Source organism: Salinisphaera sp. Q1T1-3 (assembly GCF_003602005.1).
GTDB lineage: Bacteria > Pseudomonadota > Gammaproteobacteria > Nevskiales > Salinisphaeraceae > Salinisphaera.
Genome location: NZ_QZWD01000014.1, coordinates 1 through 57,185 on the forward strand (window position 1 = coordinate 1; position 57,185 = coordinate 57,185).

General features: G+C 64.0%; 59 protein-coding genes (1 of these 59 running past the window's edge). 7 read left to right on the forward strand and 52 right to left on the reverse strand.

Annotation, left to right across the window (positions count from 1 at the left end; genetic code table 11):
- Positions 1-274: 274 nt before the first annotated feature.
- The 8 genes from D3260_RS12850 to D3260_RS12880 form a co-directional block, all read right to left on the reverse strand.
- On the reverse strand, positions 275-1,018 hold the full coding sequence (locus D3260_RS12850) for an abortive infection family protein (protein ID WP_120099013.1): 744 nt from the start codon (positions 1,016-1,018) through the stop codon (positions 275-277).
- A gap of 84 nt (positions 1,019-1,102) precedes the next feature.
- Entirely contained in the window at positions 1,103-2,041 is a 939-nt protein-coding gene (locus tag D3260_RS17315; RefSeq protein ID WP_147418195.1) for a hypothetical protein, read from the reverse strand.
- Between the two features lie 120 nt (positions 2,042-2,161).
- Positions 2,162-3,379, reverse strand: coding sequence for a hypothetical protein (locus tag D3260_RS12855; RefSeq protein ID WP_120099014.1), 1,218 nt, complete (start codon positions 3,377-3,379; stop codon positions 2,162-2,164).
- Positions 3,380-4,527: 1,148 nt separating this feature from the next.
- On the reverse strand, positions 4,528-5,037 hold the full coding sequence (locus D3260_RS12860) for a hypothetical protein (protein ID WP_120099015.1): 510 nt from the start codon (positions 5,035-5,037) through the stop codon (positions 4,528-4,530).
- 452 nt (positions 5,038-5,489) lie between these two features.
- Entirely contained in the window at positions 5,490-5,972 is a 483-nt protein-coding gene (locus tag D3260_RS12865; protein WP_120099016.1) for a hypothetical protein, read from the reverse strand.
- A gap of 69 nt (positions 5,973-6,041) precedes the next feature.
- Entirely contained in the window at positions 6,042-6,560 is a 519-nt protein-coding gene (locus tag D3260_RS12870; protein ID WP_120099017.1) for a hypothetical protein, read from the reverse strand.
- A 1,031-nt stretch (positions 6,561-7,591) separates the two neighbouring features.
- Complete coding sequence (gene lolD / locus D3260_RS12875) at positions 7,592-8,308, reverse strand: lipoprotein-releasing ABC transporter ATP-binding protein LolD (protein WP_120099018.1); 717 nt, start codon at positions 8,306-8,308, stop codon at positions 7,592-7,594.
- A complete protein-coding gene (locus D3260_RS12880) occupies positions 8,301-9,551 on the reverse strand; it encodes a lipoprotein-releasing ABC transporter permease subunit (RefSeq protein ID WP_120099019.1) in 1,251 nt (416 codons plus the stop codon). Before D3260_RS12880 ends, lolD begins: the two co-directional genes overlap by 8 nt.
- Positions 9,552-9,595: 44 nt before the next feature.
- Here D3260_RS12880 and D3260_RS12885 point away from each other — a divergent pair, with 44 nt between their 5' ends.
- The 3 genes from D3260_RS12885 (at position 9,596) to mfd (ending at position 15,308) form a co-directional block, all read left to right on the forward strand.
- Positions 9,596-10,741 (forward strand): agmatine/peptidylarginine deiminase, encoded by a 1,146-nt coding sequence (locus tag D3260_RS12885; RefSeq protein WP_233544070.1) that lies wholly within the window; start codon positions 9,596-9,598, stop codon positions 10,739-10,741.
- 51 nt (positions 10,742-10,792) lie between these two features.
- A complete protein-coding gene (locus tag D3260_RS12890; protein WP_120099020.1) occupies positions 10,793-11,659 on the forward strand; it encodes a carbon-nitrogen hydrolase in 867 nt (288 codons plus the stop codon).
- A gap of 154 nt (positions 11,660-11,813) precedes the next feature.
- Positions 11,814-15,308, forward strand: a complete 3,495-nt coding sequence (gene mfd, locus D3260_RS12895) for a transcription-repair coupling factor (protein ID WP_120099021.1) — start codon at positions 11,814-11,816, stop codon at positions 15,306-15,308.
- Positions 15,309-15,535: 227 nt separating this feature from the next.
- Here mfd and D3260_RS12905 read toward each other — a convergent pair whose 3' ends face one another.
- Positions 15,536-16,384, reverse strand: coding sequence for a LysR family transcriptional regulator (locus D3260_RS12905; protein ID WP_120099023.1), 849 nt, complete (start codon positions 16,382-16,384; stop codon positions 15,536-15,538).
- A gap of 451 nt (positions 16,385-16,835) precedes the next feature.
- Here D3260_RS12905 and D3260_RS12910 point away from each other — a divergent pair, with 451 nt between their 5' ends.
- On the forward strand, positions 16,836-17,219 hold the full coding sequence (locus tag D3260_RS12910) for a hypothetical protein (protein ID WP_199671500.1): 384 nt from the start codon (positions 16,836-16,838) through the stop codon (positions 17,217-17,219).
- Positions 17,220-17,319: 100 nt separating this feature from the next.
- Here D3260_RS12910 and D3260_RS12915 read toward each other — a convergent pair whose 3' ends face one another.
- From D3260_RS12915 to D3260_RS13045, 28 genes are all read right to left on the reverse strand, one after another.
- The gene (locus tag D3260_RS12915) at positions 17,320-18,069 is read right to left on the reverse strand and encodes an S-methyl-5'-thioinosine phosphorylase (RefSeq protein WP_120099024.1); all 750 of its coding nucleotides are present in this window, start codon (positions 18,067-18,069) and stop codon (positions 17,320-17,322) included.
- Entirely contained in the window at positions 18,066-18,647 is a 582-nt protein-coding gene (locus tag D3260_RS12920) for a hypoxanthine-guanine phosphoribosyltransferase (protein ID WP_120099025.1), read from the reverse strand. Before D3260_RS12920 ends, D3260_RS12915 begins: the two co-directional genes overlap by 4 nt.
- On the reverse strand, positions 18,647-19,903 hold the full coding sequence (locus tag D3260_RS12925) for a mechanosensitive ion channel family protein (RefSeq protein ID WP_120099026.1): 1,257 nt from the start codon (positions 19,901-19,903) through the stop codon (positions 18,647-18,649). Before D3260_RS12925 ends, D3260_RS12920 begins: the two co-directional genes overlap by 1 nt.
- On the reverse strand, positions 19,900-20,943 hold the full coding sequence (gene nagZ / locus D3260_RS12930; protein WP_233544071.1) for a beta-N-acetylhexosaminidase: 1,044 nt from the start codon (positions 20,941-20,943) through the stop codon (positions 19,900-19,902). The genes D3260_RS12925 and nagZ overlap by 4 nt, the downstream gene beginning before the upstream one ends.
- Entirely contained in the window at positions 20,940-21,428 is a 489-nt protein-coding gene (locus D3260_RS12935; RefSeq protein ID WP_120099027.1) for a CYTH domain-containing protein, read from the reverse strand. The genes nagZ and D3260_RS12935 overlap by 4 nt, the downstream gene beginning before the upstream one ends.
- A 12-nt stretch (positions 21,429-21,440) precedes the next feature.
- Positions 21,441-22,769 carry a 23S rRNA (uracil(1939)-C(5))-methyltransferase RlmD gene (gene rlmD, locus D3260_RS12940; protein WP_120099028.1) on the reverse strand — a complete coding sequence of 443 codons (1,329 nt, stop codon included), beginning with the start codon at positions 22,767-22,769 and terminating at the stop codon, positions 21,441-21,443.
- Positions 22,766-23,401 (reverse strand): hypothetical protein, encoded by a 636-nt coding sequence (locus D3260_RS12945; protein ID WP_120099029.1) that lies wholly within the window; start codon positions 23,399-23,401, stop codon positions 22,766-22,768. The genes rlmD and D3260_RS12945 overlap by 4 nt, the downstream gene beginning before the upstream one ends.
- Positions 23,398-24,297 (reverse strand): cysteine synthase CysM, encoded by a 900-nt coding sequence (gene cysM / locus D3260_RS12950; protein ID WP_120099030.1) that lies wholly within the window; start codon positions 24,295-24,297, stop codon positions 23,398-23,400. Before cysM ends, D3260_RS12945 begins: the two co-directional genes overlap by 4 nt.
- A 214-nt stretch (positions 24,298-24,511) precedes the next feature.
- On the reverse strand, positions 24,512-25,273 hold the full coding sequence (locus D3260_RS12955) for a pyridoxine 5'-phosphate synthase (RefSeq protein ID WP_120099031.1): 762 nt from the start codon (positions 25,271-25,273) through the stop codon (positions 24,512-24,514).
- Positions 25,270-26,031, reverse strand: a complete 762-nt coding sequence (gene recO / locus D3260_RS12960) for a DNA repair protein RecO (RefSeq protein WP_120099032.1) — start codon at positions 26,029-26,031, stop codon at positions 25,270-25,272. The genes D3260_RS12955 and recO overlap by 4 nt, the downstream gene beginning before the upstream one ends.
- 62 nt (positions 26,032-26,093) lie before the next feature.
- Positions 26,094-26,990, reverse strand: coding sequence for a GTPase Era (era, locus tag D3260_RS12965; RefSeq protein ID WP_120099033.1), 897 nt, complete (start codon positions 26,988-26,990; stop codon positions 26,094-26,096).
- A complete protein-coding gene (gene rnc, locus D3260_RS12970; RefSeq protein WP_120099034.1) occupies positions 26,987-27,694 on the reverse strand; it encodes a ribonuclease III in 708 nt (235 codons plus the stop codon). The genes era and rnc overlap by 4 nt, the downstream gene beginning before the upstream one ends.
- A gap of 3 nt (positions 27,695-27,697) precedes the next feature.
- Complete coding sequence (locus D3260_RS12975) at positions 27,698-28,099, reverse strand: DUF4845 domain-containing protein (protein ID WP_120099035.1); 402 nt, start codon at positions 28,097-28,099, stop codon at positions 27,698-27,700.
- Positions 28,099-28,878 (reverse strand): signal peptidase I, encoded by a 780-nt coding sequence (gene lepB, locus D3260_RS12980; protein WP_120099036.1) that lies wholly within the window; start codon positions 28,876-28,878, stop codon positions 28,099-28,101. Before lepB ends, D3260_RS12975 begins: the two co-directional genes overlap by 1 nt.
- Positions 28,879-28,905: 27 nt before the next feature.
- Positions 28,906-30,705 (reverse strand): translation elongation factor 4, encoded by a 1,800-nt coding sequence (lepA, locus tag D3260_RS12985; RefSeq protein WP_199671501.1) that lies wholly within the window; start codon positions 30,703-30,705, stop codon positions 28,906-28,908.
- A gap of 101 nt (positions 30,706-30,806) precedes the next feature.
- Positions 30,807-32,366 carry a Do family serine endopeptidase gene (locus D3260_RS12990; protein WP_233544072.1) on the reverse strand — a complete coding sequence of 520 codons (1,560 nt, stop codon included), beginning with the start codon at positions 32,364-32,366 and terminating at the stop codon, positions 30,807-30,809.
- Positions 32,367-32,464: 98 nt separating this feature from the next.
- Entirely contained in the window at positions 32,465-33,520 is a 1,056-nt protein-coding gene (locus D3260_RS12995; RefSeq protein ID WP_147418196.1) for a MucB/RseB C-terminal domain-containing protein, read from the reverse strand.
- Positions 33,517-34,296, reverse strand: coding sequence for a sigma-E factor negative regulatory protein (locus D3260_RS13000; protein ID WP_120099039.1), 780 nt, complete (start codon positions 34,294-34,296; stop codon positions 33,517-33,519). Before D3260_RS13000 ends, D3260_RS12995 begins: the two co-directional genes overlap by 4 nt.
- A 7-nt stretch (positions 34,297-34,303) precedes the next feature.
- Positions 34,304-34,879: an RNA polymerase sigma factor RpoE gene (rpoE, locus tag D3260_RS13005; protein WP_120099040.1), complete on the reverse strand. Its 576-nt coding sequence runs from the start codon at positions 34,877-34,879 to the stop codon at positions 34,304-34,306.
- A 195-nt stretch (positions 34,880-35,074) separates the two neighbouring features.
- Positions 35,075-35,320 carry an alpha/beta hydrolase gene (locus tag D3260_RS18150; protein WP_120099041.1) on the reverse strand — a complete coding sequence of 82 codons (246 nt, stop codon included), beginning with the start codon at positions 35,318-35,320 and terminating at the stop codon, positions 35,075-35,077.
- On the reverse strand, positions 35,289-36,356 hold the full coding sequence (locus tag D3260_RS13015) for an alpha/beta fold hydrolase (protein ID WP_158583533.1): 1,068 nt from the start codon (positions 36,354-36,356) through the stop codon (positions 35,289-35,291). The genes D3260_RS18150 and D3260_RS13015 overlap by 32 nt, the downstream gene beginning before the upstream one ends.
- Before the next feature lie 184 nt (positions 36,357-36,540).
- A complete protein-coding gene (locus tag D3260_RS17535; RefSeq protein WP_158583534.1) occupies positions 36,541-36,999 on the reverse strand; it encodes a protein YgfX in 459 nt (152 codons plus the stop codon).
- Positions 37,000-37,014: 15 nt separating this feature from the next.
- A complete protein-coding gene (locus D3260_RS13020; protein WP_158583535.1) occupies positions 37,015-37,263 on the reverse strand; it encodes a succinate dehydrogenase assembly factor 2 in 249 nt (82 codons plus the stop codon).
- Positions 37,264-37,378: 115 nt separating this feature from the next.
- The gene (locus D3260_RS13025; protein ID WP_120099044.1) at positions 37,379-38,158 is read right to left on the reverse strand and encodes a succinate dehydrogenase iron-sulfur subunit; all 780 of its coding nucleotides are present in this window, start codon (positions 38,156-38,158) and stop codon (positions 37,379-37,381) included.
- A gap of 63 nt (positions 38,159-38,221) precedes the next feature.
- Positions 38,222-40,012, reverse strand: coding sequence for a succinate dehydrogenase flavoprotein subunit (sdhA, locus tag D3260_RS13030; RefSeq protein WP_120099045.1), 1,791 nt, complete (start codon positions 40,010-40,012; stop codon positions 38,222-38,224).
- Complete coding sequence (gene sdhD / locus D3260_RS13035) at positions 40,012-40,398, reverse strand: succinate dehydrogenase, hydrophobic membrane anchor protein (protein ID WP_120099046.1); 387 nt, start codon at positions 40,396-40,398, stop codon at positions 40,012-40,014. Before sdhD ends, sdhA begins: the two co-directional genes overlap by 1 nt.
- Before the next feature lie 32 nt (positions 40,399-40,430).
- Positions 40,431-40,817, reverse strand: coding sequence for a succinate dehydrogenase, cytochrome b556 subunit (gene sdhC, locus D3260_RS13040; RefSeq protein WP_120099047.1), 387 nt, complete (start codon positions 40,815-40,817; stop codon positions 40,431-40,433).
- A gap of 42 nt (positions 40,818-40,859) precedes the next feature.
- Positions 40,860-41,102, reverse strand: a complete 243-nt coding sequence (locus D3260_RS13045) for a DUF1674 domain-containing protein (protein WP_199671502.1) — start codon at positions 41,100-41,102, stop codon at positions 40,860-40,862.
- Positions 41,103-41,208: 106 nt separating this feature from the next.
- Here D3260_RS13045 and D3260_RS13050 point away from each other — a divergent pair, with 106 nt between their 5' ends.
- Positions 41,209-42,096, forward strand: a complete 888-nt coding sequence (locus D3260_RS13050; RefSeq protein WP_120099048.1) for a folate-binding protein YgfZ — start codon at positions 41,209-41,211, stop codon at positions 42,094-42,096.
- Between the two features lie 81 nt (positions 42,097-42,177).
- On the opposite strand, the gene lysS is transcribed toward D3260_RS13050, so the two are convergent.
- Positions 42,178-43,686: a lysine--tRNA ligase gene (gene lysS / locus D3260_RS13055; RefSeq protein ID WP_120099049.1), complete on the reverse strand. Its 1,509-nt coding sequence runs from the start codon at positions 43,684-43,686 to the stop codon at positions 42,178-42,180.
- A 2-nt stretch (positions 43,687-43,688) separates the two neighbouring features.
- A protein-coding gene (gene prfB / locus D3260_RS13060) for a peptide chain release factor 2 (protein ID WP_120099050.1) occupies positions 43,689-44,790 on the reverse strand; the annotation gives its coding sequence in 2 pieces (ribosomal slippage) (positions 43,689-44,714 and positions 44,716-44,790; 1,101 coding nt in all).
- Positions 44,791-44,987: 197 nt separating this feature from the next.
- Between prfB and D3260_RS17680 the strand changes: the two genes are divergently transcribed.
- Positions 44,988-46,175, forward strand: coding sequence for an OmpA family protein (locus tag D3260_RS17680; protein WP_199671504.1), 1,188 nt, complete (start codon positions 44,988-44,990; stop codon positions 46,173-46,175).
- A gap of 259 nt (positions 46,176-46,434) precedes the next feature.
- On the forward strand, positions 46,435-46,932 hold the full coding sequence (locus D3260_RS13070) for a DUF6231 family protein (protein WP_120099051.1): 498 nt from the start codon (positions 46,435-46,437) through the stop codon (positions 46,930-46,932).
- 28 nt (positions 46,933-46,960) lie between these two features.
- Here D3260_RS13070 and gluQRS read toward each other — a convergent pair whose 3' ends face one another.
- The 13 genes from gluQRS to chlG all read right to left on the reverse strand — a co-directional run.
- The gene (gene gluQRS, locus D3260_RS13075; RefSeq protein ID WP_233544073.1) at positions 46,961-47,857 is read right to left on the reverse strand and encodes a tRNA glutamyl-Q(34) synthetase GluQRS; all 897 of its coding nucleotides are present in this window, start codon (positions 47,855-47,857) and stop codon (positions 46,961-46,963) included.
- Positions 47,858-47,881: 24 nt separating this feature from the next.
- Positions 47,882-48,715 carry a c-type cytochrome biogenesis protein CcmI gene (ccmI, locus tag D3260_RS13080; RefSeq protein ID WP_120099052.1) on the reverse strand — a complete coding sequence of 278 codons (834 nt, stop codon included), beginning with the start codon at positions 48,713-48,715 and terminating at the stop codon, positions 47,882-47,884.
- Positions 48,712-49,218: a cytochrome c-type biogenesis protein gene (locus D3260_RS13085; RefSeq protein WP_120099053.1), complete on the reverse strand. Its 507-nt coding sequence runs from the start codon at positions 49,216-49,218 to the stop codon at positions 48,712-48,714. The genes ccmI and D3260_RS13085 overlap by 4 nt, the downstream gene beginning before the upstream one ends.
- 2 nt (positions 49,219-49,220) lie before the next feature.
- Positions 49,221-49,757: a DsbE family thiol:disulfide interchange protein gene (locus D3260_RS13090; RefSeq protein WP_120099054.1), complete on the reverse strand. Its 537-nt coding sequence runs from the start codon at positions 49,755-49,757 to the stop codon at positions 49,221-49,223.
- Positions 49,757-51,745, reverse strand: a complete 1,989-nt coding sequence (locus tag D3260_RS13095) for a heme lyase CcmF/NrfE family subunit (protein ID WP_120099055.1) — start codon at positions 51,743-51,745, stop codon at positions 49,757-49,759. Before D3260_RS13095 ends, D3260_RS13090 begins: the two co-directional genes overlap by 1 nt.
- Positions 51,742-52,206: a cytochrome c maturation protein CcmE gene (ccmE, locus tag D3260_RS13100; protein WP_120099056.1), complete on the reverse strand. Its 465-nt coding sequence runs from the start codon at positions 52,204-52,206 to the stop codon at positions 51,742-51,744. Before ccmE ends, D3260_RS13095 begins: the two co-directional genes overlap by 4 nt.
- Entirely contained in the window at positions 52,199-52,366 is a 168-nt protein-coding gene (gene ccmD, locus D3260_RS13105; RefSeq protein ID WP_120099057.1) for a heme exporter protein CcmD, read from the reverse strand. The genes ccmE and ccmD overlap by 8 nt, the downstream gene beginning before the upstream one ends.
- Positions 52,359-53,111, reverse strand: a complete 753-nt coding sequence (locus D3260_RS13110) for a heme ABC transporter permease (RefSeq protein WP_120099101.1) — start codon at positions 53,109-53,111, stop codon at positions 52,359-52,361. Before D3260_RS13110 ends, ccmD begins: the two co-directional genes overlap by 8 nt.
- Positions 53,112-53,270: 159 nt before the next feature.
- On the reverse strand, positions 53,271-53,939 hold the full coding sequence (gene ccmB / locus D3260_RS13115) for a heme exporter protein CcmB (protein ID WP_120099058.1): 669 nt from the start codon (positions 53,937-53,939) through the stop codon (positions 53,271-53,273).
- Positions 53,939-54,565, reverse strand: a complete 627-nt coding sequence (gene ccmA / locus D3260_RS13120) for a heme ABC exporter ATP-binding protein CcmA (protein ID WP_120099059.1) — start codon at positions 54,563-54,565, stop codon at positions 53,939-53,941. The genes ccmB and ccmA overlap by 1 nt, the downstream gene beginning before the upstream one ends.
- Entirely contained in the window at positions 54,562-55,752 is a 1,191-nt protein-coding gene (locus D3260_RS13125; protein ID WP_120099060.1) for a geranylgeranyl diphosphate reductase, read from the reverse strand. Before D3260_RS13125 ends, ccmA begins: the two co-directional genes overlap by 4 nt.
- Positions 55,749-57,074: a BCD family MFS transporter gene (locus D3260_RS13130; RefSeq protein ID WP_199671505.1), complete on the reverse strand. Its 1,326-nt coding sequence runs from the start codon at positions 57,072-57,074 to the stop codon at positions 55,749-55,751. The genes D3260_RS13125 and D3260_RS13130 overlap by 4 nt, the downstream gene beginning before the upstream one ends.
- On the reverse strand, positions 57,071-57,185 hold the end of the coding sequence (gene chlG / locus D3260_RS13135) for a chlorophyll synthase ChlG (RefSeq protein WP_120099061.1). It continues 758 nt past the right edge of the window; the window shows 115 of its 873 coding nt (coding positions 759-873); the start codon falls outside the window, past its right edge; it ends in the stop codon at positions 57,071-57,073. Before chlG ends, D3260_RS13130 begins: the two co-directional genes overlap by 4 nt.

A 57,185-nucleotide genomic window follows, 5' to 3' on the forward strand; every position in this document is an offset into this window, starting at 1 on the left:
CCATGGCCGCATAACTTTGAACGATTAGTTCCCTCCCCCGGTTGCGTAGAGACGACAGCAGTTATGGCAGACGAGGTCGGACCCGCGTCGAGAAAGGCCGATAACAGTTCCGGCTATCAAAGCCGTTCAGCGATAGGCCCTCGGCGTGCGGATTCCATAAAGGCTCGGGCAGATGCCCATCAGAAGCCGGATATACGACCGCAACCGTTCTTCGGGCTGCCAGAACATCAATCGTCGACTCTACCTCTTGCGGGAGGCGTCCATATACGATTCGTTAGGTCTTGGCTTCATTCCTTGCTTCCCAGGTTCCTAGCAAGTAGGTGGCAAGAGCTCCTGCCAGATTTACTGCTAGCTCGGCGTGCCTCGGTGCCGGTTTAGTACCAACTTTACCTTTTCCATGTGCGTCACTGAGCCGATTACGCAATGATCCAAGCCCCTCGACCACAGATGTACACCCTCCCAAAATCTGCTTGAACACCTGCTCGGTGTGCTGCGAAGGCGCTAGATTCAGCACCTCCGCGGTTTGCTTGTATAGCTTTGGAAGTTCGGCGCCATCGTTATATTCGGCGCCAGCTTGATCAAGGATATGCTTACAGACCGACTCTATAAGAGTGCGGGCGGAAGTAATTGCACCCTCGGGATCGGTGGAACGCCGGTCCAATGCTTTAGACCAAGCAGCTTGAACGTGCCCAGCATCGAACCGACCTAGGACAGCCGAAACAGATCCGTCAGAAGGGGCGATAGTACTTCGCTCCAGTGCACCTAATAGCGGCTGAAACTCGCTCCAAATGAAGTCTCGTCGCTCTGCGTAGGTTCCGAATTTGTATTTTATAAACTGCCAGAATTGCGAAAGATTACGGTTCGTTCTCACGAACTGAGGAGCAAGCTCTTCGAGCGAAGAGTTGGCTATAACGGCCTGACGCAATCGGGCAAACTCCGCATTATCCTCACTTCCTCCAGTAGCGTGAGAAATGAGCAGGTTCTGGAGAGTTTCTGCCTGTTCGTACAGCTCGTCCACTATCAATACAACCTAACGCCCAAGCTCAGTTGCCGCCCAAAGCGCGGCAGCGCTTTGGGCGGCAACTGCAGTGCCCAGTTAGATTCACCACAGTGATCTTTGAGCATCCTCTTCAAGAGGCGTTACCCGCTTGATTATCAAAGTTGGTCGACGAGCTGTAACAAAACGCTTATCGCCTAAGCGAGAGACTTCCCCGTAAAGCAGACATCGTAAGAAGAGCACCGGTTTAAAGCGCACAATACTTCCCTCTTCTGGATAGCAATTAAGAACGTGGCCAGCGTATTCGAACCCCAATGAGTTTGTTGACGCATTACCACGTGTCAAGCGCCCTTCTAATTCCACTTCTTGACCATGCTCAAGCTCCGGAAATAAAAAGTCTCCTTCGTTATCAGGAGACTCCTCACCGACGAAAGCAGCCTTATCATTTAAATCGACTTGCTCTTCAATAACTTTACCGTTTTCGATTGTACCTACTATTAGCGTTCTTTCGCGCTCAACGACTTCCACAAGCTTGCGCAAAAGCCCAGGAGAAGCAGATAAATACCACTTAACATAAGTAGCCGGAAAGTATTCGAATTCGCCTCGTGAATTCCGTATCCCAATTTCAGTGTTGTCTTCTCGCCAACGGACGTTATCTAAATCCCATCCGCTTGTGCGGCGGGTATGCTTAACCAGACGCACAAGATGCCTTATAGCCTTCAGCGAACTTTGGAACACATCTTTAAACCCAACACCTCCAAAATCTCTCTCGGCCATCTTTTTTCCAGCAGTGCCGAAATATGCAGCGGCGAACATACTAGCGCCCGCGATAACGATCGCTTCCCAAGAGCCTTCTTCAACACGGACGGGCACCTCGTACGGAGATTTCGCAAGCTTTGATGATTGCTTAGCGTTAAAGAAACGGAGAGCGTCATCCAGTCCAGTAAGTGCTTGCCCCGCTTTTCCCGCATCTAGAATTCCCGGCAAAACCGACTCGCCTCGGTATTTTATGAAGCCTACCTCTTCGCCCTCGACTTCGGACATTTCTCTCCCCTAAATCCGACTTCCGTTTCCCATTGATCTAACGCCCAGGCTCAGTTGTGGCGGCGCAGCCGGCATCAACTGCAGCGACCTGTTGGGCTTTTTGGTAGCCGCCGCGAGATTCTATTCTTCCTGAAACCTTAGCAAGACTTCGATACACAACGTACCAGTCTCCAATGTTTTCTTTGCCCGCTCTACTAAGTAGTAATCAAATGCCATCAATGGGGTGATCGTCTCAGAACGCTCTGCGATCATTTCAGCAGCTTGGACAATCCGAAGTAGCTCGCCTATATCTAATATATGTACGAACCCACCGGTTTCTGCCATGAAGTTGCGTATAAATTCCCCGCCAAACGCTTCTTGGTCTTGAATGAGGTCCAATTCGGGAACTAACGCGATTGCGTGAGCCGGAGCCTCTCTTTGAACCTCTAGCTCCACCCCCTCCGAATCAGTGATCAGAACGTTACCGCGCAAAGACCTGATTGCGCCCTTAAGCTGCGATGTGGCTTTTTTCAAATGCTTAGAAACATCTTTCGCTAGCTTAGTTCGGCTAGGAAGAGCACTACGGCCGAATATCGTTAACGCCTTCGATTCGATCAGTATCGAACCGTATGCGTAACTCAGCAAGACATCAGTAAGCTCGCGAGTACCACCATCTTTAGGAATTTGCGGCGACAGGATGACGTGAAACGGATCAAGATTGTCGGTAAGCCAGATGGCAATCTGTTCTTGTTGACCGCCCTCATCGGCGTGAAAAAGTCCTACAGGGCTTGCGAAAGAGCGACTGGTAACATACGTGCTGTAAACCGCTTGCCATTCGGATGCTATGCAGAGCTCTAATACAAACGTATTTGGATCGCTGGCTGACTTACTGTCAAAGTGATTTAAAAACTCAACCGCGGCGGGCTTTATAGACTCGTAGTCTACGTCGCTTAATGTAGCCAATTCAGTTAGTCGTTCTGCGCCGTCGTTCGGCACGACCTGTCCATTCGCCCACGCAACATTGACCGCGAGCTCATTAAATAGGAATACTGGAAATTCACCAGTACGCGTTAGCTGCAACAAAGCTGCTTTTTCTCTCTCATTTTCAAGTATGGACCAAACTACACAGGGGTGCTGGTCATCATCTTTTATTTTTAGGGCATACAAGAATCGGTTGTCTTCGATCAGCGTAAGGATCAACTCCAGAGAGGCATGGAGGACAACGAGTTTAAGCGTAAGCGTACTAGCCTTTAATAATAGTGTTGCCTGTTTGTTATCGGCACCGTCAGCGTGCTCGAATCGGATCAGTTGCGGAGTAGCGAGGAACTCATCTCGGTAGTCTTGTGCTAATAGGTGCATATCACAAAATCGTTGACGGACTGGTAACGGCCCAATAACGCCTAAGCTCAGCCGCCGCCGGAGCGGCCGGAGGCCGCGGAGGGAACCCAAAACGCGCCAGCGTTTTGGGCGGTCGGCTGCAGCGACTCGTTGTACGTGAACTCCACTATTTGACGCTCCCCCGAACTTGCCTGCGGACCACGAAGCCCGACGCCCCGAAAGAAAGAATTGCCCGAACTCAAACTTACCGCGGATGATCGCTGACGGGAAGGCGCCGGCATGGATCGACGCCATTGAGCCCGGAGCTAGCGAGCAACGAGAAATACGGGCCAAGGCTCAGCTACTGGCTCGACTTCGCTAGCCGACGCAACAGCTGGACCACAACACAAACCCACCGCCGTACAACGCCGAAGCTCAGCCGCCGCCGGAGCAGCCGCAGGCTGCGGAGGGAACCCATAACGCGCCAGCGTTTTGGGCGGTCGGCTGCAGCGACTCGTTGTACGTGAACTCCACCATTTGACGCTCCCCCAGCTTGCCTGCGGACCACAAAGCCCGACGCGCCTAAAGTAAAGAATTGCCCGAACTCGAACTTACCGCGGATGCTTACTGATGGGAAGGCGCAGACATGGATCGACGGCCGCTGAGCCTGGAACTAGCGAGCAACGAGAAAGACGGGCCAAGGCTCGGCTACCAGCTCGCCTTCGCTAGCCGACGCAACAACTCGACCGCAACACAAACTAACCGCCGTACAACGCCTAAGCTCAGTTGCCGCCGGAGCAGCCGAAAGCTGCGAAGGGACCCCGAAGCGCGGCAGCGCTGTGGGCGGTCAACTGCAGCGACCCGTTGGACGTGAACTCCACTATTTGACGCTCCCCCAACTTCCCTGCGGACCACAAGGCACGACGCGCCGAAAGAAAGAATCCCCGAACTCGAACTTACCGCGGATGATCGCTGACGGGAAGGCGCCGACATGGATCGACGCCATTGAGCCCGGAGCTAGCGAGCAACGAGGAAGACGGGCCAAGGCTCAGCTACTGGCTCGACTTCGCTAGCCGACGCAACAGCTCGACCGCAACACAAACTAACCGCCGTACAACGCCGAAGCTCAGTTGCCGGCCGAAGCGCGACAGCGCTTTGGACGGTCAACTGCAGCGATTTGTTATGTAAACCTATCTCAAAGCAATTTGCCACGTAAATTCTTGACCGGCATTTCTAAGTTCGACGTCCCACCGCTTGCATATTTTTTTTGAGAAAAAAGGGAGCCTAAATTCGTACTTCAGTTTTAAAACGTAATCGCAAGAGCTTAGATTGGAGCCAGGTGGTACGCCAACGTGCGGACATGCCGGAAGTTCCATCCGTTCGCCGGCGGCTAGCTTTGCGGTTGGGATGCCGCAATCCGTAGCCGCCATATTCGACATGTTCATCCCGCCCATTACAAAATTCATTCGCTCTACGTCCGCAATTACTCGAAAAGCTGGAAGACGGCCAATATTCTCTACTTGAAGGCGGGACTCAAAGTTGAATTGCCCTTTATCCTTTATCTCGGCTATCGCCAGATTGGGTGGTAGCGCGTAGTAGGCCGTGACGAAGCCCATTAGCCCCAACAATGACGTTGCACCTAATATTTTGAGCAGAAAGAGGGAATATTCGATAAAGGTGCTTACGTACTCCTCTCCCATCACCGGGCTCCCGAGAATTCACAGCTAGCAATAATACATAACGCCGAAGCTCAGTTGCCGCCGGAGCGGCCGGAGGCCGCGGAGGGAACCCAAAACGCGCCAGCGTTTTGGGCGGTCGGCTGCAGCGACTCGTTGTAAGTGAACTCCACTATTTGACGCTCCCCCACCTTGCCTGCGGACCACGAAGCCCGACGCGCCGAAAGAAAGAATCCCCCCGCACTCGAACTTACCGCGGATGATCGCTGACGGGAAGGCGCCGGCATGGATCGATAGCCATTCAGCCCGGAACTAGCGAGCCACCAAAAAAGACGGGCCAAGGCCCAGCTACTGGCTCGACCTTGCTAGCCAATGCCAGAGTTCGACCACAACACAAACCCACCGCCGTACAACGCCGTAGCTCAGTTGCCGCCAGAAGCGCGCCAGCGCTTTCGGCGGTCAACCGCAGCGACCAGTTAGGCCTCCCGTGCTAGACGTTTGCATTCATTTAATACCTCTTTGAGGCAATCTTCGACTTCCATTGCGCGATAAGCGTAGGCCGTAGTCGCGTAAAAGTGGTCGCTCACATCGATTTCGACATCGCCGGTTGTTGTGAGAAGAGCCCGATGCGCCAACTCGTCGCGAAAGCTTTTAAGCTCTTTTATCTTCGGCGTAAGGGCGTTCTCGGGGCTTAGCTTTCTCAGCCGTTTGAGCAATATGCCCAGTGGGGCTTCTTCCAGCCCATCTGTCACTGTATTCCGAATCTGGTCGTCTCCCAGCGACGACGCAAGTAACGCAATGTACTTTTTCAGCCCAAACTCGAGGAGCTGAAATCGCCCAAGCGCTATCAAAACAACACCTTCATACTTTTCCCGAACCGACTCAGGACTATGAGACTCGGAAATTTTCTGATCAAGATAGCTCTCAAGGTCTTTTTTAAAATCTTCGTAATCTGCCATATCTAAATCTTTTTGGCCTAACGCTCAGCATCAGCGGCGGCGCGCAGCGCCGTCAGCTGCATGCTGTTGTTAGGTGGCATGTTCAGTGGACCAACGCCGCCATGCGTTTTGGAACCGGGCGACCACATCAGGAAGCACTCCTTTTTCGAGAGATAGGGTAGCGGCCGGATCGAGCGACACGAGTTCGCCTAGCAGACTAAAGAAAGCCTCGAGCTCATTTGAACCCCAGGCGGGCCCGATTCGGTAGTCGAGAGCTAGCTGCCCCGGGAACACGAAGACGCCCAGGTCGGGGACAGCAATGCCCCGGGACTGGATTCCACCGAGAACCACGTGAAACGCCTCGGCCTCGCCGGAGGCGACGAGCGCGGCGGCATTGGAGACAAAGTCCAGCGAGACTTCGGCGTCATGGGTCTTTGACCAGAAATAGGCCTTGTCGCTGACAACTCCAGCGGCTCGGCCACGAAGCAGCGCGTATCCGGCGACCGTGGCTGCTGAGTCCCGGTAGTCGACACGAATCTCGGGAAGCGAGCCGTCGTCGGTATCGAAGAGGTTGCGAAGCTCGTTCCAAAGCCACGGGGTCAAGTTCACGCCGCCTAACGCCGAAGCTCAGCCGCCGCCGGAGCGGCCGTAGGCCGCGGAGGGAACCCAAAGCGCGCCAGCGTTTTGGGCGGTCGGCTGCAGCGACTCGTTGTACGTGAGCTGCACCATTTGACGCTCCCCCCAACTTGCCAGCGGACCACAAAGCCCGACGCGCCGAAAGAAAGAATTCCCCCGAACTCGAACTTACCGCGGATGCTTACTGATGGGAAGGCGCCGACATGGATCGACGGCCACTGAGCCGGAAACTAGCGAGCAACGAGAAAGACGGGCCAAGGCTCGGCTACCGGCTCGCCTTCGCTAGCCGACGCAACAGCTCGACCACAACACAAACCAACCGCCGTACAACGCCAAGTATACGGCTGAAACTAGGTATAGCATTGCTGAGCTTTTTCGTATAGCAACACTGCCATACCGCCGTGCAAGGCACGGCAGCTGGCAGGCGTTAGCTAGATCGTTTGCGAGGGCAGCGGATTGTCTAAACCGCTTTTTGCGTCGACATAGCTCTGCGTTGGAGCGCCGTAAAACGGCATTTGGCCGCAGGTTACTCGGCTTGGGTGTGGTGTCGGTATTCGCGGACACTATGTTGGCGTGTCCGCAGGCCGCGTTCACGCGTGCCGCCTCGTGAGGGGCGCGATTTTGGCGCGTATTTTGACGCGTCTGGGCGGCGCAGTGTTCGCGGTTGGCAGGCTTTGCCGGCTCTTGTTTGGACGTGCCAGCCAGCTCGGAGGATGGCGGCCGCGCGGTTTACAGACGTTATTGTCTAACGACGGCGCCGGTTTCGAGTGGGCTGTCTGTCATGACATCGGGCCGGCCGAGCACACCAGGCCATCGGTGCTCGTGTTCTTCGCGCTATTGCGGTGCGGGGCCGAGCGGGTGACGGGCCATGCTGCCCTGACCGCCCGGCGTGGTCGGACCTGCGGCTTTGTTCGCATGAGGTCGGATGCCACTTTCGTCATCTATCGGCGAGCGTTTTACCCGCCGGTGAGGCAGCCGCTTGCGGCGGCACACGGGGCGGCCGCTCAGCCCGTCGTCAGTTCTTCGGCTTCGGCCGGCGCGAGATGGCCATCGGTCAGTGTCCAGATTTCGTCCATGCGCTGGGCAAGGCTTCGGTCGTGGGTGACCATGACGAGGCTGGTATCCAGCGATGAATTGAGCTCTAGCATCATGTCGAACACGCTGGCCGCCGTACGGTGGTCGAGATTGCCGGTCGGCTCGTCGGCCAGGATGCAGGCCGGGTTGCTCACCAGTGCCCGGGCCACGGCCGCCCGCTGGCGCTCGCCGCCGGATAGCTCGGTCGGCTTGTGATCCAGGCGTTGCCCTAACCCGACTTTTTTCAGCAATTCCCGCGCGCGTGACAGCGCCGGGCCGTTGGAACCACGCCGCAACAGCAGCGGCATGGCCACGTTCTCGACGGTGGTGAACTCGGGCAGCAGATGATGAAACTGGTAGATGAAGCCCATCTGTTCGTTACGCAGCCGGCCGCGTGCGGCGTCTGACAGCTGCGTCATGTCCTGGCCGGCGATGTGCACGGTACCTTCGGTCGGCACATCGAGCCCGCCCAGCAGATGCAGAAGGGTCGACTTGCCGGAGCCGGACGCGCCGATCACGGCGATGCGCGCGCCGGGCGGTACGTCCAGATTCACACCGGACAGCACCGTCACCGGTTCGCGAACTTCCGTGAACGTCTTGGTCAGCCCGCGTGCGGAAAGCACCAGTGGGGAGGACGAATCACTCATAGCGCAGCGCCTCTGCCGGCTGTACGCGGGCCGCACGCCAGGCCGGATACAGCGTCGAAAGGAATGCCAGCCCGAGCGCCAGCCCGGAGATGCGATAGACATCGGACCAGTGCAGCTCGCCCTTCAGCTGGCTGATGTAATAGACATCGGCGGAGAACAGATTGGTGTGCAGCACTTTCTCCACGAACGGGACGATGTGGACCATGTTCACCGATAAGAGGATACCCAGCACCACACCGATGGCCGTGCCGATCACGCCGATGAGCATGCCCTGAATCATGAAGATGGCCATGACGGACCGCGGCTTCATGCCGAGGGTACGCAGAATCGCGATATCGCCCTGCTTGTCGGTGACGACCATGACGAGCATCGAGACGATGTTGAACACCGCCACGGCAATGATCAGCGACAGGATGATGAACATCATCGTCTTTTCGGTCGCCACGGCGTGGAAGAAGTTTGCGTTCTGCTGGGTCCAGTCGGTCACGCGATAGCGATACGGCAACCACTGGGAGAGTTCCTGGCTGACCTGCGGCGCCTTGAACATGTCGTCCAGACGCAGCCGTACACCGGAAACGCCGCTGCCCATGTGATAGAGCGTCTGGGCGTCCTTCATGGACATCAGCGCCATGCCGCTGTCGTACTCGTACATGCCGACGGAGAATATGCCGCTGACGTGGAAACGTCGGAAACGCGGCACGATGCCCGCGGGAGTGACCGTGGCCTTGGGAATCAGCACATCGATATCGTCGCCGCGCCAGACCCCGAGCCGATTGGCCAGATCCTTGCCCAGCAGCATGTTGTAGGTCCCGCCCTTGAGCGAGTCGAACGAACCGGCGTCCATGTTCGACGCCACATCGGAGACGTTGGCTTCCAGTTTCGGGTCCACCCCGCGCAGCATCACGCCCGAGATCGCGCGACCGCTGCGGACCATGCCCTGGCCGGTGATGTAGGGCGCCGAGGCCACCACCTGCTTGGTGTGGTCGTCCACGTTTTTGCGCAGCTGCTGCCAGTCCTGGAGGTCGCCATTGGCCGACTGGACCTCGACGTGCGCGGCCATGCCCAGAATGCGGTCCCGCAGTTCGGACTGGAACCCGTTCATCACCGACAGCACCGTGATCAGCAGCATGACCGCCAGCGCGATGCCGCCCATCGATATCGATGAGATGAACGAGATAAAATGATTACGGCGCTTGGCGCGGGTGTAGCGCAGGCCGATGTAGAGTTCGAGCGGTCTAAACATGGCCGCGATTTAATCACACCGTCGCCACCGGGGACACGAACATTTTGCGCGCCGATCGCGCGCTGGGGAGCCGTCATGCCGATCCATGCGAGCGTGCGAACGCACCGCTCATCGTCTTTTCTGCGTCGATCGGGCTCACCGTGGCCAGCTTAGGCGCGCGCTTGTGGCCGGCAGAATGGGCACCGCAGGCCGCGACGCTGCTCGTCTGGCCGCGCTGGCGCGGTGACTGGGGCAACGGGCTGGATGCCGCTCGCGACACGGTGCAGGCGATGGCCAATGCGCTGGTTGCCTATCAGCCGGTCCTGCTCGTCGCCCCGGACAACGATGCCCGCTACGACATCGGCCAGCGTCAATCCGATGGCCGTCTGGCCCACGACGGCCTCGTGGTGGCCGACGTTGCCGCCGACGATATCTGGGCGCGCGACACCGGCCCCGTGACTGTCATGGCCGAGGGGCGGCGACATTTCGTGGATTTCCGCTTCGATGGCTGGGGCGGCAAATTCGCGGCCCGTGCAGACGATGAACTGTGCGCCCAGTTGCAGGCTGCCGGCTGGCTGGGGGCCGACCCGCTCGAGCACGTGGACCAGGTCCTTGAAGGCGGCAGTATCGAGACCAACGGGCAAGGCGTCATCCTGACGACGCGCCGCTGCCTGCTCGACGGCAAGCGTAACCCGGGCGCCACGCGCGAGGCGCTGGATGCCCTGCTCGCCGAACGGCTTGGCGCACACACCGTGCACTGGCTGGCGCACGGCGAGCTGATCGGCGACGACACGGACGGCCATATCGATACGTTGGTCCGCTTCGTCGATGTGGGTACGCTCGTGTATCAGGGGTGCGACCGGCCGGACGACGCACAGCATGACGCGCTCACTGCCATGGCCGACGAGCTGGCCACGCTGACCGATTCCGCTGGCACGCCCTATCGCCTAGTCGCGCTGCCCCTGCCCGCGGCCCAGTACGATCCGGAGGACGGCCATCGTCTGCCGGCCGGCTATGCCAATTTTCTTGTCGCGAACGGCTGTGTGCTGGTCCCGGCGTTCGATGATCCGGCCGATACGGAGGCAGCCCGCCTGATCGGGGAATGCTTCCCGGATCGACGTATCATTCCGATCGACAGCCGCGCTCTCATCCGCCAGCACGGCGGCCTGCACTGCGCCGCCATGCAGATCCCGGCTCTCACGGTCGCCTGAGCCGGCGGCGCGCATTCGATTAGCCGACGGCCCGTCTGGAGACGCTTGCCCATGAAGATCGCCATCGCCCAGTACGCCTGCCACGCTGACGCGCCGACGAATCTGGCCACGGCCGAACGCCATATTGCCGAGGCCGGTGCCGCCGGGGCGGCCTTGGTGCTGTTGCCGGAGCTGCACAACACGCCCTATTTCTGTCAGCGCGAGGATCCGGCCCGGTTCGCGCACGCCGAGCCCATCCCCGGCGCCTCGACGGCCCGGCTGGGCGATGCCGCGCGGGCGGCCGGCGTCGTCGTCGTCGCCTCGCTTTTCGAACGGCGCGCGGCCGGGCTGTATCACAACACGGCCGTGGTGCTCGATCGCGACGGCTCGATCGCCGGGCGTTATCGCAAGATGCATATCCCCGATGACCCGGAATACTACGAGAAGTATTACTTCACCCCCGGTGATCTGGGCTTCACGCCGATCGACACCAGCATCGGCCGGCTCGGCGTGCTGGTGTGCTGGGACCAGTGGTATCCGGAAGCCGCCCGCCTGATGGCACTGGCCGGGGCCGATCTGCTCGTCTATCCCTCGGCGATCGGCTATGACGACGCCACCGATGACGCCGCGGAACAACAACGACAGCTCGCCGCATGGCAAGGCGTCCAGCGGGGCCACGCGATCGCCAACGGCCTGTCGGTGATCACCTCCAACCGCGTGGGCACCGAAGGCGATGCCCCGACCGATATCCGGTTCTGGGGGCACAGTTTCGTCTTCGGCCCACAGGGCGAAACCATCGCGGAGGCCGGCGCGGACCCCGAATTGCTGCTCGCCGAAGTCGATCTGCATCGCACCGAGACCGTGCGCCGTATATGGCCGTTCCTGCGTGATCGCCGTATCGACGCCTTCGGCGATATCACCCGCCGCTTCCGCGACTGAACCGGTCGGCACAAGGTCGCGGCCGCGCGCCTGTTCGCCGCCGATCGCCGAGGGGGGCCGGCCGTCGGGGCGATACATATCACGCGGCTCGACCCGACACGGCAGTGTCGGGAACATCGCCACCCACCGGGACTGTGTAATAATCCGCGCCGCCATGGCAGCAACCGATACCGACATGTCGACCGTCACGCCGCTGGCCCCGCCGCGGCTCATTCCCGGCGAAGCTCGCCGCTGGCAGGGCCTGCCCGGTGCCGCGAGCGCCCTGACACTGGTCAACGCCGCGGGCCGGCACGATGGCCTGACCGTGGCCGTGGTCGCCGATGAACACCGCGCCTATCGTCTTGAAGAGGAGCTACGCTTCTTCGCCACGGACGATCTGGCCATTCACCATTTCCCGGACTGGGAAACGCTGGCCTACGACGTGTTTTCGCCGCACGCGGACATCGTCTCGCAGCGGCTCGGCCTGATGCTGGCCCTGCCCGACATGGGGCGCGGCATCATGATCGTGGCTGCCGATACTCTGTTGCAGCCTCTGCCGCCGCTGTCGTTCGTGCAGGGCCGGGCCATGGCGTTCGAGACCGGCCAGAGGCTGGATTTCCATGCCCTGCGCGAACGGCTGGAAGCCGCGGGTTATGCCGCCGTCTCGGAAGTGCGCGCCCACGGCGAGTTCGCGGTCCGCGGCGCGGTGATGGATCTGTTCCCCACGGGGGCGGGCGAGCCCTATCGTCTGGATCTGTTCGACGACGAGATCGAGACCATCCGCGCGTTCGACCCGGAAAGCCAGCGCTCGACGGAAAAGATCGAATCGATCCGCCTGTTGCCTGCCCGTGAATACCCGCTCGACGACGAGGCAATCCGCAGTTTCCGTGCACGCTATCGCCAGGCTTTCGACGGCGACCCCGGCGCGAGTGCCATTTATCGGGATGTCTCGCGCGGGGTGCCGCCGGGCGGCATCGAGTCCTATCTGTCGTTGTTCTTCGACGAAACGGCCGCGATGACCGATTACCTGCCCGCCTCGGCCTGCATCGTCGAGCTGGGCGATGTCGGGGGCGCTCTGGATACGGCCTGGCAAGGCATCGCCGAGCGCTACGAACAGCGCCAGGTCAATCCCGAGCGACCGATCCTGGCCCCGGATGAGGCGTTTGTCACACCGGCGCGCCTGCAGACTGCCTTCGACAATCATACCGCGGCCCGTATCGTCGACGATCAGGACGGCGATCTGGTCTTCGACGCTGCCCCGGTACCGCCGCTGGCCGGAGCCGACGTGGCCGCCACCGGCAACGCGCTGCGCGATTTCTTCGATGGCTTCGATGGCCGCGTGCTCATCACCGGCGACTCCGCCGGGCGACGCGAGGCGATGCGCGACTGGCTCACGCAGTTGGGCCTGGCGCCGGCCCGGGTCGAGAGCTGGGGCGCGTTCGTCGACCACAACAAGCGCATCGCCGTGAGCGCGGCCCCGCTGGAGGCCGGCTGTGTGCTCACCGGCGACGGCCTGGCGGTGATCGCCGAAAACCAGCTCACCGGCGCTCGGCCGCCGGCCAAACGACGGCGCCGGCGCGAGGTCCGCGACCCCGAGACCGCGATTCGCGAGCTGACCGATCTCGCCCCCGGTGCCCCGGTCGTCCATCAGGACAACGGCGTGGGCCGCTATCAGGGGCTGATCAAACTCGCCGCCGGCGGCGTCGAGAACGAATTCGTCATCATCGAGTACGCCGGTGGCGACCTGCTCTACGTACCGGTCGCCTCGCTGCATCTGGTGCATCGCTTCACCGGCGGCGATGCCGATACCGCACCGCTCCACAAGCTCGGCAACGATCGCTGGTCCAAGGCGCGCAAGAAGGCCGCCGAGAAAGCACGCGACACCGCGGCCGACCTACTGGAAATCCAGGCCAAGCGGGCGTCGCGCCAGGGCGTGGCCATGCAGCCGGACGAGACGGATTATGGCGCGTTCGCGGCCCAGTTCCCGTTCGAGGAAACGCCCGACCAGCAGCGCGCGATCGACGAGGTGATGGCCGATCTGTCGCGGGCCACGCCCATGGACCGCGTGGTCTGTGGCGATGTCGGTTTCGGCAAGACCGAAGTCGCGCTGCGCTCGGCCTTCGTGGCCGTCTCGTCGGGCTATCAGGTCGCCGTGCTCGTGCCGACCACCCTGCTCGCCCAGCAGCACTACCAGAGCTTTTCCGACCGCTTTGCCGACTGGCCGGTGCGTATCGGCGCGCTGTCACGCCTGCGGACCAGCAAACAGCGCGAGACGATGCTCACCGAAATGGCCGAGGGCAAGATCGACATCGTCATCGGCACCCACCGGCTGCTCGCCAAGGACGTGAAGTTCGAAAAGCTCGGCCTGCTGATCGTCGACGAGGAACATCGCTTCGGCGTCCGGCACAAGGAACGCATCAAGAGCCTGCGCGCGCAGGTGGACCTGCTCACGCTGACCGCCACGCCCATTCCGCGCACGCTCAACATGAGCCTGTCCGGCCTGCGGGATCTGTCGATCATCGCCACGCCGCCGGAATCGCGCCTGGCCATCGAGACCTTCGTCTCGCGCTACGACGGCGTACTGATTCAGGAAGCCGTGCGCCGCGAGATGCGTCGCGGCGGGCAGATCTATTACCTGCACAACAAGGTCAAGGACATCGAGCGCAAGGCGGCCGATCTCGCCGAGCTGCTGCCCGAAGCCCGGATCCGTATCGCCCACGGACAGATGCACGAGCGCGAGCTCGAAGACGTCATGCTCGATTTCTATCATCGACGCTTCGATATTCTGCTGTGCACGACGATCGTGGAATCCGGCATCGACGTGCCGAGCGCCAATACCATCATCATCGATCGGGCCGATACCTTCGGCCTGGCCCAGCTGCATCAGCTGCGCGGTCGCGTCGGGCGCTCGCATCACCGCGCGTATGCCTATCTGCTCACGCCGGAGGAATCGGCGATGACGGCCGATGCGCAGAAACGCCTCGATGCGCTGGCGTCGCTGCACGATCTGGGCGCCGGGTTCGCGCTGGCCACGCACGATCTGGAAATCCGCGGCGCGGGCGAGCTGCTCGGCGAAGGCCAGTCCGGTCAGATTCAGGAGATCGGCTTCGATCTGTATCGCCAGATGCTCGATCGCGCTGTCTCGGCCTACAAGCGCGGCGACGTGCCCGAGGCCGACGCCGACGAGCTGATGGGGGCCACCGAGGTGGAGCTGGGGGCGGCCGCCCTCCTGCCCGAAGACTATATTCCGGACGTGCACATGCGCCTGGTGCTCTACAAGCGCATCAGTGCCGCCAAGGACGCGGACGGCCTGCGGGCACTCAAGGTAGAGCTGATCGATCGGTTCGGGTTGTTGCCGGAACCGACCGAAACCCTGTTCGCCGCGACCGCGCTCAAACTCCAGGCCGCCCCGCTGACGCTGGCCAAGATCGAAGGCGGGCCCGATGTCGGCCGTCTGCATTTCGGGCGCGCGAGCAAGGTCGATCCGGGCACGCTGATCACCCTCGTGCAGGCCGATCCGAAAGCCTATCGACTCGAGGGTGATTCCAAGCTCGTCTTCTTCCGGGACATGCCGGACGTGGCCACCCGGGTCGAGCGGATCGCCGAGTTGCTGGAAAAACTGGGCGCGCCGCGTATCGCACAGACCGAACAGAAAACCGCCGAAGCCTGACAGGCCGGGCCGCAGTCAAACCGCGGTCGCGCCAGCCACGGCGCGATACCCGTCATATCGCGCAGCACTCGCGTGCCGGCTTATCGGCACGAGCCGCGTGGGTGTTTCGACGATGCGACGGCCATGCCGATACATCGGCGGGTGTCCGCCGACGGACGGTTGACGACAGCCATGCCACAGCGGCGGCCCGTTGATCGGCGCCGGCGCGATCAATGGGGGATGTCGCGCTATTGGAAGAATTGCTGCAATACCGTTCGCAGCGCCGCGACCGCCCGCGACTCGCCGCGACGCACCGGTTGCAGCACGAATGCCACATCGGGCATCGGCGGCAGTGCCAGGCGCGATGTCACATCGATCATGTCCGCGGTCATGGCCGAGCGATTCAGGCATGTGATACCCAGACCGGCCGCCACCGCGGCCTGAATACCGGCCACACCGGTCGCCTGGTGCCGCATCGTATACGCGATGCCGGCCGCCGAAAGGCGGTCGGTCACGTGACGATGCAGATGGCACGCATCGTCCAGCAACACGAGCGGCAGTGGCGCTGCCCCTGTCGTCTCATACATCGGTGAGGCCACCCAGGCGAGCGATTCCTGGCGCAGTCGTATCTCGTCGCCCGTGTCGGCGCCATCCGTGCCCGGTTCCGGCGCATCGCACAGCTGCATCGTCACGCCGATATCAAAGCCCGAATCGGCCGAGCGAATCGAGGCACTGTCGACGATCGAAATCCGCAGCCGCAGCGCCGGCAACAACGCCTGTATCCGCGCGAGCAGAGGCGCGATGGCCGCGGGGCGGAAATAATCCGTGATACCGAGATGGATTTCCTCGTCGATCTCGACGGCCGCGACATCCCGGCACGCCAGATCACTCAGCGCCAGCATCTCGCGGGCATGCGCGAGCAGCCGCTCGCCCGCGGCCGTCGGCACCACGCCACGCCGGTGACGGACCGCCAGCGAGACACCGAGCTGCGATTCGAGCTTCGCCAGTTGCTCGCTGACGGCCGACTGGGAGCAACAGAGTCTCTGCGACGCGCGCGAGATATTGCGCTCGCCGATGAGCACGACAAACGTACGCAACAGGCGCAGATCCAGGGGCTCGTTTCTAAGGAACCTCTGATCTATTCATCCACGGTCGCGTTTGAGTCCCCAAAGGCCACGATACAAGGCGCATGGCGCCGCGTCATAGCCACGCCATGATCCAGCCATGCAACGCCGTAGCGCGGCCTTTTGGGCCAAACCGCTTGGCGGCCGGGCTTTAGCGCGCGCCTGAGCGGCGTTGCCGCTCGCTCATTTGCATTCAGCAAACGGCGCTCGCGGCGTCTTGTCAGACGCGCGCAAAAGACACCGGCGCGACCGTGGATGAATAGATCAGAGGTTCCCTAATATCGGCATAGCCGATCGATGACATCGGTATTTCCTGCTTCAGCGATATCTCGGGCCATGTCACCCTACACGGACCGAATCCCGACGGAACATGCCGATGCCCGCGATTTCACTCACCTTGTCAGGTCAACCCGGCCCCGCCGAAATGCACGATCTCAGCGCCGAGATCACCGAGCTGACCTGTGCCGTACTCGACAAACGGATTGCCGAGACCCTGGTCATCGTGACCCCCGTGCCCCACACCCACTGGTTCATCGGCAAGCGATCGCTCGTCGAGCTCGGGCAGAATTCCTTCCGTCTGGAAGTCACGGTCAGCGACGAGACCAATACCCACGCCCAGAAGAAGGCGTTCCAGCGCGCGGCATACGATCTACTGGCCGCCCGTATCGGCAATGTCCATCTGCATGCCAACGTCCGGATCATCGATTGCCGGCCCGGCGCCTATGGCTACGGCGGCACGACACAGGCAGCGCGCATGGAGGCCGCCCCGGTTCCGGTTGCCGACCGGGCCGCCTGCGAGACGCCATGACACTGACTCGTCGTTATCGAAGACGCCGCTATGGCGCGACACGGTGCCCTATGGCTGTTTCAGCCGTGCGGAACGAGACAGCTCGGAGACGGATGCCGGCTCACAGCGCCGGCAAGACATCAGTCAACAGACCTTCGACATCGCCCATCGCGCGGGCGAGCGTGGCCTCGATCTCGGCATGGATGGCCAGCCCGCCGGTCCGTCCGGCGGCCTTGTTCACCACCACGGCACAACAGGCATAGGCCAGACCCGCCTCGCGCGCCAGACTGGCCTCCGGCATGCCCGTCATGCCGACGATGTCGCAGCCGTCGCGGGCCATGCGATCGATCTCCGCGGCGGTCTCCAGCCGTGGGCCCTGGGTGATGCCGTGGACCGCAGCCTCGGCCGGATCGAGATCCCGGGCCTGTGCTGCTTGGCGCAAGACCTGGCGCAACGGCTCGTCGTACGGGTCGGTGAAATCGATATGATCGAGCGTGCCGCGTGCCGGATCGTCGTGGAGGCTGTGAGCACGGCCCCAGCTGTAATCGATGATCTGATGCGGTATGACGATACGCCCCGGGGACATGGCTTCAGTGATGCCGCCGACCGCGGCGATCGCAATGACCTGGCGACAGCCGGCAGCGGCCAGGGCAGCGATATTCGCGCGATAATTGATCGCGTGTGGCGCGATCGCATGCCCCGGCCCGTGGCGCATGACGAAGACCACGTCGCGGCCGCTGTACCGGCCCCGGACCAGCGGCCCGGACGTCACGCCGAATTCGGTATCGACCGGGGCCGGCGGTGCCTGTTCGACGACACCGGCCAGCTCGGCGAGCGCCGTGCCGCCGATCACGCCGATCGGCGCGCTCACGCGGCCCCGCCGCTCTCGCGGCCGATGGCCCAGACGCCGGGCAACTGTCGGAAGTAGCCCTTGTAATCCATGCCGGCCCCGAAGACATAGCGATCGGCCACATGACAGCCGACATAATCGGCCTGCACGCCCGGCGCCCGCCGGTCGTGGTCCTTGAGCAGCAGCATGGCGGTGCTGACCGACGCCGCCCCCTGTGCCCGAATGGCATCGAGGATGGCCGCCAGTGTATGCCCCTCGTCGAGAATGTCGTCGACGATCAGCACGTGCCGATCGGCCAGACGCAGCCCGGGACTGACTTTCCAGACCAACTCGCCGCCCGCGGTTTCGCCGCGATAGCGGGTGGCGTGCAGATAATCCAGCTCGAAGGGAAAATCCAGCCGCTTGCCGAGTTCGACCGTGGCCTGCATGCCGCCGAGCATCACACAGATCAGCACCGGGTCCTTGTCGGCCAGATCCTGCGTGACCTGCTCGGCCAGACGATCGTAGGCCGCCGATATTTCCTCGGGGCTGATCACACAGTCGGCGCCGGCATAGATCGCCTTGGCCTCTTCATATCGTTTCGCGTCGAAACCGCTCATCATGATCCTTCTTCGCCGGGGTTGTCCGGGCCGACGGTGTCGTTGTCGTTCGATTGCTCGCGCGCGACGGCCCGGTTCCGCTCGGATTGTACCTTCTGCGAATCGATTTCTTCCTGGCCGCCCTCGGTCTCGTCGCCCTCGCCGCTCTGCTGCACCACCGCGAGCGCTTCGGGCACATGGATGACGTTGGTCGGCAGCGACAGCGCCCCGCCATACTCGCGCACCGTGTCCTGGACCTGCTGCAGCACGCTCTGCTTGATGGCCAGATACTCGGCCCAGTCGGTGGTCTTGGTATAGCAGTAGACCATCAGATCGAGCGAGGACGGCCCGAACGAATCCAGATAGGTGAGGATGACTTCGTTGGAATCGACCGTCTCGTCCGCGTCGAGCTTGCCGCGAATCGCCTCCACGATATCGGCCACCTGGGCGGCATCCTCGAACCGGATCGAGACCGTCTCGTTGATCTGACGATGCGTCATGCGCGACGGATTCTCCAGCGCCACGTTGGAGAACACGGCGTTGGGTACGTACAGCGGGCGTTTGTCGAAGCGCCGTAACGTCGTGGCACGCCAGCCGATCGACTCGACCACGCCTTCGATGTCGCGATCGGGCGAACGGATCCAGTCGCCGACCGAGAATGGGCGGTTCAGATACACGGTCACCCCGCCAAAGATATTGGCCAGCACATCGCGCGCGGCAAACCCGACGGCAATACCGCCGATGCCGGAAAACGCGAGCAGACTGCGCGGCGAGACGCCGAACTGCTCGAGCAGCGCGATGCCGGCCAGGATCAGCACCAGAATGCGGAACAGCTTGGCGAGTGCATCCGCACTGGTTGCATCCAGGTGATCGGTGGAGCGCGCGGTCCGGGCGAGCGCGTTCTTCTCGATACTGCGGATGAGCCGGAACGCGAACCAGACGATCGCCAGCGTGATGAGCACGCCGCGCACCGTCGAGACGTAGGGGTGCCAGAAATGCGAACCGTCGGTGGCGATCCGGATGGCCAGCGTGATGCCCCCGATCCAGATCAGGATCTGCAACGGCCCGTTGACGCTGCGATAGATCGCATCGTCCCAGAGATTACGGGTGGCCGTGACCTTGTCGTGCAGGATCCGCAGCGCGAAGCGCGTGATGAGATCGATGACCCCGGTCAGGACCATCAGACCGACCACGTCGATCAGCACACCCCATTCGCTCTGCAACGACAGATACTGGGAGACGAACGAGTCGTAGGTCTGGAGCAGATTGTCGATCACGGGGTGTTGAGCTCCTCGGCGAGTCGGCGGGCATCGGCCAGCCGCGTATCGTCGGCGGCCACGGCCCGCTCGCGATGTGCGGCGAGCCGCGCATTCAGGGCGACGCGTCGTGGCTGGCCGAGCGCGCGGCTGTCATGAACGGCATCGCGTGCGATCAGCGCACTCGCCCGGTCGTTGCATACGGGCAGATAGTCGCAGCCGGCCGTCAGCGCGGCGCGGCAACGGGTGGCATAGTCGCCGACCGCGGCCGGCCCGCCCATGCTCAGATCGTCGCAGAAGACACAGCCGGAGAATCCGAGCTCGCCGCGCAGCATATCGGCGATCCACACGGACGACAGACTGGCCGGCGTCGTATCCACCGCCGGGTAACGCACATGCGCCATCATCATCGAGGGGATATCCGCCGAGACCAGAGCGGCGAAAGGCGCCCAGTCCGCGGCCAGCGCCTCACGATCGCGGGTGTCCACCGGCAGCTCGGCGTGCGAGTCGGCGTGCACCCAGCCGTGGCCCGGGAAATGCTTGGCCGTGGCCGCACTCCCGCCGGCGGCAAGCCCCTCGGCATAGGCGGTCCCGAGGGCCGCGATCGCCGCCGGATCACGTGCCAGCGCGCGATGCCCGATCACCGTGGAATGCCCGTAATCGCGATCGAGCACCGGCGCGAGCGGCATATCGATGCCCACGTCCGCCAGCTCGAACGCCACGAGCCAGCCGAGCGTATGCGCCGCATCGCGGGCAGCGGCCGGGTCGCGTTCATGGCGCGCGCCGAGTGCTGCCATTGGCGGGATACGGGTGAACCCTTGAGTGAAACGCTGCACCCGGCCGCCTTCGTAGTCGGCGACGATCAACAGATTGGGGCGGGCGACACGCATGTCGGCCGTGAGCGCGGCGAGCTGCTCGCGGTCGGCGAAATTGCGTGCAAAGAGGATGACGCCACCTACCGTGGGGTCCGCGAGCAGCTCGCGATCGTCCGCGGTCAGGGACGTGCCGGCCACGTCGACCAGCAGCGGCCCCGGCGGATGTACCGCCTGATCGCCCGTCAAGAGCCGTTCCCGTCGGCTGCCCAATCGCGATACGGCGCGAATGCCAGGGCATGATTGTAGTAGCGCACATCGTCGGTGATTTCCGCCCCCAGCCAGTCCGGCCGGTCGAAGGCCTCATCCGCGGCCGACAGCTCGATCTCGGCGACCACCAACGGGGCGTTCGCCCCCTCGAACACATCGATTTCCCAGACATGGCCTGCGTGCGGCACCCAGTAGCGCGTCTTTTCGACCGGCTCGGTCAGACACAGGGCATCCAGCATGTGCCGGGCATCGGCCAACGGCACGGGATATTCGTATTCGGCGCGCGCGCTGCCGATCACCGCGGCCTTGATATTCAGGTTGGCCGCATCATCCTCGATACGCACACGCACCGAGGCGTTACCGTGGTCGTTGAAGTAGCCCTGGGCGAAACGGCCGCTGCGGCTGACCGCCTCACGCCAGTCATCGCTGCGGACGAGGAATTTGCGCTCGATCTCGATCGCCACGCCGGCGTCTCCTTATCGCTCGAAAACCGCCATCGATTCGATGTGGGCGGTATGCGGGAACATATCCATGACCCCGGCGGCCACCAGTCGATACCCGTGCTGGTTGACCAGCGTGTCGGCGTCGCGTGCCAGCGTGGCCGGATGACAGGAACAATAGACGATGCGCGATGCACCGCTGGCCGCGATCAGCGGCATGACTTCGGCGGCCCCGGAACGCGGCGGGTCGATCAGAACCTTGTCGACGCGTTCGGGCATCCACGCCGGCGCGGCGGCCGGCTCGAACAGATTGTCGACATGGGCCTCGATATTCGCGCAATCGTTGGCGCGCGCGTTGTCGCGGGCCCGCTCGACCAGTCCATCCTCGCCTTCGACCGTGACCACGCGCCCGGCACTGCGTGCCAGCGGCACGGAAAAATTGCCGAGACCGGCGAACAGTTCGAGAACCGTGTCTTCGATCTGCAGATCGAGATGCCCGATCGCGGCCGCCACCATCGCCTCGTTGACCCCGGCGTGGATCTGGACGAAATCGTTCGGGAGAAAATACAGGCGCGCGTCGAAGTCCGGCAGCGTGTAGTAGAGCGGCTCGGCCGTGCCCTCGAGCGGCGCGATCGTACGCTCGTTGCCCGGCTGCAGATAGATTGCGAAATCGTATTCGGTACCGAACGCCGCCAGAACCTCGCGATCGGCCGCGCTGGGTTCGTCCAGCACGCGAAAGACGAGTGCCACTCGGTTGTCGGCGGCGGCCACCTCGATCTGCGGAATGCGCTCCCGGATCGTGAGCCGGTCGATCATGTGGGCAAGATCCCGCAGGCGCGTGCCGACCGACGGCACCAGCACCTCGCAGCGGGAGAGTTCGGCAATGAACGGCTTGCCGCGTTCGCGAAACCCGACCAGCGTGCCGCCTTTCTTGGGCACGTACTTGACGCCCAGCCGCGCGCGCCGTCGATAACCCCAGCGTGCGCCGACCAGCGGCGCCAGTTCGCGTTCGGCCTGCACATGCCCGACACGCGACAGGGCCGAGACGAGCTGGCCCTGCTTGAAGCGCAGCTGGGCGTCCGGGCTGGCATGCTGCAGCGCACATCCCCCGCATAGACCGAAATGGGCGCATTCCGGCGTCACCCGGTTGGTCGCCGCCGAGAACAGCGTGACCATGTCGGCCTCTTCGTAGTCCCGACGGACCTTGACCGGCTGGAAGAGCACCTGTTCGCCCGGCAGCGTATCGGCCACGAACACGGCCTTGCCATCGACATGACCGACGCCGCGCGCATTGCTTGCCAGATCGGTGATTTCGGTCACGCCGAACGCGTGACGTCGGGCGCGTTTCCGGGCCTTGCGGCTCATGAAGCGATCCGGGCTTTGAGCTGGCCGAGATAATCGGCCTGGCGTTCCACACTGATGTCGCCGCGGCTCGATGCGCTGCGCCACCACAGCCGGGCACGGCTGGCTGCGATGTCGATCAGGGCTGGCGCGGCCTCACCGGCGACGACGTCGGGATCGAACAACAGACGACACTGTTGTTCGATCTGGTCCTGCGCGGCCGGATGATCGGTCGGCATCGGGGCGAGCCGGTCGGCCAGCGCCCGGGGCTTGGCGCGTACGAGCCAGCCCGGAGCGCGCCGTGACTGCGCGCTGGCTCTGGCGAGCAACCAGGACCGGGCCGCCCCGTCCCAATCCACCAGGTCGCAGCCGCCGGCCATGTCGAGCTCGTCGAGCCGCGCCAGAACCGCCGACTCGTCGTCGTCGTACGCCGAGCTCGCCACGCGCACGCGGCCGCGGACCACGCCGACCGCAGCCCACCGCACCACTCGGCACAGATGGCCCGGCAGCATCGTCGTGCCCCATCGTTGCAAGTGCACCTGTTCCAGCGCGCGCGCCACGCCGGCATCGTCGAGTTCGCCGTAATCGGCCAGCCGCCGCGCAGCCGCGACGTCGAGGGCGCCCTCGGCAGCCAGAACAATCGTCGGTCTGGTCACGGCTTATCGTAGACGCCCGTGGACAGATAGCGATCGCCGCGATCGCAGACGATCATGGCGATCGTCGCATTCTCGACTTCTCGGGCGATGGACAGCGCCGCGAACACGCTGCCGCCCGAGGACGGGCCGGCGAAGATGCCCTCCTCGCGTGCCATGCGCTTCATCGTGGCTTCGGCATCGGCCTGCTCGACATCGAGGACGCGATCGACCCGATCACGCTCGAATATCTCCGGCAGATAGGCCGCCGGCCAGCGCCGGATGCCCGGAATCTTGGACTCGCCGGCCGGCTGGACCCCGACGATCTCGATCTCCGGATTCTGTTCCTTGAGATAGCGCGAGCAGCCCATGATCGTCCCGGTCGTTCCCATCGTGGCGACGAAATGCGTGATCCGGCCGCCGGTGGCCGCCCACAGCTCCGGGCCGGTGGTGTCGTAATGGGCGCGCGGGTTGTCCGGGTTGGCGAACTGGTTGAGCAGATAGCCTTCGCCATCTTCATGCATCTGCTGAGCCCGATCCCGGGCGCCTTCCATGCCCTCGGCTTCCGAGACCGAGATGATCTCGGCGCCATAGGCGCGCATCGAGGCCCGGCGTTCTTCGCTCATGTTCTCCGGCATGAGCAGCTTCATCTTGAAGCCCTGCATCGCCGCGACCATGGCCAGCGCAATTCCGGTATTGCCGCTTGTGGCCTCGATAAGCGTATCGCCGGGCTTGATGTCGCCCCGCTCGGCGGCCCGCGTGATCATGGAGTACGCCGGCCGGTCCTTGACCGAGCCCGCCGGGTTGTTCCCTTCGAGCTTGGCCAGCAGCGTATTGCCGGATTCGGGATCGACCAGGCGCTGCAGCTGCACGAGCGGTGTGCCGCCGACGTGGTCGTTCAGGGTGTCATAGTCTTTCATGCACAAAGTGTAGCAGCGCGAAGCAGGTTGTTTTAGGGGCTGTTGAGGTTTCGTGCGAGTCCGCGCCAAGTGCGCCCTGAAATTGACGATGGGCGACAAGACGAGGCGTCGCAGGCGCCGCGCAGTCATGCTGCGCCAGCGGGCTAGGGCGTGTTGAGGTTTCGTGCGAACGCCGCGTTGGAGACCGCAAATCGTGTCCGGCCAGCCCGGCGTGTCAGACGATGCGTTGCCGTCCGGCGTCCATGGCCGCGCGCATCTCGAGCACCGCATCGTCCAGACCGATGAAGACCGCCCGAGCGATCAGCGCATGGCCGATGTTGAGTTCGACGATGGCCGGGATGGCTGCGATATCGCCGACGTTGTCGACGTGCAGGCCATGACCGGCATGGACTTCCATGCCCAGCGACTCGGCCAGTTCGGCGCCTTCGATGAGGCGTGCCAGCTCGGCCCGTCGGCTCGCCACATCGACGGCATCGGCGTAGGCGCCGGTATGCAGTTCGATATGATGCGCCCCGGCCTCGGCGGCCGCACGAATCTGCTCGGCGTCCGGGTCGATGAACAACGCCGCCCGGATACCGGCGGCGCCAAGACGCGTCAGGCCATCGGCCACGCGGGTCTTCTGCCCGGCGATATCCAGCCCGCCCTCGGTGGTCAGCTCCTCGCGGGATTCCGGCACCAGGCAGCAGTCCCGTGGGCGGCGCGCGCAGGCGATGCCGATCATTTCCTCGGTCAGAGCCATTTCCAGATTGACCGGCAGATCGGCGATTCCGCAGAGCGTTTCGACGTCCGCGTCCTGGATATGACGTCGATCCTCGCGCAGGTGAACCGTGATGCTCTGGGCGCCGGCATGCATCGCCAAGCGCGCGGCGGCGACCACATCCGGATAGTGCGTCCCGCGCGCCTGACGCAGTGTGGCGACATGGTCGACGTTGACGCCGAGACGGATGGGCGGCGCAGGCGCGGCGAGATCGGTCATGAGTCATCCTCGGCTGGGCGATCATCGGTCGATGCGGGCGTGCGCGGGGCCGCGAACTGCTGCATCGCCTGTAGCGTGGCCACCGATTTTAACGGCTTGGCACCAATGTGGGGGGCCAGCGCCGCCTGCATGAGGGTGCGTGCCTCGTGCAGTTGCGCCCGCTCGACCAGACGACCGCCGGCCAGGCCCTGCAATGTCGCACCCTGGACGCGCGGTGCGCCGTGCGGCGCCGGCCTATCCGCCGAGACGAACCCTTCGTCGGCGTCCCAGCGATAAATGCGCTCGGCGCGGATCGGCGCGCCGTCGGCCGCGGTCTCGAGCGTCAGGCCGTAGCCCAGTTCGTCGAGCAGGTCACGCTCGAAGAAACGCAGCACCATGATGGCCGGCGCGCCGTGGCCCATGGTGTCGAGCAAGGCACACAGGCTGTGATAGATCGGCGTATGCGGATCGTCGCGGGCGGTCAGTCGCATCACCAGTTCGCTGGCATACAGGGCCCCCATGAGGGCATTGCCGGAAAGCGGAATCTGGCGTTCGTATTCCACGCCGCGCAGCGTATAGAGCTCACCGCGCCCGGCCCAGGACAGGGTGACCTGCGACAGCGGCTCCAGCAGGCCGCGCCAGCGCGATGTGCCGCGCCGCGCTCCCTTCGCCACGGCCGCGATGCGCCCGTGATCACGCGTCAGCGCCTCGACGATAAGGCTGGTATCTCGCCAGGCACGCCGGTGCAACACGATCGCCGGCGCCAGATCGATGCGCATCAGAGCGCCTCCGGGTTCGACCTGCCTCGTGGCGACACGTCTTCAGCGCGCGCACGTTCCATCTAGTGCCCGAGATCGCGCACGGCCGCTTCCGAGTCGGTCCAGCCGTCGCGCACCTTGACCCACAGCCGCAGATCCACACGTTGGCCCAGCCGCTCGACGAGATCGAGACGCGCGGCCCGACCGATCTTCTTCAGCATCGCGCCGCCCCGCCCGATCACGATCGATTTGTGATTGTCGCGCGCGACCCAGATACAGGCATGAATCACGATCTGCTCATTCGTGGTCTCGAACGCCTCGATCTCGATGGCGATCGAATACGGCAGTTCCTGCTGGAGGAAGAGCATGAGTTTCTCGCGCACGGCTTCAGCGGCGAGGAAACGCATGTTGCGATCGGTGTATTCATCCTCGGGGAACAGATACGGCCCTGCCGGCATGCGCGGTGTCAGCTCGTCGAGCAACGGGCCCAGGTTGTCGCTTCGTCGCGCCGACAGCGGCACGACGAAATCGAACGCGCGGCGCTCGCCCATGCGCGCCATGAACGGCAGCAGTTCGGCCTTGTCGCGCACGCGATCGGTCTTGTTGACGACCAGCCCCACCGGGCAGGACACACGGGCCAGGCGCGACAACGCCAGCTCGTCGTCCTCGTGCCACTGGCCGGCTTCCACCACGAACAGCACGGCATCGATCCCGGCCAGACTCGAGACCGCGGTCTCGTTCATCACACGGTTGAGCGCACTCTTCTGGGTCGTGTGCAGACCCGGCGTGTCAACCAGCGCGATCTGGACCGCATCCTGGGTGAGCACGCCGATGATCCGATGGCGCGTGGTCTGCGGTTTCGGCGTGACGATCGACACCTTCTCGCCGACCAGCGCGTTCACGAGCGTGGATTTGCCCACGTTCGGGCGCCCCACGAGCGCGACCATGCCGCTTCGGCTTTGCGTTGCGGACGTCGTCATTGTTTTTCCTGTTCCAGTTTGGCGAGCATCCGGCGTGCGGCATCCTGCTCGGCCTTGCGTCGTCCGCCGCCCTCGCCCTCGATCGCGAGGTCGATATCGTCGAGGCGACAACGGGCGACGAAATGTTGGTCGTGGTCGGCGCCGGTCACCCGGACCACTTCGTATACCGGGCGTTCGCGGGCCCGTGCCTGCAGCCATTCCTGCAGCTGCGTCTTGGCGTCCTTGAGCGTATCGGCACTGGGCAGATCCGCCAGCCGGCTCGCATACAGACCGAGGATGACCTGGCGGGTCGCCTCGAAACCGGCATCGCAGTAGATGGCGCCGAGCACGGCCTCGACACCATCCGCCCGGATCGAGGCCCGACGGCGGCTGCCGGTGGTGTGTTCTCCCGGCCCCAGCACGAGCAGGTCGCCGAGCGCGATCTCGTCGGCGATCGCCGCCAATGTCTTTTCCCGCACCAGTGCCGCCCGCAGACGCGAGAGATCCCCCTCGGCAGCCCTCGGGTTGTTCTCGAACAGCGCCGCGGCGATCACGAAATTCAGCACGCCGTCGCCGAGAAATTCGAGCCGCTCGTTATGGTTGGCGCTGGCACTGCGGTGCGTCAGGGCCTGGGCCAGCAGGGCCCGATTGTCGAAGACATGGCCCAGTCGCTTTTCGAGCCCGGCGCGGGCTGCCGCCCGCTGTCTCGGATCGACGTCGGCCACGGCTCAGCCGCCCCCGCCGCCCATCACGGCCCGGTCATCGAAATGAAAGACAAGCCCCATGTTGCCGATCAACGGCCGCCGCACGTCGTAGGACAGATGCAGCACCCGCTGTGTCCCATCGGTGGTGATCTCGACATCGTCGGCCGTGACGCCGCTGGCATAACGCGCACTCAGCCGGCGCGAGAGCGCGCGCTGAATCGCGATCGGCGCGCTCGATTGCAACTCGGGATCGGCCGCCACCGCCTCGAGCGCCCCGGCGACCTCGCGATTCTGCAGGTAAACGGGCACCGCACGAAAGGCGATCATGACCGCGATGCCGAGCGTGATCAGCACATAGAGCATGGACAGCAACGACGCCCCCGTCTGCTCTTGTCGCGATGTCGTCTGCCGAACCGGGTATGCCATCAGTGCAGCAGTGTGCCGATCCGCGAGAACCGGAAATCCAGGTCGCTGAAATCCACGCTCAACCAGATCATGAAAGCTTTACCCACGAGGTTTTGCTCGGGCACGAAACCCCAGACCCGCGAATCCGCGCTGTTGTCGCGATTGTCGCCCATGGCGAAGTATTTGCCCTGCGGCACGGTCACGCTGACCTGCGGGCCCTCTCGGCCGACGACATGGAGCATCTTGTGCGGCTCGGCGCCGGGCAGCTTCTCGAGGAACAGTTTCATCTGGTCGTATACATCGGCATCGGGACCGTCGTAGACGCCCAGATCTTCACGCGGCACGGGCTTGCCGTTCACATAGAGTTGCTCGTCTCGATAGGTGATCTGGTCGCCCGGCAGGCCCACGATGCGCTTGATGTAGTCGACCTTCGGGTTCTTCGGATATCGGAAGACCACCACATCGCCGCGATGCGGCTCGCCGGTCGACAGGATCTTGGTATGCGTGACCGGCAGACGCAGGCCGTAGGCGAATTTCGACACCAGCACGAAATCGCCGACCAGCAGCGTCGGAACCATCGATTTCGACGGAATGCGGAACGGCTCGAAGACGAATGCCCGCAGCACCAGTACCGCAAGCACGAGCGGAAAGAACGAGCGCGCCAGTTCGACGGCCCAATTGCCCTCGGCACCGGCCTCGCGACGCTTGGACAGAAACAACCGGTCGAGGAGCCAGACAATGCCCAGAACCAGGCATGCCAGCGTCAGGAGGGTTTCGAAGTTGAAATCGACTTGGCTCATGAGCAACGGAAGAGTTCGAGGGGCGGGTTACTTGTCGTCGTCGGTCGACAACACGGCCAGGAACGCTTCCTGCGGGATCTCGACGCTGCCGAGCTGCTTCATGCGCTTCTTGCCTTCTTTCTGTTTTTCCAACAGCTTGCGCTTGCGCGAGACATCGCCGCCGTAACATTTCGCGGTAACGTTCTTGCGCATCGCCTTGACCGTGGAACGCGCGATGATGCGCGTGCCGATCGTGGCCTGGATCGCCACGTCGAACATCTGGCGCGGCACGATGTTCTTGAGTTTCTCCACCAGCGCCTTGCCGCGGTCGTAGGCCTGTTCGCGGTGCACGATATGCGCCAGCGCATCCACGGCATCGCCGTTGATGAGCACGTCCAGGCGGATCAGATCGGCGGCCTGGAAACGCTCGAAGTCATACTCGAACGAGGCAAAACCACGCGAGACCGACTTCAGCCGGTCGAAGAAATCGAGCACGACCTCGGACAACGGCATCTCGAAGTCCATGGCCACGGAGTTGCCCATGTAAGCCATGTTCTTCTGCACACCACGTTTTTCCATGCAGAGCTGCATGACGGGGCCGACGAATTCCTGTGGCATCAGGATGGAGGCCTTGATGATCGGCTCGCGTATCTCCTCGATCTCGCCCACCGGCGGCAGCTGCTGCGGGTTGGAGATCGACATCTCCTCGCCGGCGTGGGTGAGCACTTGATAGACCACCGTCGGCGCCGTGGTGATCAGATCCAGGTTGTATTCGCGCTCCAGACGCTCCTGCACGATTTCCATGTGCAGCATCCCGAGGAAGCCGATACGGAAACCGAAACCGAGCGCGGCCGAGGTTTCCGGTTCGTAGGCCAGGGAGGAATCGTTCAGGCGCAGCTTCGAGAGCGCGTCGCGGAAATCCTCGTAGTCATCGGAGTTGACCGTGAATACGCCAGCGAACACACGCGGCTGGATCTGCTTGAAGCCCGGCACGCGCTCGGCACAGGGCTTGTAGGCATGGGTGAGCGTATCGCCCACCGGGGCCCCGTCGATATCCTTGATACCGGCGATCACATAGCCGACCTCGCCGACCTCCAGTGCCGGCGCCGAGCGCTTCTTGGGCGTGAAGATGCCGACATCGCTGACCTCGTACTCGCGCTCGGTCGACATGACCTTCATGCGATCCCCCTTGGCCAGGCGTCCGTTGCGAATGCGCACCAGCGAGACCACGCCGAGGTAGTTGTCGAACCAGGAGTCGATGATCAGCGCCTGCAGCGGTGCCTCGCCGTCGCCGGCCGGCGGCGGCACGCGCCGGATGATCGCCTCGAGTACATCGTTGACGCCCTGGCCCGACTTCGCCGAGACGAGCAGTCGATCGGTGGCTTCCAGACCGATGACGTCCTCGATCTGCTGGGCGACCCGATCGGGATCGGCGGCGGGCAGATCGATCTTGTTGAGTACCGGCAGGACTTCGAGATCCTGCTCGATCGCGGTGTAGGTATTGGCCACCGACTGCGCCTCGACCCCCTGTGAGGCATCGACGACGAGCAACGCGCCCTCGCAGGCGAACAGTGAACGCGAGACCTCGTAGGAAAAGTCGACGTGGCCGGGCGTATCGATGAAGTTCAGCTTGTACGTCGTACCGTCGGCCGCCGTGTAATCCAGCGTCACGGCCTGCGACTTGATGGTGATCCCGCGCTCGCGCTCGAGGTCCATCGAGTCGAGCACCTGATCCGCCATCTCGCGCTCGGTCAGCCCGTTGCACGTCCGGATGAAACGATCGGCCAGGGTCGATTTGCCGTGGTCGATGTGCGCGATGATGGAAAAATTGCGGATTCGTGACTGCATGGGCTCGATAAGCTGCATCCCGGGCAAAAACAATCGCCCCGGCAAGCGGCACCGGGGCGATCCTGAGGTCGGGCGATTATACGCCCACAAGGCGCTCTATTTCAGTTTTTCGGCTGTTTTTCGTCGTTGTCGGGCGCGTCGGGCGTGATCGTCAGGTAACGACGGTTGCCTTCGCGAACGACCAGCAGCGCGACCGGCCCCTCGGCACGACGCAATGCCTGGATCACGTCGGCCGGTTTGTCGACGGCCCGGTCGCCCGCGGAGAGGATCACGTCTCCGGCCTGGAGTCCGGCCGCGCGGGCGGGCCCGCCGGTGACCCCGCCGACGATCACGCCGTGCGCCTCGATGCCCAGCCGCTTGCGCTCGTCGTCGCGCAGAGGCGCGAGCGTCAGACCGAACGGTTGTCGATCCCCCGGCCGGGCCCCGGGCGAACCATCCGGCGCCTCACCGGACGCCCGAAAACGGCTCGGTAGCGCCTTGATCGTCACCGGCACATTCTTGTGCTTGCCTTGGCGCAACACGTCGAGCTCGGCCTTGTCGCCCGGCGCCACGACGCCGACCAGCGGCGGCAGATCGGCAGCGGAGTCGACCGCATGGCCGTTGAACGACAGGATCACGTCCCCGACCTGCAGTCCGGATGCCGCCGCGGGGCTGTTCTTCATGATCTGGGTGACCAGTGCCCCGACCGGTCGCGACAGATCGAACGAGCGGGCCAGCTTGCGGTCCACATTCTGAATCTGCACGCCGAGCCAGCCGCGGACGACTTCGCCGTTGTTCTTGAGCTGTTTCGCGGCGTTCATCGCCACGTCGATCGGAATGGCGAACGATACGCCCTGATAACCACCGGTCTGGCTGAAGATCTGCGAGTTGATACCCACAACCTGCCCCGACAGGTTGAACAACGGGCCGCCCGAATTACCCGGGTTGATCGCCACGTCGGTCTGCAAGAACGGCACGTACTGATTGTCGGCCAGATTACGATCCTTGGCCGAGACGATGCCGGCCGTCACCGAGGTCTCGAAACCGAACGGGGAGCCGATCGCCACGACCCAGGCCCCCACGTCCAGCTTGGACGGGTCCCCGATCGAGACCGTCGGCAGATCCTTGGCGTCGACCTTGAGTACCGCGATATCACTGTCCGGATCGGCGCCCACGACCTTGGCCAGCAGTTGCCGGCGATCATTGAGCTTGACGACGATCTGCCCGGCACCGGCGATGACATGACGGTTGGTCAGAATATAACCGTCGGGAGAGACCACGAAGCCGGAACCCAGCGACACATGCTCGCTACCGCCCGGCCCCGGACGCGACGGCGCCTCATCCGGCTCATCGCCGAAAAAGCGCTTGAGCCAGTCACCGAGCGCGCCGTTATCGCCCGGCGTCTCGCCACCGCGATCACCCGACTCATCCGTACCGGCTCTGGGTTCATCCGGCGGCAATGCGCTGATGTTGACCACCGCCGGCGAGACCTGTCGGACGAGTTGCGAGAAATCGGGCAGGCCCTTGACCAGCGGCTTGGCCGGCTCCGACTGGGTATCGCCCGAGGCCTTGGTGGCCAGCTTGTCGCCGCTGTCATCGCCACCGCCGCAGGCAACCAGCAACAACGACATCGCCAGTGCGAAGGGCAACAGGCATCGGACCGATGCACGAGTGACAATCATGAAATCCCCCAGTGGATACCGCGCGACGCCGCGCAGCCCGTATCAATTTGGCCATGGTGCGCGGCCGAACGTCGCGCGGCAAGCGCGACGGGCCAGGATCAGCCGCCCGGCGCGCTGTCCTTGTTATCGTCCGACAGCTGGGACGATTTCGCCTGGATCAGATTCTCGGCGATGCGCTTGGCCGTGATCGAGGGCACTTCCCCCACCACCGTGATCTGCGAGTTGCCGACGATGTTGCCGTAGGCGTTGACCGCGCCCATACGGGTCGCGCCCTTGAGCGGCGGCCGCAGGCCGGACGGCGCGATGAAGGCCGAGACCGTGGCCACCCCGTCGGTGAACAGCATCTGGCGCACGGAGGCATCGGCAGTCAACTGGCGCACGCCGTCTTCGGCGAGATGAAATCCCGGCGGCAGATCCTTGGCTTCCCAAGGACTTGCGCTCTTTTCTGCCTGTTTCTGGCTGACGTGGACCGACTGATGACGAATGATCTTGTAGCCACGCACGTCGTAGCTCGGCAGGAAATCATCGTCGGAGACCGACTTCGGAAAGGCGACATCGGTGAACATCAGCTGCTCGAGCCGATTGCCCTGATATCGCAGGGCCAGCTTCAGCGGCAGATCGGTCTTGGAATCGACGAACATCCGATAGCCGTAACGGAAACCGTCTTCCGGCTTGATCGAGATGATCCGGCATTCGCGTCCCGCGAACCGAACCGTTCCATCGGTCGAGACATCGTAATATTTCTTGAGCTGCGCCGGCGAGAAATGCGCGACGCTGCCGAGCAACGTCTTCGGGGGATGCTCGGACACGAGCACGACCTTGTGCTCCGGCAGGATGGAGGTGACTTCATCCCCCTTGCGGATGACCTCACGCGCCTCCCCGCTCTGCGAAACGAGGCGTTCCTGCTCGACACCGTCGTGCATGCGATGCACGACCTGCAGCGTGTCGACGTCACCGCTACGCAGATAGACGATCGTGCCGCGATAGGTCACGCGACGCACGGCATCCGCGGCACGCCCGAGCAGGGCCACCGCATCCGTCTTGTCCTTTTCGTTCGCCTTGTCGGCCGAATCGGGAGCGTCGGCCATCGCCGGCGCGGGTAACGCGCCGGCCAGGCAACTGACAACGAGAAACGCGGTGAGCGCTCTCGTCACTGTGCCGCACTCTGCCCGTACGTGGCCACACGTACATAACCCGGCGTGGTGCTCGACATACCGTAGCCGCGCGCCATGCCGTTGTGGTCGACCAGATAACCGTTGAGCTCGTCACGCACGGCCGGATCCGAAACCGACCAGTGATCGGAGCCGCTGCGCGCGGCCGCCGGCATCGCCCGGGCACCGCCGGCCGCGGCATCGGAGACGCCCACGGCCGAGCCCATGCTGGCGACGGCCTGACGCATGCCGCCCGATTGCGACTGGACGGTACTGAAATCGGCCAGCCGGTCGTTCCAGTCACCCACGCTGGCCTCGTTGCTGGCCAGGCGATTGGCGGCCGCGTTCTCACGGCTGCGCGTCGTCGACGATGTCCCGCCGGCACTGGATGCCAGCCGGGCTTCGCCACCGGAAGAGCGCATGAACGGATTACCGGACATCAAGACCACGCCGGCCACGGCCGCGGCCATGCCGACACCGGCCATGTTGCGCCAGCGTCGCGGGCGGCGTGTACGGGTATCGCTCCGTTGGGTCGCCGAGATGGGCGAAACACGCTCGTGATGCCCATCGGCCGCGATGGAGGCCATCACGCGACGCGAGAAATCGATATCGGGCTCGACCGGGATCTCGCTGCTATGGGCCCGCAACGTGGTGCGGATCCAGTGTTGCCGGCTCCAGCTATCCCGCAGTGCATCATCGCGAAGCAATGCGCTGACGACCGAATCAGCCTCATCGCGATTGGCTTCGCCGTCCAGAAAGGCGGACAACTGTTCGTTCATTGCAACCTCACTTGTCCGAGAGGGACACCAGCTTTTCCTCGATGGCGGCACGGGCGCGAAATATTCGTGATCGCACCGTACCGACCGGGCAGTCCATGGACTGCGCGATCTCTTCGTAACTCATACCGTCGAGTTCGCGCAGCATGATCGCCGTACGCAAATCCTCGGGCAACTCGTGGATCGCCTTGATCACCGCATCGCGGATCTCCTCGCTTTCCATGAGCGCTTCCGGCGTATCCTGCTCGGAAAAACGCTCCGTGTGCCCGAATGCTTCCGCATCCACCACGTCGACGTCCTGGCTTGCCGGTCGACGCGACCGGGCCACCAGATAATTTTTCGCCGTGTTGATCGAAATGCGATACAGCCATGTATAGAACGCACTGTTGCCCTTGAACCCGGCGAGCGCGCGATAGGCCTTGATGAAGGCTTCCTGCGCGACGTCCGGTGCATCCGATGGGCTGACATAGCGCGCCACCAGCTTGATCACCTTGTGCTGATACTTGCGCACCAGCAGCTCGAAAGCGCGATCGTCGCCGGCCTGGGCGCGTGCCACAAGCTGATCGTCTGAGACGTCTTCGCTCATCTAGAAGCGGCACGCGTTGGCGCGACGGATTGTCGGGAAGCAATGGCGTGTATCGACCTCGCATATGGCGGATGTCACGACGGCGTTATCCCCGTAGACCACGACCTGCGCAAATAGTTCGATATTTTTTAAGGCGATATACATCAAGCGAGTTTCAAGACCGCGGCTTCCCGGAGACCTCAGACACAACACAGTTTAGCGGCCCGAGCGCGATGCGTCATACGGTGCGTGTTCAGCTGCCTTGCAGGCTGCATCCGGCCATCGCCGGCCGGCAAGCCACGCACGGATCGCGCGACGGGCGCAGTCGCTGTCGCGCAGCACGCCGTGCCCACCGCCCGGCACCGCGAGTGACCGGATATGCGGATGCGTTTCCAGAAAATGCGCACGCACCCGTGCCCGCGTGAGCGGATCACGCGCGCCGGCAACCAGCACACCCGACATACCCGCGGGCAGGGCCGGCGTACGCGCGGCCGGCACCGGCCAGGCGGTCACAGGGTCGCAAGACGCGCGGCAGATAGCCGGTCAGGCCGGCCGGCGGTTGCAACCAGGGATCCTGCACGGGGCCGACAGGCATGCGCACAGCACAGCGACTGCTCCAGAAGACCGGCGTGCGCATGGCAGTGCCTGCCGAGAGCCGCGCCACGCCGGCCATCGTCGGCCAGAGCCGCTGACGATCGGTCAACGCATGCCGAAGCGCAGCCAGGACGGCGCTGTCATGGTCGGGCCCGTAACCGGCCAGCAGCCAGGCCGTGAGCAACGTCGTCGGGTCCACGCGCAGACGGTGTGCGGGATACGGTATCTCTGCGTGCGACAGCAAGAACGGCGCGTGCGCCACGCCGTCGAGCCAGCCGCGCAGCAGCGCGCCCGCGCCGATCGGCCGGATCGCACAAGGCAACAGGCGCGCACAATGTGCGATCAGCGCCTGGAATCGGGCCTGCATGGCGTGACGTGTCCGCACGCCGAGCGGCTCGGCTTCCAGCACCGGCGAATCGAGAATGATGTTGCGCACATCGCCCGGATAACGCGCGGCCAGACGAAAGCCGATCTGCGCACCGAACGATTGCGCCCAGAGCGTCACCGGCCCCTCGCCCAGGGCAACGATCAGACGGTGCAGATCTGCCACCTGCGCGGACAGACCGAGCCGGCCGGCGGTCTCCGCTCCAACCGCGGCAAAGCAGGCCGCCAGTGGCTCGTCGTCGTCAGTCACGCCGGGCGGACAACCGATGCGCGGTCGGCTGGCGCCGGTACTGCGCGGGTCGTAGAGCACGAGATCACGTGGCCAGCCAGCACGTTGCTGAAAGACTCGCCAGGCTCGCAGCCCGGCCCCCTTCAGACCGGCGGCGTCGCCCGGGCCGCCGGGCACGAAGACGACCGGATGCGCCAGCTTTTTATCGGGAAACGCCTGCAATCGTCGCACAGCCAGGCGAACCGGCTCATCGTGCAGCCGACCACCGGTCGACAGCGTTGCGCAGCGCATGGTCGCCGCACTGGCCGGCTGCGGCTCGCTCGGACACGCATGCGCGGTCAGAGACGGCGTCCGGGGCGTAGCCGAGACGACGGCCGGACCGAGCAACAGACAAACCAAGATCAGAGCAAGACACCGCCGAGCGATGGCCCGGGCCGATCGAGGCGCCTGCCACGCTGGCCGGTTCCATCGATGACTAGTCCGCGGTGTCATGCGTGTTGTGCGGTGGTGCGACCCGGCAGCGCACTCGCAGTCGTCGATGGGCATCGGGCGTGGTGGCATCGCGCGGCAACACGACCTCGTGAACGCGACGCGGGTGATCGAGATCGCGCACACGCAATCGTACCCAGGAGCGCCCCCAGACACGGGCATCGAGGCACTCGCCCCGCCCGGCCACATTGCCCCGGGTAGTCCACTGCACGCGATCGTCCGCTGCCCAGACCAGGCGTACCCAGCTTGCGGCATCGCGGCGTGCCAGACGCCGATCGATGACAATCGCGTGAGCAACGACGCCGGGCAGCAACAGCCCCCACCACGGCGTGACCGATGCCAGCAGCGTGACCACCGCTGCCGCAAGCAGATGCCCCACGACCCCGGCTGCCCGCAATGTCGGCGAGCCGTTCAGCGGCACATGCGTCGTCGCGACACCGGCCATCCCGGAAACCGTTCGTCAGCGTTGCGTGCTCTCGAACTGGCGGATCCGGCCGAGCAACGATTCCTCGACCGGATCGTCAGCGGGCATGCGCCCCATCACGAGATACCAGAGATCCGGATCTTCGCGCCGCAGCAATGAAATCAATGCAGCATGTTCCTGTTCCGACAGCCCGTCGTACTCGGCCGTGACGAAACGATCGAGCAGTACGTCCAGTTCCTTCATCCCGCGCCGGCACAGCCAGCGCACGCGTCGCAATTCGCTCATCTTGTCCCTCATCGACGGGCCGGCGCCGATTGGCCCCATCGGCCCGTGATCCATGCCATCAAAAAACCCCGCCTGCACGTGCAGAACGGGGTATTTGTCCGAAGACTGCGTCGATTCAGCCGCGGCGCTCGACCAGCAGCTTCTTGGTCTCGGCGATGGCCTTGGCCGGATTGAGGCCCTTCGGACAGGTGTTCGTGCAGTTCATGATCGTATGACAACGATACAGCTTGAACGGGTCCTCGAGCTCGTCCAGGCGCTCGCCGGTGGCCTCGTCACGCGAGTCGACGATCCAGCGATAGGCCTGCAGCAACACGGCCGGCCCGAGATAACGTTCCGGATTCCACCAGTAACTCGGGCAGGAGGTCGAGCAACAGGCACACAGGATGCACTCGTAGTAGCCGTCGAGTTTGGCCCGGTCCTCGGGCGTCTGCAGGCGTTCACGGCTGGGCTTGGCCGTATCGGTCTTAATCCACGGCTCGATGGATTCGAGCTGTGCATAGAAATGCGTCAGGTCGCAGACCAGATCCTTGACCACCGGCATGTGCGGCAACGGATAGATACGCACATCGCCGTCGATGTCCTCGATACGCGTCGTGCAGGCCAACGTGTTCTTGCCGTCGATGTTGAAGGCACAGGAACCACACACGCCTTCGCGACAGGAACGACGAAAGGTCAGCGTCGGATCGATCTGGTTCTTGATCTTGATGACGGCATCCAGAACCATCGGCCCGCAGCGATCCAGGTCCACGTCGAAGCTGTCGACGCGCGGATTCTCACCCGCTTCGGGCTCCCAGCGATAGATGCGGAAGGTCTTGACCCGCTTGGCGTCGTCGGGCGCGGGAAAATGCTTGCCCTTGGAGATCTGCGAGTTCTTCGGCAGTCGAAATTCAGCCATGTCGGGGCTCCGTATCCGAAATGCGGGCAGGCGCGCCGGCCATGACGCGCCCGACAAAAAGCGTTAGTAGACGCGTTCCTTGGGCGGGATGTGCTCCATCTCGTCCGTGAGCGGCTGCAGGTGAACCGGGCGATAATCGATATCGACCCTGCCGTCACCGCGATACCAGGTCAGCGTGTGCTTGATCCAGTTCTCGTCATCGCGATCCGAATAATCCTCGTGCGCGTGCGCGCCGCGGCTCTCGGTACGGTTGGCGGCTGCGGTCATGGTCACGATGGCGCACTCCAGCAGATTCTGTAGCTCCATCGTCTCGACCAGATCACTGTTCCACGTCATGGAGCGGTCGGAGACCTTCACGTCGGCGAACTTGGCGACTTCCTCGCCGATCACCTTAACGCCTTCCTTCATGCTGTCGGTATTGCGGAACACTGCAGCATATTTCTGCATGGAGGCCTGCAGGCTGTCGCGCAGGTCCGCCGTCGAGGTATTACCGCTGGCATTGCGCAGCTTGTCGAAGCGGGCCAGCGCGGCTTCTTCCGACTTGGTCGTATCGGCATGCAGGCGCTGGCCGGGCGAGACGAGCTCGGTGCAACGCTTGGCCGCGGCCCGGCCGAAGACCACCAGATCGAGCAACGCGTTCGAGCCGAGACGATTGGCGCCGTGAACCGACACACAGGCGGTCTCGCCGACTGCCATCAGACCGGGCACGATGGAATCGGGGTCACCGTCCTTCAGAGTCACGACCTCGCCATACGGATTGGTCGGAATACCGCCCATGCAGTAATGCACGGTCGGCAGCACCGGGATCGGCTCCTTGGTGGCATCCACGCCGGAGAAGATCTTGGCGGTTTCGGTGATGCCCGGCAGACGCTCGTGCAGCACTTCGGGGCCGAGATGCTCGAGGTGCAGCATGATGTGATCGGCCTTCTCGCCGACACCGCGCCCCTCATTGATCTCGATGGTCATCGCGCGGGAGACCACATCGCGCGAGGCCAGATCCTTGGCGTTCGGCGCATAGCGCTCCATGAAACGCTCGCCTTCCGAATTGGTCAGATAACCGCCCTCGCCGCGTGCGCCTTCGGTGATCAGGCAGCCTGCGCCGTAGATGCCGGTCGGGTGGAACTGAACGAACTCCGGATCCTGGATCGGCACCCCGGCGCGCAGCGCCATGCCCATGCCGTCGCCGGTGCAGGTGTGCGCCGACGTGCAGGAAAAATAGGCCCGGCCATAGCCGCCGGTGGCCAGAATGACCTGATGGGCACGGAAGCGATGAAGCTGGCCGCCCTGCAGATCCCAGGCGAGCACACCACGACAGGCGCCGTCTTCCGTCATCAGCAGGTCGATGGCGAAATACTCGACGTAGAACTCGGCACGTGCCTTGAGCGACTGCTGGTACAGCGTGTGCAACAGCGCATGTCCGGTCCGGTCAGCCGCGGCACAGGTCCGCTCGGCCTGACCCTTGCCATAATGCGTGGTCATGCCGCCGAACGGACGCTGATAGATCTTGCCGTCCTCGGTACGCGAAAACGGCACGCCGTCGTGCTCGAGCTCGATGATCGCCGGGACGGCTTCCTTGGTCAGATGCTCGATCGCGTCCTGGTCGCCGAGCCAGTCGGAGCCCTTGATCGTGTCATAGGCGTGGTAGCGCCAATCGTCCTCGCCCATGTTGCCAAGCGCGGAGGCAATGCCCCCCTGCGCAGCCACGGTATGGCTACGGGTCGGGAAGACCTTGGTGATGCACGCGGTCTTCAGACCGGCGTCGGCCAGCCCGCGCGTGGCTCGCAGCCCCGCGCCGCCGGCACCGACGACGATGACGTCGTGCTGATGATCGATGATGTCGTAGCTGTCGCTCATCAGGCAGCCCCTGCAAGTATCATGAGAACGGAAACAACCGCGGAAACGCCGAGCAGGATGTTGACCAGCTGCAGGACGATCAGCGTTGCCAGCTTCAGGCTTTCGGCATGCACGTAGTCTTCAACCACGGTCTGCAGCCCGAGCTGGGAATGATAGAAGATGGCCGCGAGATAGATGGCCATCAGCGAGGCCTGAAACGGCGAGGAAAGCCACGTCGTCACGCTTTCGTAACTGGCGCCGAACTGCGAGGCCAGACAGGCCACGAACCACAGGGTCAACGGCACCAGCGCAATGGCACTCACGCGCTGTGCCCAGAAATGCCCCGTACCGGTCTTGGCGCTGCCGAGTCCACGGGCGCCCGCGAGCGAAGAGCGGATACTGCTCATGTCGATTTACTCCGGAAATACGAAAGACGGGATCAGGCCAGCAGCGCCCAGATCCAGACAAAGATCGTCAGCGCAGCGGCCACGCCGATAGCCACGAAACCGGTGGTGCGCGCCGTCTCGAGATCCAGACCGACGCCAATGTCCCAGACCAGATGCCGAACGCCGTTGCACAGGTGATAGAACAACGCGAACGACCAGAGAAACATCACGAGTTGGCCGAACCAGGAGGCGGCGATCCCGTTGACTGCCGCATACGCATCCGGCCCGTTGGCCGCGCCGATCAGCCAGATGGCAAGAAAGAGCGAGCCTGCGGCCAGCACGATGCCCGAGGCCCTGTGGGCAATCGAGGTCAGCATCGAGATCTGCCAGCGGTAGATCTGCAGATGCGGCGATAACGGTCGGTTCGGCTGACTACTCATGACGGTCCCTGGCGGATAATGACGGATTAAGACGATGGGCGATCAGAAATCGATGCAGCGGCCGTTCTTCTCCCAGTCGCCGTAGCGCACCGGATCGGGGCCCTTGGGGCCGCCGTATTCCTTCGGGCGCTCGGCCGGGTCGAAGCGTTCGGCGTCGTGGCTCGTCTCGGCATCGGATGCATCGGACGGCTCGGACGCACCCGAATCGGGCAGCGCGGCGTCACGAGATGCATCGACATCATGGGCGTCTGTGGGATCGGACGCTTGATGGGGCTCGCTTGGCATGGGCGTACTTTAAACCTCGGGCTCATTTGGTGGCAATAAGCCTGCACGACACACAGGCCCTGACTCTCCGCCTACAATACGCGCAAACTCCAACGCGGATGCAGCCATGGCTTCCACGCCAGCCCATGCGCCCGGCGAACTCGGTATCCTCCATATCGCCGGCCCGGACGCCGCCGAATTCCTGCGCGCACAACTGACTAACGATGTTCTCCGGCTGGGCCCGGACCGTAATTTCCTGGCCGCCTGGTGCGACGCCAAGGGCCGGGCCCAACTGATCGCCCGGGTCATCGCCCTGGCCCAGGATTCGTTCCTCCTGGTCGTGCCCAGCGCGCTGATCGAGGCCGCCCTGCCCAGACTGCGCATGTTCGTCCTGCGCTCTGATGTGCGGGTCACGGATGCCAGCGCGCAATATGCGATCGCCGGCGCGCTCGACGATCCCGAAGCGCCGGAGTGCAACGCCACGATCGTGCGCGACGGTCGCCTGCTCGTCGGGCTGCCGCCGACGCTGGGCCCGGTCACGCGGACCCTGATCCTCGATGAGAACAGCCCGCTCGACGAGCCGGATCTCATCGCCATCACCTCGGATCGCTGGCAGCGCGCCATGATCGATGCCGGCGTGCCCCAGGTGACTCCGGCCACGAAAGACGCGTTCGTGCCCCAGATGCTCAACCTGCACTGGTTGATGGCCATCGATTTCGACAAGGGATGCTATCCGGGCCAGGAAGTCATCGCACGGCTGCATTATCGCGGCCGGCTCGTGCGGCACGTCTTTCGCCTGAGCTTCGACGGGGCCTGCCCGGCCATCGGCAGTCGATTGAGTACGGCCGCTGGCGAAACCGCGGGTACCGTCCTGCAGGCCAGCCCGGCAGCCGAAAACGACGCATCCGGCGTGATGCTGGCGGTCGTGGGCGTCGATCATGCACACACATCGCTGCAGACCGAGCACGGCGGCACGACGGCGATCGCCGAACTGCCCTACGCGACGCCGACGTAAACACCCCGGCCGGGCCGCGCTCCGGAGCGAAACGAGCCAGCCCGCCCGCGGGCCGGCCCGTCGGCCCGAATCAACGGCCGATCAGCCGCTACGCGGGCGCAGCTGCGGGAACAGCAGCACGTCGCGAATGGCGCTGGCGCCGGTCAGCATCATGATCATCCGATCGATGCCGAGCCCGGCGCCGGCCGTCGGCGGCATGCCGTATTCCAGCGCCGTGATGTAGTCGGCGTCGTAGTACATGGCCTCGTCGTCGCCGGCATCCTTGGCCGCGGCCTGATCGCGGAAGCGGGCCGCCTGATCCTCGGCATCGTTGAGCTCGGAGAACCCGTTAGCCACTTCGCGACCGGCCACGAACAGCTCGAAACGCTCGGTCACATCCGGGGCATCGTCGCGACGCCGCGCCAGCGGCGAGACCTCGGCCGGATAATCAGTCACGAAGGTCGGCGCTTCCAGACGATGCTCGACCGTGGCCTCGAAAAGCGCCGTCAGCCAGCGGCCGCGCCCCCAGCTCGACTCGCCCTTGACCCCGGCCGACTCCGCCACGGCCTGCAGGCGCGCCGGATCGTCGAGATCGGCCGCCGACAGATCCGGATTATGACGTTGCACGGCCTGTTTCATCGGCAGGCGCTCGAACGGCTGGTCCAGGTCGATCGCCTGCGCGTTGCAGGCGGCCGCGTGATGAGTGGCCACCAACCGCGACAGCTGGCGCAGCAGACCCTCGATCTCGTCCATCAGATCGTTGTGGTCGGCGTAGGCCTGATAGAACTCGAGCATCGTGAACTCGGGATTGTGTCGCGTGGACAGTCCCTCGTTACGGAAATTCCGGTTGAGTTCGAAGACACGCTCCAGCCCGCCGACGACCAACCGCTTGAGATACAGCTCGGGCGCGATACGCAGGTAGAAATCGTGATCGAGCGCATTGTAATGCGTGACGAACGGCTTGGCCGCTGCGCCGCCGGGGATCGCCTGCAGCATCGGGGTCTCGACCTCGATGAACCCACGCTCCTCGAAGAAACCGCGCAACGCACGAAGAATCGCACTGCGGGCAACGAACACCGCCCGCGAATCCGGGTTCATGATCAGGTCGACATAACGCTGACGATAACGGGCCTCCGTATCGGACAGGCCATGCCATTTCTCGGGCAACGGCCGCAGCGACTTCGTCAAAAGCGCCAGGGATTCCGCCTTGACCGACAACTCGCCCTTGTTGGTTCGGCCGAGAAAGCCGCGCACACCGACCACATCCCCGATATCGAGCTGCTTGAACGTCTTGTAGGCCGCTTCGCCGAGCAGATCGCGTTGCACGAACAGCTGAATGCGGCCGCTGCCATCCTGCAGCGTGGCGAAGCTGAGCTTGCCCATTACGCGCTTGGCCAGCAGCCGACCGGCCACCGCAACCTCATAACGGGTTGCCTCCAGCGCGGCCGCGTCGTCATCGGCATGACGTGTCTGCAATGTCCCGGCCGATGCATCCGGCCGGAAATCGTTGGGGAACGCGTGGCCTTCGGCCCGCCAGGCCGCCAGCTTCTCCTTGCGCTGGGCAATCAACCGATGGGTGTTCTCGCCACCGGCATCATTGGGGTCACTCATGATCACAGACCTTGTTTCAGACTCGCCTCGATGAATTGATCCAGCGCACCGTCGAGCACGCTTTGCGTATTGCCGACTTCCACGCCGGTGCGCAGATCCTTGATCCGCGACTGATCGAGCACATAGGAACGAATCTGGCTGCCCCAGCCGATATCCGACTTGTCGGCCTCGGTCGCCTCGGCTTCGGCGCGACGGCGTGCCATTTCCCGCTCGTAGAGCTTGGACTGCAGCTGTTTCATCGCCTGTGCGCGATTCTTGTGCTGGGATCGATCGTTCTGGCACTGCACGACGATGCCGGTAGGCTCATGCGTGATACGCACCGCCGACTCTGTCCGATTGACGTGCTGGCCCCCGGCCCCGCTGGCCCGATACACATCGACGCGCAGATCCGATGGATCGATTTCGATCTCGACCGTATCGTCGATCTCCGGCGAGACAAAGACGGCTGCAAACGAGGTATGCCGACGCGCGCCCGAGTCGAACGGTGACTTGCGGACCAGGCGATGCACTCCGGTTTCGGTCCGCAACCAGCCATAAGCGTAGTTACCGGTCACGGCGACGGTGGCACTTTTGATGCCCGCGACATCCCCGGCCGAAATTTCCGTGACCTCGGTCTCGAACCCGCGGTGTTCGCACCAGCGCAGATACATGCGCAGCAGCATTTCGGCCCAGTCCTGGGCTTCCGTACCGCCGGAGCCGGCCTGAATGTCGACGAACGCATTGTTCGAATCGGCTTCGCCGGAAAACATGCGCTGAAATTCAAGCGTGCTCAGATGAGACTCGACCTTGTCGAGCTCGCTGTCTATCTCGTTGACGACATCTTCATCGGCCTCATCGACGGCCATTTCGAGCAGCTCGGTGCTATCATCGAGCGTACGCTCTGCCTCATCGATGGGATAGACGATTTCTTCCAGCCGGGCTTTCTCCTGACCGAAGCGCTGGGCCTTGTCGGGATCGTCGACCCAGATCGCACCATCGGCCAGCTCGGCGTCGATTTCGCTTAGTCGGTCCTTCTTCTCAGCATGGTCAAAGATACCCCCGTAAATCGCTCAAACGTTCGCGCAATGCGGTCATACGGGTACGAACGGCGTTTATGTCCATAATAGAACCTGTACGGGGGCTGAATCGGAGGCGGATGATTGCAGGTTAATTTTTTTTTCACAACCTGCGTTCTTCATTGCCAAACTGAGCAAAAGGTCGCATACTCTGCCTGCACGTCACCGGTTTGGGAACTCTGCTTCGCCCCATCGGTGAATGGGACCGCACAATAAACCTAAACCCGTTCAAGGGAGTTTTGAGTTATGCAATTCAAGCAACCGCTTACCGCATGCGTTGCCGGCGCGCTGGGGCTCGCCTTCTCGGCTGGCGCATTCGCAGCCGACGCCACCGGCATCCCCGGTAGTGACCCGAACACCCCGCAGGACAAGCGCTTCTATGTCGCGCCGATGGTCTCCTACGGGTTTTTCCAGAATGACTCCATCGGTCAGGGCAACGACAGCTTCGACCGTCTGCATGTCGACAACGACAGCAGCGTCGGCACCACGCTGGCCGTTGGTAAGCCGATCAACAGCTGGTTGAACCTTGAGCTGTTCGGCTTCTATTTCAACCCGGACCAGAAGCTCAACGGCAACGACGCCGGCGACGCCGACCTGTACGGCTTCGGCCTCGATGCGCTGTTCTTCCCGGCCCGCGACACCTTCCCGGTCTACGGTATCCTGGGCGCCGCCTGGGGCAAGAAGGATCCGGGCTACGGCTCGATCAATGGCAACAACGTCGGCGACGATGCTGACGCCGACTTCCTCGATGCCGGTGTCGGTTACATGTACACCCTCAACGACTACGGTCTGAAGGTGCGCGCCGAGTATCGTTATCGTTACACCACCGTCGACTCCGCCGACGTGCTGGGTGCCGGTTACGAAGACGCCCGCTACAACGACCATATCGTGTCGCTGGGCCTGCAGATCCCGATCGGTGCGCCCCCGCAGGCGCCGGCCCCGGCCCCCGCGCCGACTCCGGCCCAGCCGCAGGATAGCGACGGCGACGGCGTGATCGACGCCAACGACCAGTGCCCGGGTACCCCGCGCGGCACCGAAGTCGATGCCCGTGGCTGCCCGATCGAGAAGAAAGCCCCGATCGTGCTGAAGGGCGTGACCTTCGAGTTCGATTCGTCGAAGCTGACCTCGCAGGCCACCAACCGCCTGGATAACGTGGTCGACGCGCTGAACGCGAGCCCGAACGTCGACTTCCGCGTTGACGGCTACACCGACAGCGTCGGTACCCAGCAGTACAACCTGGGCCTGTCGCAGCGTCGTGTTGACTCGGTCAAGAGCTACCTGATGAACCATGGCATCTCCTCCAGCCGCATCACCGGCACGGAAGGTCATGGCGAGTCGAATCCGGTGGCCACGAACGAGACCGCAGCCGGCCGCGCTCAGAACCGTCGCGTCGAGCTGCACGTGACCAACCAGGGCGACGACAGCGGCATGTAAACCGGCCGACGGTACTGCCGTCTTCGGTTGAAACCGCAAAGGCCCGACTCCTTGAAGGAGTCGGGTCTTTTTTTGTCTGAAGATTGCGCGATACCGTCCGGCAGGCGAACGGCGCCCGCCGGAGACGAGACGCTCTTTTCCTTTATCGCGCCCGTGAGCCATCATCGGCTCGAACGCCGAGAAGGCTGCCTCGGCGTCTCGCGCCCGCACGGGACACGCCGCTGGGCAATGTTGGCCTGTTGTTTTAGTCTATCGGGCTATGCAGCTGCCCCAGGACATCGAGCAAGCGCTTCGCGACATCGTTCTCGCCCGAGAACAGGGCCACCCGCTGATTCTCAAACCGACGTCCACATCCTTTGGCGCCGGTCTTGCCGATCTAGAAGCCGATACCGTCAGTCTGACGCCGACATTCGCCGCACGCGAAGCCGCGTTCCCACGCGATCGGCACGATCTGGCCCTGGTGATCGACGCCCCGGACACGCTCGGACGACAACAGACACACGAGTTGCTCGCACGCTTGCGCAATACCCAGGCCGCCGCTGTCGTGGCGGCATTCGCGCGACCGGAGACGGACAATCCGTCGTGGGGACGGGGCGATTTTCTCGCTCTCGGATTTCGCCAGGCGGCCGCCGCACGGGCCCTGGCCTCGCCCTATTGGCTCTATCGTTACGATATCCAGGATTACAAGCTCACACCGGACTGGCTGAGCTCACGCCACTGGGCGAACCCCGAGCGCTGGGGCAAGGAACGCTGGTAACCCCGGCACGGCCGTCACCGCCCAACCGTCAGACCGCGTTCAGCGACACCGCAGACTTCTGCGGAATACGCTCGACGCACCAATGGGCCAGCGCCCAGTCCAGCAGCCACGACGTGGACCGGGCTTCGGGCGTGACCGGCGGACGATGACCCAGCAGCGCCAGGCCATGCCAGGTCAGTTCACGCTTGCGGCGGCGATCAAGCGCCAGGGCTCCCGTGCTTTTGCCCAGTTTCTCACCCCGATCATCGACAATGATCGGCACATGCAGATAGGCCGTCGTCGGCAGTGCCAGACATTGCTGCAGCCATCGCTGGCGCGGGCTCGAGGTCAACAGATCAACCCCGCGGACGACCTCCGTGATGCCCTGGGCCGCATCATCGACCACGGTGGCCAGCTGGTATGCCGTGATGCCATCGGCACGCCGAATGACGAAATCCCCGACCGCCCGGCCGAGCGATTGCGCCACCGGCCCCTGCACGGCGTCGACCAATCGGATCGATCGATCATCCACGCGACAACGAATCGAGCGCGGCTCACGTCCGGCGGGCAGCCCATCACGGCAGGTGCCGGGATAGATCGGTCCTTCGTCCCCCGGCGGCCCCTGCCTCGCCTCCCGACGTGTACACCCGCAATCGAAGGCGTTCCCCTGACGCTTGAGTTGCGCGATTGCGGCGTCATACGCCGGGCCGCGCCTCGATTGCGACATGATCGGCCCGTCCGGCTTCAGGCCGAAGGCGTACAGTGTCTCGACAATCCGTTCGGCCGACCCGGGCACGACACGCGGCGTATCCAGATCATCGATACGCAGGCGCCATAGCCCGCCACGGGCTTTGGCATGGCAGTAGCTGGCCAGCGCTGCAACCAGGGAGCCGAAATGCAGATCACCCGTTGGCGACGGCGCGTAGCGACCGATGATATCCGTCACGCGGATCGTGATCGCTGTAGTGGCCTACAGAGACGGCACATCGCCCGCCAAGGCGTTGCGCCGCGAACGCACCATGTTTTCGACCTTGGGCGGCAGATCCTGTGCCAGGAGCCGATCCCAGAACCGGACCGCGGCCTTCGGTTTGCCGGCCTCGGAGGCTCGCAAACCGAGAAACCACAGTGCCTGTGGATTGGTCGGATCCTGCACGAGGGCCTGCTGGAACAACTGCCCGACATCGCCCTGCAGGTCCTGACCGGCCGCGAGCCGTGCCTGGGCTTCGGCCACCAGGAGATCGGCGTCCGGCGGCGAGGCAGCGGCATTGATCTGATGCAGCGTCGCGGCCGCTTTCTTGTACTGGCCCCGACTGCGATACGCCTCGGCGAGCATCAGCCGTGCGCCGCGATCGTTCGGGTCCTCGGCGACGCGTGCCTCGAGCTGACCGACCATCTGATCGACGTTGGGCATGCCGCTGTCTTCAAGTGCGCCGGGATTGCCGAGCCACAGATAACCAGCCGACCCGGCCACCACAATCAGTACGGTCGCCAGGCTGCTGGCCAGCCACGGCCGGCCGGCCGCGACCGGCACGGCCCGGCCCGAGACGGACATCTCGGTCGCGGCATCGACATCGGCGAGCAATCGCGCGCCGAGCGCGTCCTTTTCTGCTGCCGCCTCGGCAGCCGATATACGTTCCGCGGCGACGTCGGCGTCGAGTTCGCGGCAGCGTTGGCGATAGACCTCGATATTGGCGGCCCGGCGCCGATCGACGTCCGCCGCCGACTGTGTACGCCACATCGGCACGAGCGCGAAACCGAGACAGACGATGACCATCGCCGTGGCGACGAGCGTAAAAACAATCATCGACGTGCCCTGGAGTTGTGGGTATCGCGCGGCGTGTCGTCCGGCTCGGCCAGCAGTGCAGCCAGCCGATCCCGGTCGAGCGATGTCTCGTCGGCGGCGCTATCGCGGTCGCTGCGTGCCCGACGACGGGTGAGTGAAACGATCAGGCCGAGTCCGATCAGCAGGAGAATGAACGGGCCCAGCCAGAGCAACAGCGTCCCGAATTTGAACGGCGGGTCATAGAGCACCCAGTCCCCGTAGCGGGCCACGAGATAGGCCTTGATCTGGCGATCGGTCCGACCTTCGCGGATCTGACGTGCCACGATCTCGCGTAGATCGGCGGCCAGCGGCGCGTCCGAAGCGGCAATGCTGCGGTTCTGGCAGACGACGCAACGAAACTGAGCCGCCAGCTCGTGATAACGCGCGCTCTGTGCCGGTGTCAGCGCATCATCCGGTGCCGCCGAGCTCACGCCGCTCGCCAGCACCACCAGCAGCAACGTCGCGGCGACGATCGTCCAGCGCATGTTCAACCGCCCTCCGCGCGCAGCTTCTCGATCAACGGAATCAGACGGTCGTTCATGGTCTCGTCCGTCACCGGGCCGACGACCTTGTCGCGAATGATGCCGTGTCGATCCAGCACGAACGTTTCGGGCACCCCGGAGATGCCCCAGTCGATGCCGGTCTGGCCTTTCGCATCGAACGCGATCCGGGCATAGGGGTCCCCGAAACGCCGCAACCAGCGATGCGCCTCGTCACGATCGTCCTTGTAATCCAGTCCGAGTACCGGCACGCCGGTGCGCTGAGACAGCTCGGCGATGACGCTGACCTCGCTCCGACAGGCCACGCACCAGCTCGCCCATACGTTGACCAGCGCAACCCGCCCTTTCATCGCATCGACACCGATCGTGTGTTGCGGGTTGTCGAGCGTCGGCAGATCGAACGGCGGCGCCGGATGCCCGACGAGCACCGAAGGCAACGTGTGCGGATCACGGGTCAGGCCATAACCCAGCACACCCACGAGCGCGATCAACACGATGCCGGGGATGATCACACGCCAGCGCATCAGGTGCCCACCTCATCCAGCGGACCGTGGCCGGGCGATCGGACGGCCTTCGCCGGGTCGGTCTCGCGGGCCCGTCGCCGACGCCAGTACCGCTTGTCCGACAGCGCCAGCAGCCCGCCAAAGGCCGCCAGGAAACCGCCCGCCCAGATCCAGAAGACAAACGGCCGATCGTAGATCCGAACGCTCCATGCCTTGCCGGACAGCGAATCACCGAGCGAGACATACAGATCCCCGAACAGACGATGATCGATGCCGGCCTCGGTCATCTGCTGGCCGCTGTGGTCGTAGGCGCGCTTGGCCGGGGTGACATGCGCCACGGTCTCGCCGTCGCGCCGGATATCGAACTCACCGACACGGGCGGTGTAATTCGGGCCTTTCTCGGCACGAATACCGTTGAAGACAATGCTGTAGCCACCGAAGTCCACCGACTGGCCCGGCACCATACGGGCATCACGCTCACCGCCGTATCCGGAAACCAGACTCACACCGATGACAAAGATCCCGACGCCGATGTGCGCCAGCGCCATGCCGAGAATCTGGCGTGGCAGCTTGATTCGCGTGCCGCGGATGCGCCGCCAGAGCTCTTCGAGCGCGGTGGCGATCGCCCAGCAGCCGAGCACGCAGCCGGCAACGGCGGCCACGACGTGCACGCCGACGGTCAATGCCGGCAGCGCCACGCCCACGACGACGGCCGCGATGGCGGGCAGCCACAGCCGGGATTTCAGCGTTTCGCGACGGGTGCGTTTCCAGGCCATGGCCGCGCCAGCGCCGATGAACAGCACCAGCGGCGCCGTCAGCGGGACGAAAACCTTGTTGAAATACGGCGGGCCGACAGAGATTCGCCCGAAGCCGAGCGCGTCGGCGAAAATCGGATAAAGCGTGCCGATGAGCACGGCCGCGGCAGCCACCACGAGAAACAGGTTGTTCATCAGCAACAGCCCTTCACGCGAGAGTACCGCCACCGGCTCGCTGCCGGATTGGAAGCGCGGCGCCCGTATCGCATAGAGCAGCAGAGAACTGCCAACCACGATCGCGAAGAAGCTGAGAATATAGATGCCGCGGCTTGGATCGGTCGCGAACGCATGCACCGACACCAGCACGCCGGAGCGCACCAGGAACGTACCAAGCAACGAGAGTGCGAATGCCGTGATGGCCAGCAGAACGGTCCAGCTCTGGAAGATACCCCGTTTTTCGGTCACGGCCAGCGAATGGATGAGTGCCGTGCCAACCAGCCAGGGCATGAAGGACGCATTCTCGACCGGATCCCAGAACCACCAGCCGCCCCAGCCGAGCTCGTTGTAAGCCCAGAGACTGCCGAGCGTGATGCCGATCGTCAGGAACACCCAGGCCGCCAGCGTCCAGGGCCGCGTCCAGCGCGTCCAGGCAGCATCGACGCGTCCGGTGATCAGCGCCGTGATGGCGAACGCGAAGGCGACACAGAAGCCGACGTATCCCATGTAGAGCATGGGTGGATGAAACACCAGCCCGGGATCCTGCAACAGCGGGTTCAGATCACGTCCCTGGCCCGGGGCCGGGAACTGACGCGTGAACGGATCCGAGGTGGTCAGCGTGAACAACAAGAAACCGACGCTGACGAGGCCCATGACAGCGAGCACGCCGGAGGCCACTTCGCGCGGCAGGCTGCGACTGGCCAACGCCACGGCCAGCGACCACATCGCCAGCTCCATCATCCAGAGCAATAACGAGCCTTCATGGGCGCCCCAGATCGCCCCCAGCCGATAGAACCAGGGCAGATTCGTGTTTGAATTCTCGGCCACGTAGACGACCGAGAAATCATTGAAGAAGAACGCCCAGCCCAGTGCCACGAACGCCGCGCCGAGCATCAGGAACTGCCCGACAGCGGCCGGCCCGGCCACACGCTGATAGGCAGGGCGCTGACATACGATGCCGTAGATCGGCCAGAGCGACTGCACCAGCGCCATCGCCAGTGCAAGGATCAGGGCCAGATGGCCGAGTTCGGGAATCATCGTGAAGCCTGAAGTCTTGAGGGCATGCAGGACACGCTTGTCTTGGCCTTGAGCGCGCGAGCGGTATCCGAGGACATGTAATTCGAATCGTGCTTGGCCAGGATGCGATCCGCGACGAACGTCCCCTGGGCATCGAGCTTGCCGTAGGCGATCACGCCCTGGCCCTGGCGGAACAGATCGGGCAGCGTGCCGGAATACGTCACGGGCACGCTGGCATCGCAGTCGGCGATGGCGAAATGCACCGTCATGCCGTCGCCGGGACGGGAGACCGAGCCCATCTTGACCAACCCGCCGATGCGGAATCGGGTATTGATCGGCACGGTGCCGGCCGCGATCGCGCTTGGCTCGTGGAAATAAAGCATGTCCTGCTTGAACGCGGTGAGCATCAAGGCCGCGGCCGCGGACAGGCCGAGCAACAGACAACCGACCAGCATCAGACGGCGACGTCGGGTTCTAGTCATCGACGAATTCCCCGTTGCGAATACGCCGTTTCAGGCGCCGATGGGCGACGAGCGGCCGCAGGACGTTGAACACCAGCACCACGGCAGCAATGCCGTAGGCACTCCACACATAGCGGGCGTAGCCGCCCATCGCCAGAAATTCTTGAACCGAATCAGCCATCTTGCACCATCCGCATCACCCAGCGACTACGGCGTTCGCGCCAGAGCAGTTGCACGCGCATGCCCCAGAGCGTGAGCCAGCCGAAGATCAACGTGAAACCCAGCGCCCCCGCGAGCAGCGGCCAGAGCATGTCGGACTCCATGTGCGAGCCGCCCGTGAGCTTGACCGTCGCTCCCTGATGCAATGTGGTCCACCAGACGACGGAATAATGAATGATCGGCACGTTGACGACACCGACGATCGACAGCAGCGCACAGGCCCGGGCCGCGGTCCGGGGCGATTCGATGGCCTGGTGCAGCGCGATCACACCGAGATAGAGAAACAACAGGATCAGCTCGGACGTCAGCCGGGCATCCCAGACCCAGAACGTACCCCAGGTCGGCTTGCCCCAGATGGCGCCGGTGACCAGCGCCAGGAACGTGAACGAGGCACCGATCGGTGCGGCGGCCACGATGAAGATCTCGGCGAGCTTCAGACGCCAGACCAGCGTGATCACACCGGCCACGGCCATCGCCGTGTAACCGAACAACGACAGCCAGGCGCTGGGCACATGGATGTACAGGATACGAAAGACATCGCCCTGCTGGTAATCGGCCGGTACGAGCACGAGGCCCGCGAACACGGCATAGCCGGCCAGTACCAGCCCGGGCACAGCGAGCCAGCGCGCCCATGACCGGCTGACCCCGTAGAAATAAGGCAACGACCCGAAGCGGTGAAACCAGCGCTTGAATGCCGATGTCGCCATGATCAGCGATGACCGCGTGTTGTTGACCGGACGCACGCGATGCCGGCGCTTGATTGACACATGACGGTCCCCGACAGCTGGCCGCACCCATGTTGCACGGCGTTACCCTTTACGACTATTGAATAATACACAAGATGCTGAGTCTCAATTCTTACACCCTCACTCCGACCCGATCCGCAGCGCCGCCGCGATCGCCCACGGCGCCAGCGTGATCGCCAGGACGGCCAGTGCAGCCAGCACATAGAGCGCCCCGGCATAGTTCAGCCCGACGATCGCCGCGCGCATGGCGCCGGCACCGAAGATCAGCACCGGCACATAAAGCGGAAACACGAGCAGGCTCAGCAACAATCCCGCCCGTGGCAGGCTCAGCGTCAGGGCCACACCGATCGCGCCGATCAACGCCAGCACCGGCGTGCCCAGCGCCAGCGCCGCGATCATCGCGCCGAGCGCATGCACCGGCACGCCGAGCAGCAATACGAGAAGCGGTGCCGCCAGCACGTAGACGAAACCGCTGATCAACCAGTAGGCCACGACCTTGGCGAGCGCGATCAACGCCAGCGGTTCCGGCGAAACCAGATACTGCGTGAGCACGCCTTCGTCGTGATCGGCGCGAAACAATCGCTGCAACGACAGCAGGATCGACAACAGCACGCTCATCCAGATCAATGCCGGCGCCACGGCAACCAGAATGGTCTCGTCGGTGTTCGTGCCGAGTGGAAACAGGGCGACGACGAGCACGAAGAACAAGAGATGGTGCACGAGCGTGCCGCGCTGGCGCAGGCTGATCCGCAGATCGCGCGCGAGCACGGCGCCGAATACCCCGCCCATCAGAGAAGCGACACGCCGCGTGTCGTCGGCAGATCGAGCGGTTCGTGTGTCGTATACACGATCGCGCCGCCCTTCGCCGTATGGGCATCCATCCGACGCGCCAGGACGGCGCGTGTATCGGCATCCAGAGCCGCGGCCGGCTCGTCCAGCAACCAGACCGGTGCATCCGTCAGCCAGAGCCTCGCCAGTGAGATCCGGCGCTTCTGCCCGGATGACAGCCGTCCGCAGGGCCGGTGCGCCAAACGGTCGAGACCGAGCGTACTCAACACCTCGCGAATGCGCTGGCTGACCGCTGCGCGACGCTGGCCGGCCACACGCAGCAGTGCGATGAGATTTTCCACCGGGTTGAGGACCGGCGACAGCGCGTTGTCGTAATCGATGAAACAGACGGCATCGAACGGCACCTCCCCCGGCGCGTCCGAGCGCCACCGGATCTCGCCGTCCAGCGGCGGCAGCAGCCCGACGAGCGTGCGCAACAGGGTGGTCTTGCCGACGCCGTTATCGCCAAGCACGCGCACGATCTCGCCGGCGGCCAGATCCAGATTCAGACCCCGAAACAGGGCTCGTTCGCCCCGGCCACAGGCCAGATTCCGGATCTGCAGCAACGCTGGATCGGCTGTCGTCATTTCTGGGAAACCACACCAAGAAGATGCCCCATGTCCTTGAAGAAGATGCGGATATGGGCAAGTGGGCGCGCTCGCACAAGGCGTTTGTGCATATAGGCTTCCCAGGTTAGATGCTGGACATCCGGGTCCCGACAGATATTGACGAACCGCTCGCGTCGCTTGTCGCTGACATACCAGAAACGCTGCATCTGGCCGAGAATCCAGAACACACGGCCGTGCGCGCGCATGAAGCGCTTGCGGGCACGCGCCAGCGCGCGTGACCGCCCGCTTTCGCAATAGGCCATGGCCGCCTCGGCCGCCAGGCGACCGGACAGCATCGCGTAATAGATCCCCTCGCCCGAGGCCGGTGCCACCCCTCCGGCGGCATCGCCGGCCAGCACCACGGCCCGGCCGTCGTCCCAGCGGCGCAGTGTTTTCAACGGAATCGGCGCGCCCTCGCGCCGGATGGTCCGACCGTCGGCGAGTCCGGCCCGGGCGCGCAGATCGGCCACGGCCGAGCGCATGGAAAACCCCTTGACGGCCGTCCCCACGCCGACGCTGGTCTGGCCGCCGTGCGGAAATATCCAGCCATAGAAATCCGGCGAGACACGGCCCTGGTAATAGACATCACATCGCTGACCGTCGAAATCCGGATTCGCGGACGGCGCCGGAGACTCGACGATTTCGTGATAGGCCGCTACGTAGGGGATATCGCGTGCTGCCGGAATCGCCTGGCGGGCAACCTCCGATCGTGCCCCATCCGCGCCGATGACACAGCGTGCGACGATCTCGTCGGCCAGGTCGCGATCGGCGCCCTCCAGGCTCAGCACAACCCGACCATCGTCTTGATAGGCCAGCCGCCGGAACCGTGCCGTACAGCGCGTGGCGCCCGCGCCGGCAGCCCGCTCACGCAGCCATTCATCGAAATGTTCGCGATCGACCATGCCGACATAGCCATCGATGGGCATGTCCACGGCACGCCCGGCGGGCGAAATCATGCGGGCACAGTGCGCGCGCGCCGCCAGCAGGGATTCGGGCAGCTCGAATTCCGTCAGCGCCCGCGGCGGAATAGCGCCGCCGCACGGCTTGATCCGCCCGCCCCGATCGACAATGAGCACCGCATGACCGGCCCGGGCCGCATCCCAGGCGGCCATTGCCCCGGCCGGCCCGCCGCCGATGACGACGATATCGTAGGCTTGCGATGTCATGACGTCTCTCCTGCTGGCCGGGGCACGGCGGCGGACCTGGTCTCCGGCTTTATTCGTAGCATGAGCAGCGCAGCGGCGACGAAAAGCACGGCCTGGGCGATGAAGACGATGGCGTAGGCAGCATAGGGCCGCGCGACCAGATCGCCGAGCGTGTCGACACCGACCGTGCCGAGCAGCCCGCCCAGACCGAACGCCAATGCCTGGGCTGCCCCCCAGAGCCCGACCCGTGTGCCGGCACCGTCCGGCCCGCTCGAGCCGCCGGCCAGCCCCATCATCAGAGCGATGGCCGCGACCGCGAACCCGCCGTTGGCCATGCCGAGCACGAACACGGTCGGCCGCAGCGGCCACGGCGGCCCACTCCACGCCGCCATCGCCAGACCGACCAGCGCCAGTGCCGAGGCACCGCAGCCGGCCACAGCCCAGCCACGCAGCGTGCCCACGCGGGGCAGCCCGATTCCGCTGGCCAAGGCACCGACACTCAGCATGCCGAGCAGTACGCCGCCGTGCTGCAGACCGGTGAGCTGAGTGGTCTGGCCCGGTGACATGCCGAACGCCCGGCCGGCGAACGGCTCGAGTATCAGATCCTGCATGCTGTAGGCCAGCATCGCCACGAACACGAAGACCGTGAACAGACGCGCCCGCGGATCGGCCCACGAGGCCGACAGCGCGCGACGGAAATCGCCCGGGACCGCGGGCTGTCGCGGCGCACCGACATCGGTTCGTGCCTCCACCCCGATCACCGCCAGACCACTCAACGCCCAGCAGACGAGCGAGATCGCGGTGGCCACCAGAAACAGTCGCGGCATCGAGAACGGCTCGAGCAGTGCGCCCGCGACACCGGCCGTCACGATGATGCCGAGGATCATCATCAGCCAGACCACCGCAGCAGCGGCCCCGCGGCGTGCCGGAGCGACCTTGCGTGCCAACAGCGCCAACAGCGAGGTGCCGGCCGCACCGACCCCGCCACCGATCGCTACAAAGGCGATCACAGCCAGGGCGATACCGACCGCGACATGATGGGCCATCAGCCACGTGGCGCCCGCAGCGGCGATCGCGCCGAGCGCCAGCACGGCCATGCCGCCGACGATCCAGCGACTTCGACGCGGGGCACGATCCGATCCGTAGCCGAAGCGCGGCCGAGCGATCTGGACACCATAATGCAGCGCAACCAGTGCACCCGGCAGCACGGCCGGCAGTGCCAGCTCGACCACCATGACGCGATTGAGGGTGGCCGTGGTCAGCACGACGATCGCGCCCAACGCGCTCTGCACCAGACCGAGCCGCACGATTGCCGGCCAGCCCAGACCGGCCTCGGCGTTCAAGACAGACCTCGGATCGCGACGGCCGTGATCATCATGCCGATGACATAGAGCGTGGTCCCCGTCGCGTTATACCAGGGCGCACGTGCCACCGGGTCGGCCATGAAACGTCGC

What these genes read in the sequence shown, in the direction of transcription:
- mfd (WP_120099021.1), top strand. Translation starts at nt 11,814, where the DNA reads ATGGCAGCAACCGATACCGACATGTCGACCGTCACGCCGCTGGCCCCG.
- D3260_RS13000 (WP_120099039.1), bottom strand. Translation starts at nt 34,296, where the DNA reads ATGAACGAACAGTTGTCCGCCTTTCTGGACGGCGAAGCCAATCGCGAT.
- D3260_RS13125 (WP_120099060.1), bottom strand. Translation starts at nt 55,752, where the DNA reads ATGACATCGCAAGCCTACGATATCGTCGTCATCGGCGGCGGGCCGGCC.
- ccmE (WP_120099056.1), bottom strand. Translation starts at nt 52,206, where the DNA reads ATGACTAGAACCCGACGTCGCCGTCTGATGCTGGTCGGTTGTCTGTTG.
- D3260_RS17315 (WP_147418195.1), bottom strand. Translation starts at nt 2,041, where the DNA reads ATGTCCGAAGTCGAGGGCGAAGAGGTAGGCTTCATAAAATACCGAGGC.
- lepB (WP_120099036.1), bottom strand. Translation starts at nt 28,878, where the DNA reads ATGAGCCAAGTCGATTTCAACTTCGAAACCCTCCTGACGCTGGCATGC.
- D3260_RS12920 (WP_120099025.1), bottom strand. Translation starts at nt 18,647, where the DNA reads ATGAGCGGTTTCGACGCGAAACGATATGAAGAGGCCAAGGCGATCTAT.
- D3260_RS13085 (WP_120099053.1), bottom strand. Translation starts at nt 49,218, where the DNA reads ATGCGCTGGACGATCGTCGCCGCGACGTTGCTGCTGGTGGTGCTGGCG.
- D3260_RS13070 (WP_120099051.1), top strand. Translation starts at nt 46,435, where the DNA reads ATGCAGCTGCCCCAGGACATCGAGCAAGCGCTTCGCGACATCGTTCTC.
- ccmD (WP_120099057.1), bottom strand. Translation starts at nt 52,366, where the DNA reads ATGGCTGATTCGGTTCAAGAATTTCTGGCGATGGGCGGCTACGCCCGC.
- sdhC (WP_120099047.1), bottom strand. Translation starts at nt 40,817, where the DNA reads ATGAGTAGTCAGCCGAACCGACCGTTATCGCCGCATCTGCAGATCTAC.
- sdhA (WP_120099045.1), bottom strand. Translation starts at nt 40,012, where the DNA reads ATGAGCGACAGCTACGACATCATCGATCATCAGCACGACGTCATCGTC.
- era (WP_120099033.1), bottom strand. Translation starts at nt 26,990, where the DNA reads ATGACGACGTCCGCAACGCAAAGCCGAAGCGGCATGGTCGCGCTCGTG.
- D3260_RS17535 (WP_158583534.1), bottom strand. Translation starts at nt 36,999, where the DNA reads ATGGCCGGTGTCGCGACGACGCATGTGCCGCTGAACGGCTCGCCGACA.
- D3260_RS12860 (WP_120099015.1), bottom strand. Translation starts at nt 5,037, where the DNA reads ATGGGAGAGGAGTACGTAAGCACCTTTATCGAATATTCCCTCTTTCTG.
- ccmA (WP_120099059.1), bottom strand. Translation starts at nt 54,565, where the DNA reads ATGACGACAGCCGATCCAGCGTTGCTGCAGATCCGGAATCTGGCCTGT.
- rpoE (WP_120099040.1), bottom strand. Translation starts at nt 34,879, where the DNA reads ATGAGCGAAGACGTCTCAGACGATCAGCTTGTGGCACGCGCCCAGGCC.
- D3260_RS12955 (WP_120099031.1), bottom strand. Translation starts at nt 25,273, where the DNA reads ATGACCGATCTCGCCGCGCCTGCGCCGCCCATCCGTCTCGGCGTCAAC.
- lysS (WP_120099049.1), bottom strand. Translation starts at nt 43,686, where the DNA reads ATGAGTGACCCCAATGATGCCGGTGGCGAGAACACCCATCGGTTGATT.
- D3260_RS13045 (WP_199671502.1), bottom strand. Translation starts at nt 41,102, where the DNA reads ATGCCAAGCGAGCCCCATCAAGCGTCCGATCCCACAGACGCCCATGAT.
- D3260_RS13020 (WP_158583535.1), bottom strand. Translation starts at nt 37,263, where the DNA reads ATGAGCGAATTGCGACGCGTGCGCTGGCTGTGCCGGCGCGGGATGAAG.
- D3260_RS12880 (WP_120099019.1), bottom strand. Translation starts at nt 9,551, where the DNA reads ATGTTTAGACCGCTCGAACTCTACATCGGCCTGCGCTACACCCGCGCC.
- rlmD (WP_120099028.1), bottom strand. Translation starts at nt 22,769, where the DNA reads ATGAGCCGCAAGGCCCGGAAACGCGCCCGACGTCACGCGTTCGGCGTG.
- D3260_RS18150 (WP_120099041.1), bottom strand. Translation starts at nt 35,320, where the DNA reads ATGTCGGGTGTGCTGGTTGCCGGCGCGCGTGATCCGCTCACGCGGGCA.
- lepA (WP_199671501.1), bottom strand. Translation starts at nt 30,705, where the DNA reads ATGCAGTCACGAATCCGCAATTTTTCCATCATCGCGCACATCGACCAC.
- lolD (WP_120099018.1), bottom strand. Translation starts at nt 8,308, where the DNA reads ATGAGTGATTCGTCCTCCCCACTGGTGCTTTCCGCACGCGGGCTGACC.
- D3260_RS17680 (WP_199671504.1), top strand. Translation starts at nt 44,988, where the DNA reads ATGCAATTCAAGCAACCGCTTACCGCATGCGTTGCCGGCGCGCTGGGG.
- D3260_RS12975 (WP_120099035.1), bottom strand. Translation starts at nt 28,099, where the DNA reads ATGGCATACCCGGTTCGGCAGACGACATCGCGACAAGAGCAGACGGGG.
- recO (WP_120099032.1), bottom strand. Translation starts at nt 26,031, where the DNA reads ATGCGCATCGATCTGGCGCCGGCGATCGTGTTGCACCGGCGTGCCTGG.
- sdhD (WP_120099046.1), bottom strand. Translation starts at nt 40,398, where the DNA reads ATGAGCAGTATCCGCTCTTCGCTCGCGGGCGCCCGTGGACTCGGCAGC.
- D3260_RS13025 (WP_120099044.1), bottom strand. Translation starts at nt 38,158, where the DNA reads ATGGCTGAATTTCGACTGCCGAAGAACTCGCAGATCTCCAAGGGCAAG.
- D3260_RS13050 (WP_120099048.1), top strand. Translation starts at nt 41,209, where the DNA reads ATGGCTTCCACGCCAGCCCATGCGCCCGGCGAACTCGGTATCCTCCAT.
- D3260_RS13015 (WP_158583533.1), bottom strand. Translation starts at nt 36,356, where the DNA reads ATGCGCTGCGCAACGCTGTCGACCGGTGGTCGGCTGCACGATGAGCCG.
- D3260_RS13110 (WP_120099101.1), bottom strand. Translation starts at nt 53,111, where the DNA reads ATGGCGACATCGGCATTCAAGCGCTGGTTTCACCGCTTCGGGTCGTTG.
- D3260_RS12855 (WP_120099014.1), bottom strand. Translation starts at nt 3,379, where the DNA reads ATGCACCTATTAGCACAAGACTACCGAGATGAGTTCCTCGCTACTCCG.
- D3260_RS13095 (WP_120099055.1), bottom strand. Translation starts at nt 51,745, where the DNA reads ATGATTCCCGAACTCGGCCATCTGGCCCTGATCCTTGCACTGGCGATG.
- cysM (WP_120099030.1), bottom strand. Translation starts at nt 24,297, where the DNA reads ATGAAAGACTATGACACCCTGAACGACCACGTCGGCGGCACACCGCTC.
- D3260_RS12990 (WP_233544072.1), bottom strand. Translation starts at nt 32,366, where the DNA reads ATGATTGTCACTCGTGCATCGGTCCGATGCCTGTTGCCCTTCGCACTG.
- ccmB (WP_120099058.1), bottom strand. Translation starts at nt 53,939, where the DNA reads ATGGGCGGGGTATTCGGCGCCGTGCTCGCGCGCGATCTGCGGATCAGC.
- ccmI (WP_120099052.1), bottom strand. Translation starts at nt 48,715, where the DNA reads ATGATTGTTTTTACGCTCGTCGCCACGGCGATGGTCATCGTCTGTCTC.
- D3260_RS12890 (WP_120099020.1), top strand. Translation starts at nt 10,793, where the DNA reads ATGAAGATCGCCATCGCCCAGTACGCCTGCCACGCTGACGCGCCGACG.
- D3260_RS13090 (WP_120099054.1), bottom strand. Translation starts at nt 49,757, where the DNA reads ATGCGCTGGCGTGTGATCATCCCCGGCATCGTGTTGATCGCGCTCGTG.
- D3260_RS12910 (WP_199671500.1), top strand. Translation starts at nt 16,836, where the DNA reads ATGCACGATCTCAGCGCCGAGATCACCGAGCTGACCTGTGCCGTACTC.
- D3260_RS12865 (WP_120099016.1), bottom strand. Translation starts at nt 5,972, where the DNA reads ATGGCAGATTACGAAGATTTTAAAAAAGACCTTGAGAGCTATCTTGAT.